Below are 56,746 nucleotides of genomic sequence, written 5' to 3'. Positions count from 1 at the left end.
AGCAGCGCGAACGAGGCGGAGTCGAAAAGAGTGCCCAACGTGGCGAGCAGAAACGCCGCCACCAGCAACACCAGGACGCTGACCCGGTTGAGCGCGACCATCACGGCCAGCGCCGCCACCACGGCAGCGCGTACCCCGTCGACCAGGGCCATCGTCCGACGGCGGTCCCAGCGGTCCGCGTACACGCCGCCGAGCAGGCCGAAGAGCAGCGGGGGCAACTGCCCGGCCACGGTGACCGCCGCGATGATCCGCGGATCGCGGGTCACGGTCGCGGCCAACAGAGCCAGTGCCGGGGTACGCAGCGCGTCCCCGAACCGGGACGAGACGGCCGCGGACCACAGGAGCCGGAAGTCCCGGCCCAGAGCGGAGGAAGTCATGCCGGCGACCGTGCCGGTTCGACCGGGTCGAGGGTCAAGCCGCCGGGCAAAAGGGGGACCCCGGCTGTCGGTGATCATGGGTACGGTGAGCGCCGGCATCCGGACCGGGGAGACATCAGGCGTGGACCACACTTTCCAGGTCGACCTACGTGGCGTGGTTGACCTGCTCAGTCATCACCTCTACGGCAGCCCGCGGGTCTACGTCCGCGAGCTGCTCCAGAACGCGGTGGACGCGATCACCGCCCGGCGCAAGATCGAGCCGGATGCGCCGGCGCTGGTACGCATCGAACCCCCGGACAGCACCGGCAACGGCACCCTGCGGGTGCACGACACCGGCATCGGCCTGACCGAGGCGCAGGTGCACGAGCTGTTGGCCACCATCGGCCGCAGCTCGAAGCGCGACGAGCTGGGCTTCTCCCGGCACGAGTTCCTCGGCCAGTTCGGCATCGGCCTGCTCTCCTGCTTCCTGGTGGCCGACGAGATCCAGGTGCTCACCCGGCACGGCGACAACCCCACGGTTCGCTGGACCGGGTACGCAGACGGCCGCTACGCGGTCACGGTGGCCCCGCCGGAGGCCGCCCGCGCCGAGCCGGGCACCACTGTCACCCTGGTGCCCCGCCGCGACGCGGACCAGTGGTTCACCACCCCGACCGTCACCGACCTGGCCCGGCTCTTCGGCGCGCTGCTGCCGATCACCGTCCGCGTCGGCGACGTCGTCACCACCACCGGGGAACCGCCCTGGCCGACCACGCCGGGTGCGCCGCTGGACCGCTCGGCGTTGATCCGGTACGCCCGGGAGACGCTCGGCGTGGACCCGTTCGACGTCCTGCCGCTGGCTGTGCCGGAGGCCGGGCTGACCGGCGTCGCCGTCATCCTGCCGACCCCGGTGAACCCGGCGGCCCGGGCCGGGCACCGCGTCTATCTCAAGCGGATGCTGCTCACCGAGAACGCCGACGGGCTGCTGCCGGAGTGGGCGTTCTTCGCGCACTGCGTGGTGGACGCGACCGAGTTGCGCCCGACCGCGAGCCGGGAGGCCCTCTACGAGGACACCCTGCTGACGGCGACCCGGGAGGCGCTCGGCGACCAGGTGCGTGGCTGGCTGGTCCGGCTGGCGCGGCACGACCCGCACCGACTGGCCGAGTTCCTTCAGGTGCACCACCTCGGTGTGAAGGCTCTGGCCCTGCACGACGACGAGATGCTCCGCTTGGTCGACCGGTGGTGGCCCATGGACACCAACGTCGGCACGCTCACCCTCGCCGAGTTCCGCGAGCGCTACGGCGTGGTCCGCTACGCGGCGAGCCTCGACGAGTTCCGTCAGCTCGCCGCGGTGGCCGCCGCGCAGGATCTGGCGGTGGTCAACGCCGGCTACACGTACGACACCGAGCTGATCGAGCGGTTGCCGGTGGTGGACCGCTCGGTGCTGATCGAGCGGCTGGAGCCGAGCGACCTCACCACCCGCTTCGACGCGCTCGACCCGCAGGTGGAGTTGGCGCTGCGACCGTTCCTCGCGACGGCGCAGCGGGCCGTCGAGCGGTCCGGCTGCGAGGTGGTCATCCGGGCGTACGACCCGGTTTCGCTGCCCGCGCTCTACCTGGTCAGCCGGTCGGCCGCGTTCAACGACCAGCTCGCGGCCAGCCGGGACCGGGCCGACGAGCTGTGGGGCGGAGTGCTCGACGCGCTCGCCGCCACCGCCCCGCCGGACCGTCCGCAGTTGGTGCTCAATCACCGCAACCCGCTGGTGCGACGGGTGGCCATGCTGAGCGACCCGGAGTTGGTCGGTCTCGCCGTCGAGGCGCTGTACGGGCAGGCGCTGCTGCTCGGCCACCATCCGATCCGCGCGGCCGATGCCGCGTTGCTGAACGATTCCTTCCTCGGCCTGCTCGGCCGGGCTGTTCCGGGACGGGAGTGAGCATGAGCGACGAGGGTCTGTGGCGGGTGCTGCGCGGCATCGCCGACATGCCGTACGGGGCGGGGCAGATCGCCGCGCTGGAGCAGCTGCTGCGCCGGGTGGACGCCGCCGACGACCGGCACCTCGCGTTCGTCACCCGGATGCAGGCCACCACCGGCTACATCTACGGCGGTGAGCCGGCGAAGTCCTTCGTGACCTTCTCCTGGTGCCTGTCCGAATTCGACCGGGACCCGCAGCCCTACCACCAGCGCCACCTGCACCAGTTGCTGTGGCACTTCAAGTACATGGCGTCCGGCCTGCTGAAGTTCCCCGAGGTGCCGCTGGACCGCACCTACGCGGTGCTGGACGACATGGAGCGGCGCTACCGAGCCGGCGGGCACAGCTTGCAGACCGTGCACAAGCACCGGTTCCGGGTCGCTGAGCACGTGGGCGACGCCGAGGCCGCCGCGAACTGGTACCGGCTCTGGCAGACCACCCCGCGCGACGAACTCTCCGACTGCGCCGGCTGTGATCCGACGAGCCAGGTCGGCTACCTCGCCGACACCGGGCGGGACGCCGAAGCGGTGGCGCTGGCCGAGCCGGTGCTCGCCGGTCGGCTCACCTGCACCGAGCAGCCGCAGGCGATCCTCACCGCGTTGCTCCTGCCGTACCTGCGCACCGGGCGGGGCGAGGAGGCGCGGGACGCGCACCGGGAGGCGTACCGCCGCTTGCGCGGCAACCTCGCCGACCTGTGGGACATCGCGGACCACATCGAGTTCTGCACGCTGACCGGCAACGAGGCACGGGCGGTCGAGCTGGTCGAGCGGCACCTGGACTGGCTGGACCGGCCGCCGTCGCCGGCCGCCGCCATGCACTTCGCGGCGGCCTCCGCCGCCGCGCTGCGCCAGGCCGGCGCGTCGACCGTGTACCGCCGGGCCGCCGAGGGCCGGCCGGCCGCCGAGGTGTCGGCGGCGTCCTTGGCGGACGAGCTGGCCGATACCGCGACCGGTGTGGCCGCCCGCTTCGACACCCGTAACGGCACCAGCCACCAGTCGGAGTGGATCGCCCGCCGGCTGGCCGTGCGGGCGAGCGGGGAGCACGTGCCGCTGTCGGCGAGCGTCCGCCGCCGCCCGGCCCGCCCCACCCGCCCGGCCGGGGACGAGTCGGTCGTCGGGTCGGGCACGCCAGCGTCGTCCGCCGAGCGAGCCGAGCGGGTGCGAACCGGCACGGATGAACGAGCCGTCGTGACAGCGCCCGTAGGCGCCGGCCCGGACGATCTGCTGGACCTCGCGGAACAGAGCTGGGGCCGGCACGACCGGGCCACCTTCCGGGCCGCGCTGGTCGCCTTCGACGACCGGTTCGGCGCCGCCGAGCTGCCCGCCCGGACGGCCGCGCACCGGCTGGCGCTACGGGCGTCGGAGCGCGGCGACGAGGACGACATCGAGGGTGCGATCAAGCTGAATCGGGCGGCGCTGGAGCTGTACCGGGAGGCGGGCGAGGAGGTGCCCGCCCAGACGGTCGCCGGGCGGCTCGGCGTGCTGTTGACCCGGTCCGACGAGGACGGCGAGGAGGGGCTGCTGTTGGTCCGAGAGGCGGCCGAGGTCCTGGACCGGCTCGGCGACGCCCGGCAGCGTGCGGCCGGACACGACCGGGTGGCGCTGGCGCTGCTGCACCGCGAGCGTTGGGCGGACGCGCTCGCCGCGCTCGACCGGGTACCGGCCGACGCGGGCGGCGACCAGCACCTGGCGGCCCGGATCGCACTGCACCGGGGGCACCTGCTGGAGCAGTTGGACCGCGTCGACGAGGCCCGCGCCGCCGTCGACGAGGCTCGCCGGATCGGTCGGGAGTTGGGCGTCGGCGAGGTGGTCACGGGTGCCTGCCTGGCGTACGCGCGGCTGGTCGACGATCCGGCGGACGCCGTGGCCGCCTGCGACGAGGCGTTGGCGGGGGCACCGGCAGAGGCGGAGCTGCCGGTCCGGGTCGCCCGCGCCCGGGCGTTGCTGTCGGCCGGCCGGGCCGTCGACGCGGTGGACGACTTCGTCGAGGCGGTGACGCTGTGCGTGGAGCGGGGTGCCGAGGGGGACGCGTTCCTGCGGTGGGAGCTGGCGAACGCGTACCGGATGGTGGGCCGGCTCGCCGAGGCCGCCGAGGTCGCCGAGGAGGCCGTGCTCGGTCTGGATCGGCTGGGCGCCCAGGCGGAAGCCGACCGTTGCCGGCACTTGCTGGCCGGCGTCTACGCCGGGCTTGGTGAGATCGACCCGGCGTTGGCTCTGCTGGAGCAGTTGGCCAGCAATCTGGACGGGCCGGACAATCTTCCGCACCGGGCGCAGGTGCTGGAGGAGGCCGGCGGAATCCTCTACGACGCCGACCGGGACGCGGCGGCGGGCGAGCGGTTCGCCGCCGCGGCTGAGGCGTACCGGCTCGGCGACCTGCCGCTGGACGAGCTGCGCGCCCGCCGGCGGGAGGCGTACGCCTGGTTCTGGGCCGACGACCGGGACGCGGCGCGGCGCGCCGTCGAGGTGGTGGACGGGTTGGCGGCGAAGCTGGCCGGGCAGGCCGAGCCGGAGGTGACGTACGAGCTGGCGATGGCGGCCGAGGCCGGAGCGCGAGTGTTCACCGGGGAGGACCGGCTGGACGAGGCGCTGGGCCGGCTTACCGGGGTGCCGGACCGGTTGCGGTCGATCGAGGCGTTCGGTGAGGCCGCCCAGGTGGAAGCCCTCATCGGTGAGTTGCTGCTTCGCCTGGACCGGCCGGCCGAGGCGGAGCCCCTGCTGCGCCGCGTGCTCGGTGGGCTGCCGGCCGCCTCGCGGCAGGTCCGCCAGACGGCCTGGCTGCTGGCTCGGGCACTGGATCTGCTCGATCGGCCGGCGGAGGCCGCCGCGCTGCGCGCGGAGCACGACCTGGACCAGGACGACTGACCTCGCGGGCCGCCCCTGACCTGGCCAGGGGCGGCCCGGCCCGGGGCGGGCGGAACTGACCGGGAACCATCGCGGGCTTCTCGCGGTCTAGGCTTGCCCGGTGACGGTGGAGCAGCAGGCACGGGGTGCGGCGGGTGCGGGCCGGCGCAGGTCCCGCAAGGACGAGATCCTGGAGATCGCGGTAGGTCTGTTCGCGGCGCGCGGCTACCACGGCGTGTCGATGGACGACATCGGCGCGGCCGCTGGGGTCACCGGTCCGGCGCTCTACCACCACTTCGCCGGCAAGGAGGCCATGCTGGCCGCCGCGCTGATCCCGGTCAGTGAGGGGCTGCTGGCCGGCGGGCGGGAACGCGCCGCCGGGCGCCCGGACGACCCGCGCGGCGTGCTGGAGTCGCTGATCGACTTCCACGTCGAGTTCGCGCTGGCCAACCCGGCGGTTATCGCGTTGCACCTGCACGAGCTGGACCGCCTGCCCGAGGAGCCGCGGCGGCGAATCCGGCGCCTGCAACGGCTCTACGTCGAGGAATGGGTGACCGTGCTCACCGCGCTGCACCCGGGGATGCCCGACGGTGAGGCGCGGGTGCTCGCGCACGCCGCGTTCGGCCTGATGAACTCGACGCCGTTCCTCGGTGGTGAGGTGGACCGGCGACGCCGCGCCGAGCTGCTGCGCGGCGCGACCCTGGCCGCGCTGCTCGCCTGAGCCGACTCGTCAGAACCGTGTCGGTCATGATTCCCTGACATCGTCCCACCATCCGGACGCCGGGAGGAAACATGATCGAGTCTCTGCTGGTCGCCAATCGGGGCGAGATCGCGCGCCGGATCATCCGGACCGCCAAGCGGCTCGGCATCCGCGTGATCGCGGTGCACTCGGAGGCCGACGCCGATCTGCCGTTCGTCACGGAGGCGGACGAGGCGGTCCTCATCGGCCCACCGAACCCGGCGCTGAGCTACCGCAACACCGAGGCGATCCTCGCCGCCGCGAAGTCGACGGGCGCGCAGGCCATCCACCCCGGGTACGGCTTCCTGTCGGAGAACGCCGAGTTCGCCCGTACCGTCGAGGCGAGCGGCCTGATCTGGGTCGGACCGGGCGCGGACGCGATCACCGCGATGGGCGACAAGATCAACGCTCGGAACCTGATGGCGGCGGCCGGCGTTCCGGTCGCGCCCGGCACCACCGACCCGGCCGCCGACCTGGACGCGGCGGTGACGGCCGCCGCCGAGATCGGCTACCCGGTGATGGTCAAGGCCGCCGCCGGCGGTGGCGGCATGGGCATGGGCGTGGCCGTCGACGAGGCCGCACTGCGCACCGAGTACGACAAGGTGCGCGCGTTCGCCGAGCGGATGTTCGGCGACGGTTCGGTGTTGATCGAGCGGTACTTTCCCCGGGTTCGGCACGTCGAGGTGCAGATCCTCGGCCTGGCCGATGGCCGGGTGGTGGCGCTCGGCGAGCGGGAGTGCTCGGTGCAGCGGCGCAACCAGAAGCTGGTCGAGGAGTCCCCGTCGCCGGCAGTCTCGGCGGAGCTGCGATCCCGTCTCCTGGCGGCGGCGGTGCGGGCCGGCGAGGCGGTCGGCTACCGCAACGCGGGCACGGTGGAGTGCCTGTTGGTCCCGCGTCAGCGGGACGTTGCCGGCACTGATCCTGGCTCCGAAGAATTCTTCTTCTTGGAGATGAACACGCGGTTGCAGGTGGAGCACCCGGTGACCGAGTACGTCTACGGCATCGACCTGGTCGAGGAGCAGCTGCGGGTGGCCTCCGGATTGGCGCCGACGTTCGACCCGGACGCGTTGACCCCGCGTGGCCACGCCATCGAGATGCGGATCAACGCGGAGGACCCGAAGCGCTTCCTGCCCGGCCCCGGTGTGATCAGGACGTGGGTGGAGCCGACGGGCGAGGGTGTCCGGGTGGACTCCGGCTACACCGAGGGCAACACGGTCACCCCGTTCTACGACAGCCTGCTGGCCAAGCTGATCGTGAGCGGCGCGACCCGTGACGAGGTGCTCGATCGCGCGAAGGCAGCCGTCGCGGCGTTCCAGATCGAGGGCCCGAAGAACAACGTCCCCTTCTTCGCCGAGCTGCTGACCAACGAGGAGTTCCTCTCCGGCGCCTACGACACCGGCATCGTCTCCCGCATGCGCTGACCGGCCAGGCCGTCGACAGTCGTTCGGCGGCGAGGCAAGGCTGGTTCGCCCGCCCTTTGCTCTGCTTACCTATAGGCGACAGCGGTTGCCCGGCCTGTATGCGACAGCGGTTGTCCTGATCACGGAAAGTAACCGTCGCATATAGGGCAGCAGAGCAAAGCGGCCGACATGCTGTCCCGATCCGACGTCACAGCGAGGTGACCGATGAGTCAACTGCCAGATTCCGTCTCGATCCGCGAGGTCGGGCCGCGGGACGGGTTGCAGAACGAGGACCCGATCCCGACCGACGCCAAGGTGCGGCTGCTCGACGCCCTCTCCGGCACCGGCGTACGCCGAATCGAGGCGGTGTCGTTCGTGCACCCCAAGGCGATTCCGCAGATGGCCGACGCCGACGAGGTGTGGCAGCGGGCGGTGCGGGCCGACGGGGTGCGGTACTCCGCGCTGGTGCCGAACACCCGGGGCGCCCAGCGGGCCCTCGCCGCCGGATTCACCGAGATCGAGGTGGTGGTCTCGGCCAGCGACACGCACAACCGACGCAACGTCAACCGGTCCACCGACGAGTCGCTGGACGACATCGCCGAGCTGATCGACCTGCTGCACGGCGCGTCGGCGCGGGTCGAGGTGATCGTGGCGACCAGCTTCGGCTGCCCATACGAGGGGGACATCGACCCGCAGCGGGTGGCCGGGATCGTGGACCGGGTGGTTCGTGACGGCGCGGACCGGGTCGCCTTCGGCGACACCACCGGCATGGGCACCCCACGCCGGGTCCGCGAGCTGCTGACCGCGGTACGCGACCGCAACGCGCACGTGCCGGTCCTGCTGCACTTCCACAACACCCGGGGTACGGCGCTGGCAAACCTGCTCACCGCGCTGGAGCTGGGGGTTACCGAGTTCGACGCCAGCGTCGGTGGTCTCGGTGGTTGCCCGTACGCGCCGGGGGCGAGCGGCAACCTGGCCACCGAGGAGGCCGTGCACATGTTGCACGACATGGGCATCGACACCGGCATCGACCTGCCGGCGCTGATCGAGGCGGCGGAGTTGGCCGAGGAGTTGCTCGGCAAGAAGCTGCCGTCTGGTGTGCTGCGGGCCGGTCCGCGTACACGGCTGACGCCGCTGCCGAGCTGAGGACGCGACGAAGGGGCCGGCGAATACGCCGGCCCCTTCCACCTGCCAGGTCGATCAGCCCACCGGGGTGAGCGTGCTCGGCCAGCTGTCGCGGAAGATGTCCGCGCTGCGGTCGGTGGCGCTGAACGTGCCGGCGAAGAGGTTGCTGACCCGGCTCGCCTCGGCGCTGCTCGGGTACGGGTTGGTGCAGCTGGTGCCGGCGCTGCCGCCGGACATCAGCAGCGAGCAGTTCCCGTTGTAGTTGTCCGGCAGGCCGAGGATGTGCCCGATCTCGTGGGTCATGATCCGCAGCACGCTGTACTGGGCGGCTTGCTGGGTGTCGATGTAGACCCGGCCGTTGCCGAGGCTGGTCCGCACGGCGTACGAGCCGCCGCCGGTGATCCGGTAGATGCGCAGGTTGGAGCCACAGTTGGCGGAGAGCGTCAGGTTGACGGTGGCGTTGTTCCAGATCGAGGCGGCCTGGTTGGCGACGCTGGCGTAGCTTCCCGCCTGGCTGGTGTTGTAGCAGATGGTCATGGCGGCGGACGCGGGCGCGGGGTTGGCGACCGTGATGCCGAGGGTGGCGAGTGTCGTCGCGAGCAACGCGACGGCGAGCCGATTGAGTCGTGAGGTCATCGCTGACTCCGATCTGGGAGGAGGGGTGCCAGGAGCCTAGCGACATGTATTCACGTTTTTCAATGTCTTGCTCTCGGCTTCGCTGTCTGGTTCGCTCGTAGGTCGCCGACAACCGCGCCGATGCGCTAGCCTAACGATCGTTCAGGTCAGCATGGCGGAGGAGTCGGCGTGACGCTCGACGGTGAGGCACTGGAGCAGCTGCGCAAGCGGGCCCGGTCCGGCGGCGCGGACAAATACCACGCGGCCAACGCGGCCAAGGGCAAGCTCTTCGCCCGTGAGCGGGTCGCGCTCCTGGTCGACGAGGGCTCGTTCGTCGAGGACGGTCTCTACGCCAACGCGCTCGCCGAGGGGTTGCCGGCCGACGGCGTCGTCACCGGCACCGCCACGATCGACGGTCGACAGGTCTGCCTGATGGCCAACGACTCCACCGTCAAGGCCGGCAGCTGGGGCGCCCGCACCGTCGAAAAGATCATCAGGATCATCGAGCGGGCGTACGGCGCCGGTGTGCCGATGGTCTACCTGGTCGACTCGGCCGGCGCCCGGATCACCGACCAGGTCGATCTCTTCCCCGGCCGGCGTGGTGCCGGCAAGATCTTCTGGAACCAGGTCCGCGCCTCCGGCTCGATCCCGCAGGTCTGCGCGCTGTTCGGGCCGAGCGCCGCCGGTGGGGCGTACATTCCGGCGTTCTGCGACGTGGTGGCGCTGGTCGACGGCAACGCGAGCATGTATCTCGGCTCCGACCGGATGGTCGAGATGGTCACCGGCGAGAAGACCACCCTGGAGGCGATGGGCGGGGCCAAGGTGCACACCGCCGAATCCGGCGTGGGGCACTTCCTCTGCAAGACCGAGGCCGACGCGCTCGACGTCGTGAAGACCTACCTGTCGTACCTGCCGGCGAACTGGACGCAAGCGCCGCCGACCGCGCCCGCGGTCGCCGCGCCCGCGAAGGCCGACCTGGCCGCGCTGGTGCCGGCCAGCGAGCGGCAGGCGTTCGACATGCGGCGGTACGTCAAGGGCCTGCTCGACGAGGGTTCGTTCTTCGAGATCCAGGCGCTCTGGGCCAAGGAGTTGACCATCGGCTTCGGCCGTCTCGACGGTCAGGTCGTCGGCGTGATCGGCAACAACTCGATGTTCAAGGGCGGCGTGCTCTTCGTCGACTCGGCCGACAAGGCCACCCGGTTCGTGCAGCTCTGCGACGCGTTCAACGTGCCGCTGCTGTTCCTCAGCGACGTGCCCGGCTTCATGGTCGGCAGCGCGGTGGAGAAGCAGGGCATCATCCGGCACGGCGCCAAGATGATCACTGCGATCTCCGAGGCGACCGTGCCGAAGATCTGCGTGGTGGTTCGCAAGGCGTACGGCGCCGGTCTCTACGCGATGGCCGGCCCCGGGTTCGAGCCGGACGCCACGATCGCGCTGCCGACCGCGAAGATCGCCGTGATGGGCGCCGAGGCCGCCGTGAACGCGGTCTATGCCAACAAGATCGCCGCCATTGCGGACGAGGGCGAGCGGGCCGCCTTCGTCGCCGCCAAGCGCGCCGAGTACGAGCAGGACATCGACGTCGTCCGGCTCGCCAGCGAACTGGTGGTGGACGCCATCGTCGAGCCGCACGACCTGCGCACCGAGCTGGTCCGTCGATTCGCGGCGGCGCGTACCAAGGATCGGCACTTCTCCCGCCGTCGGCACGGCGTCACCCCGGTCTGATCGGCGGCTCGGGCCCGCACAGCGACCCGCCCCCGGCGTCACGAGCGCCGAGGCGGACCGTCCTTACAGGAGGATGAGATGGACTTCCGGCTCACCGACGAACAAGCGGCGCTGCGCGAGAGCGTGCGGGAATTCGCCCGCGAGGTGGTCGCCCCGGTCATCGCCGAGCACTACGAGCAGCACACCTTCCCGTACGAGGTGATCCGGCAGATGGGCAAGATGGGCCTGTTCGGCCTGCCCTTCGACGAGGAGCACGGCGGCATGGGCGGCGACTACTTCGCGCTCTGCCTGGCGCTGGAGGAGTTGGCCCGGGTCGACTCCAGCGTGGCCATCACGCTGGAGGCGGCGGTCTCGCTGGGTGCGATGCCGATCTACCGTTTCGGCACCGAGGAGCAGAAGGCGACCTGGCTGCCCCGGCTGCTCAGCGGCGAGGCGCTGGCCGGCTTCGGTCTCACCGAGCCGGGCACCGGCTCGGACGCCGCCGGCACGCAGACCCGGGCGGTGCTGGACGGCGACGAGTGGGTGATCAACGGCTCGAAGGCGTTCATCACCAACTCGGGGACCGACATCACGGCCATGGTCACGGTCACCGCGGTGACCGGCACGAACCCGGACGGCTCCAAGGAGTTGTCGACGATCATCGTGCCGACCGGCACGCCCGGGTTCACCGTCGCGCCCGGCTACTCCAAGGTGGGCTGGACCGCCTCGGACACCCACGAGCTGACCTTCGACGACTGCCGGGTGCCGGCCGCCAACCTGCTCGGCGCCCGAGGTCGGGGTTTCGCGCAGTTCCTGCGGATCCTCGACGAGGGCCGGATCGCCATCGCCGCCCTGGCCGTGGGCCTGGCGCAGGGCTGCGTCGACGAGTCGATCAAGTACGCGAAGGAGCGGCACGCCTTCGGTCAGCCGATCGGCGCCAACCAGGCCATCCAGTTCAAGATCGCCGACATGGAGCTGAAGGCACACACCGCCCGTCTGGCGTACTACGACGCCGCCGCGCGGATGTTGGCCGGCGAGCCGTTCAAGCGGCAGGCCGCCATCGCGAAACTGCACGCGAGCACGATCGCGGTGGACAACGCCCGGGAGGCCACCCAGATCCACGGCGGGTACGGCTTCATGAACGAGTACCCGGTGGCCCGGTTCTGGCGGGACTCCAAGATTCTGGAGATCGGCGAGGGCACCAGTGAGGTGCAGCGCATGATCATCGCTCGGGATCTGGGTCTCTGAGTGGTCCAGCCGCACTGATCGGCCAGTCGTTCCGGATGGACTGTCCGTACGGCTGTCGGGTTTCGGCGAGCGGGCGTCAGTAGCCCGACGTTCGACTGCCGATGGTCGGAGTCGATCCGTACTCTTCGTGCCCATGACTCCGGATCATGACCGGTCGCGGAGCCCGGCTGGCCGTACCACTCTGCCGGAGCTGCTCCGCGGGCATCGACGCGCCGCCGGCCTGACCCAGGCCGAGCTGGCGTCCCGGGCCGGGGTGGGTGTGCGGACGGTGCGTGACCTGGAGCGTGGCCGGTCGATGCGGCCACAGCGCACCACCGTCGAGTTGCTCGCCGGAGCGTTGGCGCTGACCGGCACCAGCCGGGCGGCGTTCCTGGCCGCGGCCCGTGGCGCCGGTGTCGAACCGGCCCCGCCGGACGCCACCTCGACGACGTTCACGGTCGGCGGCAACGCCACGTCGGCGTCCGCACCCGCCGACCCGTCGGTCGCGCTCCCGCCGCCGGTCGCGTTGATCGGCCGGGAGCGTGACCTCACCGAGCTGGCCGAAATGCTGACCGCGGAGCGAGGGCCCCGGTTGGTGAGCCTCGTCGGGTTGGCCGGCGTCGGCAAGACCGCCCTGGCGACGTCGGTGGCGCACCTGGTGGCCTCCGCCCACCCGGGCGGTGTTGCCGGGGTGCTGGTCGGCGAGGGCGCGGACGGTCCGGACGTGCTCGCCGCCTCGATGTCAGTGCTCGGCGTGGCGCGGTTGCCCGAACTCGTGGCCCTGCTCGCCGGGCGACCGGCGCTGCTGGTGATGGACGCGGTGGAACGCGCCCCGGGCCCGGTGGCCGCGACAGTGCACCGGTTGATCGGCGCACTGCCGTCGCTGCGGGTGCTGGTCACCGGGCGGCACCCGGTCGGGTTGCCCGGTGAGCGGGTCTGGCCGGTCGCGCCGCTCGACGTGCCACCAATGGAGGTCGAGCATTCCGGACTCGAATCGTGGCCGGCGGCCGCGTTGTTCACCGCTCGCCTCGCTCAGGTCCGCCGGGAGCCGCCCACCCCCGCCGAGCTGCCGGCGCTCGCGGCGTTGGTTCGCCGGTTGGGCGGGCTGCCGTTGGCCATCGAGCTGATGGCCGCCCGGGGCCGACTCCTCGACCTCACCGAACTCCTCGACCGGTACGGCGACCGGGTGCTCGACCTGGCTACTCCCGCCGACGCCTCCGCCCACCCGGGCTGGGACACACCGGAGGCGCTCGGCAGCCAGACGAGCGGACCCGACACCCGTGTGGCAGTCTCGGTCGCGGTCACCCTGCGGGACGCGGTGGCGTTCAGCTACCGCCTGTTGGCGCCGGACGAGCAGGCCGCGCTGCGACAGTTGGCCGTCTTCGGGAACCGCTGGTCGGTGGAGTTGGCAGAGGAGATGCTCGCCGACGAGGCCGACCGGGACGGCACGGTCGCGGTCGACCCGGTTCCGCTGTTGGACCGCTTCGTCGAGTTGGGGTTGCTGAGCGTACGCGGAACCGGGTCGTTCCGGTTCCGGCTGCTCGACGCGGTCCGTGACTACGCGGTCGAGCAGGCGGCCGGTGCGGGTGAGCTGACCTGCATCCGGCGTCGACATGCGGAGGTCATCGCGCGCCTGGTGGCACGGACCGCCAGCGACCTGGTCGGCCCACGGTTACCTGACGCGGTGCACCGGCTGGACATGATGAGCAGTGACATCAGCTCGTCGTTGGCCCACGCGGCTACCGACGACCCGTTGACCGCGCTGCGGCTCGCGGCCTGCCTGACCCGCTGGTGGCGGTTCCGCGGACGCGATGTCGTCGGGCGGCAGTGGCTGCGGCGGCTGCTGGCGGACCCACGGACCGCCGACGCCGATCCTCTCCTGCGTGGCTGGGCCGCCCTCGGGGTCGCCCGGCTTGCGGCCGAGCACGGCGCGGGCGCCGAGGAGTTGTCGACGGCCCACGCGGCGTTGGACACCTTCCGGCAGGCCGGCGACGTCACCGGGGAGTTGGAGGCGCGGACCGTGCTGGGCACCCTGTTGATCTCCGTCGGGCGGCAGGACGAGGCTCGCGAGCAGGCCGAGGCGTTGCTGCGGTTGGCTGCCCGCAACGGTCGGACCCGGGACCTGGCAGTGGCCCAGAACAGCCTCGCCTGGCACGAGATCCGCGCGGGCGACCTGGCCGCGGCCCGCCGCCGGCTCGCTGCGGTGGACCGGCTTGCCGCCGAGAGTGGGGAGCAGCGACTGCGGGTGCTGGGCTGGGCCAATCGCGCCGAGGTCGCCCGTCTGGAGGGCTGGTACGCGGACGCCGTCGACCGTGGCCGGAGGGCGATCACGGCCCTGTCCGAGCTGGGTGATCCCGGACGCCGCCGTCGGGTGCTCGGGACCGTCGGGCTGGCGCTCGCCCAGGACGGACGGGTCGCGGAGGCGACCGAGGTGCTGGCGGAGCTGCGAGCCGGGGGTGTGGAGGCGCTGCCGACGCGTCCGACCGTGCCGCGACCGCGCTCGGACGATGCGGCGCTCGCCTGGGGTGGGTCGGAGGTCGGGCTCTGTGCGCTGATCGAGGGGAACCTGGCGCTGCACCGGGGTGACCGTGAGTTGGCTGCCGAGTGGTTCGCCGCCTCCGCCGACCATGCGGGGCAGGATCGCCGCGACGCGGTGGAGGCGCTGGTGGGACTGGCCGCGAGCACCGCGGACCCGGCGGTGCTCGATCGACTGGACCGGGTCTGTGTGGAGAGCGGCATCCGGCTGTTGCCGCAGGAGTCGGGCCTGCTCTACGCGCTGATCGCTGCCCGGGGCGGACCGGTTCAGTAGCCTGCGCTTTTCCCGAGAGGGTCGCGACGGGAGAGTGGCGCGGGCGAAGAGCCCCCTTTGGTGCTACCCCTCGCTGATCGCCCGCGCCGTCACCCCCCGGTGATCCCCGGTGCAGGAAGCCTGCCACCGTCGCGCTGGCAGAAAGTCGGCTTGGACCGAATCCTCCAGCTTGGCTGGGTCAGTTCTGCCGGTCTTTCTGCCGCTACCGCCGCCCGGCAGCGGGTGCCTCTCAGTGCCGCCGGTTGGCGCTGTCGGTGGCGGGGACCTGCTCCGGGCTGACGTCGTCGCTACCGGCGGTGGCGCACGGATGCGCGGCGTCGCGGACCCGGCGCAACCCGTCGAGGAGGGCCGCCAGCGCCTCGGGGCCGAGTTGCCCGGTGAACCACTGCTCGATCATCTGCAGGTGCCCGGGCAGCGTCTCGTTCAGGCGTTGCATCCCAGCGGCGGTGACCACCGCGTACGAGCTGCGTCGGTCGTTCGGGCAGGCCCGGCGGGTGAGCAACCCGTCGCGCTCCATCCGGTCCACCACCCGGGTCACCCCGCTGGTCGACAGGGAGGTCTGTGCGGCGAGGTCGGTCATGCGTAGTTGGTTGCCCGGCGAGCGGGCCAGTCGGGTGATGACCTCGAACTCGACCGCGGAGAGGCCGTGCTCCTCGAGTTGGGCGGTGAACCGGGCTGACAGCCCGGCGTGTGCCTCGAAGAGCAGGCCGACGGCGGTGATCCGGGGATCGTCGAAGACGTTGGTCACTCGTTCATCATACCAGTGCTTGACACGGGGAATGTTGTTGAAGTTATAGTTGCTCAAGCAGTCGTTGGGCTACTAAACAATCTCCTGGAGGACAGCAGCATGACCAGCAGCATCGATGCGGTTACCCGCGACTGGGACGGCCTCACCATCCCGGCGGCCGGCACCTACGCGCTCGACGTGGCGCACAAGCGGGTCGGCTTCGTTGCCCGGCACATGATGGTGAGCAAGGTCCGCGGTGAGTTCAACGAGGCGACCGCCACCATCACCGTTGCCGAGGACCCGCTGCAGTCGTCGGTCGTCGCCACCATTCAGGCCGCCAGCGTCGACACCACCCAGGCCGACCGGGACGCGCACCTGCGCAGCCCCGAGTTCCTGGACGCCGAGAAGTTCCCGACGCTGGAGTTCCGCAGCACCGGGGTCAAGTCCCGTCGCGGCAGCGAGTTCGTGCTCACCGGTGAGCTGACCATCAAGGACGTCACCCGTCCGGTCGAGCTGGAGGTGGAGTTCGAGGGTGTCGGCCGCAGCCCGTTCGGCCAGGACATCTTCGGTTTCTCCGCGAGCACCGAGATCGACCGCGAGGAGTTCGGCCTGACCTGGAACGTCGCCCTGGAGACCGGTGGCGTGCTGGTCAGCCGCAAGATCAAGATTGAGATCGAGGGTGAGGCCGTCCGTCAGGCCTGATCCGCTGGGATCGCCGGAGGGCCAGGGGGGATCCTCCTGGTGATCCGGTACGCAGGGCCCGCGCCGCACGTCGGCGCGGGCCCTGCGTCGTTTCCACTCGTGGTAATTGTCACGAGTTGTTGGCACCGCCATCGGGTCCAGCCGGTCTCCGACGGGGTACAGATGGCGCCACGAGCGCGTCCGTGCCGGCCGTCGTCGGATCACCGTCGTCGGCCTCTGGCCCCGGTCAGGTGGGCGCTCTTACCGTGGATGCTTCACAAAGCGCTTCCGGGACGGCAGGATCCCGACCGCGCCGGCCGTCGGGAGGACACATGGGCAGGGACGTCTCAGAGGGCGCCTTCACCCGGGATGATCGCGTCCGATATCGGCAGAAGGTGCGGCGGTGCCTGGATGTCTTCGCCCTGATGCTCGACGACTTCGGCTTCGACGCCGACCGGCCGATGACCGGCCTGGAGATCGAGCTCAACCTGGTCGACTCGGTGGCCGAGCCGGCGATGCGCAACGAGGAGATTCTCGCCGACATCGCGGACCCCCTCTTCCAGACGGAGTTGGGGCAGTTCAACCTGGAACTCAACGCCGAGCCCCGACTGATCGAGGGCGCCGGCTTCGCCGACTACGAGCACGACCTGCGCGGCAGCCTCTCCCGGGCCGACGAGCGTGCCGCCAGATCCGACGCGAAGATCGTCCTGGTCGGCATCCTGCCCACCCTCACCGAGGGGCACCTGGTCGAGGACAATCTCTCCACCAACGAGCGCTACCGGGTGCTCAACGACCAGATCGTCGGCGCCCGGGGCGAGGACATCGAGCTGGACATCCGGGGCGTCGAGCAGTTGCGGACGCACACCGACTCGATTGCCCCCGAGGCTGCCTGCACGAGCCTCCAGTTCCACCTCCAGGTCGCCCCCGACAGCTTCGCCGACTACTGGAACGCGTCCCAGGCCATCGCCGGGGTGCAGGTGGCGGTCGGCGCGAACAGCCCCTTCCTGTACGGCCGCCAACTGTGGGCTGAAACGCGGATCGCCCTGTTCCAGCAGGCCACCGACACGCGCCCGGACGAACTGAAGGCCCAGGGCGTACGGCCGCGGGTGTGGTTCGGCGAACGGTGGATCACCTCGATCTTCGACCTGTTCGAGGAGAACGTCCGGTACTTCCCGCCGCTGCTGCCGATCTGCGAGGACGAGGACCCGGTGGAGGTCCTGCACGCCGGCGGTGTGCCACAGCTCGGGGAGTTGCGACTGCACAACGGCACGGTCTACCGGTGGAACCGTCCGGTCTACGACATCATGAACGGCCGCCCCCATCTACGGGTCGAGAACCGGGTGCTGCCGGCCGGTCCGACGGTGGTGGACATGCTCGCCAACGCGGCCTTCTACTTCGGGCTGGTACGCGGTCTGGCCGAGGCCGACCGGCCGATCTGGAGTCAACTCACCTTCAGCTCGGCCGAGGAGAACTTCCACGCCGCCGCCCGACGTGGCCTCGACGCCGTGCTGCACTGGCCCGGGCTCGGCGACGTGCCGGTCACCAAGCTGGTCCTGGAGCAGTTGCTGCCCACCGCCGCCGCCGGCCTGGACGGGTTCGGTGTCGCCCCGGCGCAGCGGGACCGGCTGCTCGGCATCATCGAGCAGCGCTGCCGTACCGGTCGTAACGGCGCGGTCTGGCAGACCGAGGCGGTCTGGGCGGCCGAGCGCCACCACGGCATGGACCGGACGGCCGCGCTGCACCACATGGTCCAGCGCTACGCCGAACTCCAGCGCACCAACCAACCCGTCCACACCTGGCCATCCACCTAACCCCACCCCACCCTGCTCCACCCCCTCCCCGGGGTAGGGCGGGGTTAGTCGGTGGTGGGGCGGGTGGCGCGGCGGGCTGCTCGGGTGCGCCGGCTGGCGGGGGTCAGGTCTGCTGCCGCTGTCGCTTCGGTGGAACGGGCCGGATCCGCGAGGTCTGGGTCGGAACGCTGCGCGGGCACCTGCGGTGTGGCAGTGGCGTCGTCCGGCAGTGAGCCCGCCCGGGGCGTCTGCGGTGGGGCGTCGGCCCTCCGGCGCCGGGCCGCGGTTCCGGCCGTCGAGGCTGCGGTTCCGGCCGCCGATGCCGTGGCCCTGGCCGTCGAGCCGGGAAGCGGCGGTGCGGGGTCGGTCTCGGCGACCGGGGCCGGGTCGGCCACCGCGTTCCGGGCAACCGCGCTCCGCTCGGCCGAGCGGCTCCGGTCGGCTGCGTGGTGCCGCTCGGCCCGCTCGCCGAGGAGGGCGGCCAGCACCGAGCCGCCGATGCCGGCGATCACCGCGTACGGGGCGATCAGCTGGGTGGAGAGCTGCGCGGGGCCCAGCGTCGACCAGTGCGGCAGGGTGGTCAGGTAGGCGAGCGCGACGAGCGCCGGGCCGGCCGCGCCGGAGGCCGCCGCACCCACGCGGTGCCCGCCCGAGCGGGCGGACCGCCGGGCGGCCAGTGCGCCGATCAGCAGCGCGGGTACCAGTGCCAGCAGCGCACCGGGCCAGTAGAGCTGGCCCCCGATCCAGTACCGGGCGTGGTCCGGGTCGAGCTGCCAGGTACCGAGTTGCGCGCCGGTCAACCCTCGTCCGACGCGTACCCCGTCGATCACCGAGATCACCGCGAGCAGCCAGAGCCAGGCGGCCGTCGCGGTCACGTTGACCGCGGCGGCTCGGGAGCGAAGCGCCCAGATCGCGACGAGAACGCCGATCAGGATGCCCAGCGCCGCCTGTACGGCGGCCGTCCGTTGCGGTGCGCCGGTGTCCGCGCCGGTCGCGACCCGCGCGGGTACGGCGATCAACAGCACGGTGACCAGCCCGCCCAACCCGGCGCCGAGCGCCAGGGTCACCCGCCGCAGCAGGCCACCGCGGTCGCGCACCGGCGGCTCGGCCACCGGCGGTGGTGTTTCCGCCACCTTCGACGGGGTGGTCTCGGCGGTCGGTGGACGCCCGTCACCCGGGGTCTCGTGCTCCGGTGCCCGGTCGCCGAGCTGCGGGCCCTCGTCGCGGGTAACACCGTCGGTCGCGGTTTCCGGAAGGACCGCGGTCTCCGCCGGAGAGTCCCGGTGGTGGAGCCGCTGCGCGCAGACCGCGCCGAGCACCGTCGAGCTGGCGGCGAGCCAGGTGGCCCAGGCGAGGCCGTCCGCCCAGGCTGTGTCGGTCGCACCGGCATCGGTGGGCGTCCAGGTGATGACGCCGAGCCCGTAGCCGAAGCCCAGTTGTGCGGCACCCGCGCCGGCAGCGACCCCGATCGCCGTCGCGATCGACACTCCCCAGCCCTGTCTGGCCATGCCGGGCAGCGTAACGTCCCGTCGTCGGCGCGGCGAGTCGCAACGACCCGCCGGTGTGGACCGCCGGTGCGGCGGATTGGGCGGCGGGCGGTACGGTCGCCGGTGATGAGGCGGTGGGCGTTATGACGGACACGAACACGGGCCAGCAGAATGCCGCCGGTGGCGGTGCGGGCCGGGCCAGCGTCGTGCTCGGTGGCGGGTTGGCGGCGGTGCTGCTCGCCGCCGTCGGCGCGACCGGTGGCTGGTTGCTGGCCGGCGAGGACGACACACCCGCTGGTGACCCGCTGGCCGTTTCGACCACGGCCGGCGCGGCGACCAGCCGGGCCACCGCACCCCGACCGAGCAGCGGCCGGCCATCACCCTCGGCGGTCCAGACGTCCGCCACCTCCACCAAGGGGGCCGGTCTGACCGTGCCACCGGTGATCGGCACCGACTTCGAGCAGGCCCGGGAAACCCTGCGCAAGCAGCGGCTGGGTTGGCGGCTGGTCTTCGGTGGCGGTGTTGGTCGTACGGTCGAGAGCACCACCCCGGACGTGGGCACCGAGGTCGCCCGGGGGACGACGGTCCAGCTCCAGGTCGCCGGGCCGGCGCCGGCCGCCGAAGTGCCGGACGTGGTCGGCGAGAACTGCGCCGACGCCGCCGACGAGTTGGTCGACGAGGGCCTCTACCCGCGCTACGTCAGCGGACGTACCGGGAAGGTCAGTCGGCAGGAGCCCGCCGAGGACGGCCCGGCCCGGTGGAACGACCAGGTCAGCATCTGGTGTGGCTCCGTCGACCAGCCGACCACGAAACCCACGCCCTGATCCCAGGCTGGCTCGTCCAATCGTGCGGAGGGTGCCCGCCGTCTACCTCGCCGGCAGCCGGCGCGGCTCGGCACGCTGATCCCCACCGATGGTGCTGTGGGCGACTAGGTTGGCGGTCGAGGGCCATGACGCCCGTCCGGGTTCGGGAAAGGACGTGCGATGAGCGACGACCGCCAGGAGCCTCCCGCGGGCGAGCACGACGACGACCGGACCCGCCCCATGCCCTCCGCCGCAGACTCCCCGGGACCGCCCGGAGCCGCCGCCGACCGCCCGGAGCCGATCCGCCCCGCCGCTGACCGGCCGGAGCCGACGCAACCGACGTCAGCCGCCACCGACCCGGACGAGACGGCACCGATCGACCGGACTGTCCCGGCTCGTCCAGACTCGTCGCCCGACCAGACCATGCCGATCGACCGATCCGCCGGCACCCGGCCGGGCCGTCCGGTCGACCGGACGGCACCGGTACCGCCGGCGTGGTCCGGGCGGGCCGAGGTGCGCGCGCCCCGGCCTGATGACGCGGCCGGCGAGTGGTACGTCGAGGAGCAGGGTGGTCGGCGGTGGTGGTTGCCGATCCTCTGGGGCGTACTGGCGCTGTTGCTCGCCGGCCTGCTGGGCGGCGCGCTCTGGCTGGTGCGCTCCCAGCAGGATGACGACCGGAACGACCGTGGGCCCACCCCGTCCCTTCCGCCGACCGGTGCCCCCAGCACCCCGCCGACCAGCGCGGCTCCCACGTCGGCGACGCCCACCAGCGAGTCGCCAAGCAGTTCGCCGACCACGGACGCGCCGGACGAGCTGCCGGTGCCTCCGCTCGCCGGTCTGCCGCAGGCCACCGCCGAGGGGCTGTTGGCTCGGCTCGGCCTGCCCTACCGGGTGGTGTACCGCCCGTCGGAGCTGCCGCCGGGGACGGTGGTGGGCACCGAGCCGGGGGCGGGCACGTCGGTGTCGACCGAGGACGAGGTGTTGTTGATCATCTCGCAGGTCGAGCCTCCGACCGGGGCGAGCCCGACGACGCCGACCCCCACGGTGACGAGCACGTCGTGACCGCTGGTCACCACATCCGGCGGCGGGTGCCGACGAGGCCGATGCCGGCCAGCGAGATGGCGAGGCCGAAGATGCCGGACCAGAACAGGGAGCGACGGATGTCGGTGGCGCTGTGCCCGGTTGGAGCTGCTTCGGCGAGTTCCTGACGGCCGTCGGACTGGCCGCCGGCACCCAGCCCGGACACCGACCCGGTCGGGTCGGCGCCACCGGCGTGGTCGGCCGGGGCGTCGGTGTCGATCCAGCCGGGCTCCTCGTTGGCCGACTGGCCGTCGCCCGTCGGCGGGTCGGCGTCGAGCACGGTGATCTCGGGTGCGGGCACCGGCGCGGTCAGCCGGGTGGACGACATCGCCGGGTCGTGGACGACGACCAGGAGTGTCGCCATCGCCCCGAGGAGGGCGAGGAGTCCGAAGGTGTAGGCGATACGGGAGCGGTGGTGCCGCCGCAGGGCGGGCTGATTGACCATGACCATCCCAGGGTCAGGGTCCTGGACGAGCGGGTGGAACGTGCCGGGGTGGGCGTACCAATTCTATGGCGACGGCACGCCCACCGGCGGCGGATCGGGTCGGTCAGCCCACCCGGAGCGGGGTACGCGCGACCGGGCGGCGGGCCCGCACGGTGTGCGGGCGGGGTTCGGGGGCGGCCTGCAGTTGCTGCAGCCCTTCCCGCTGGACGAAGATCGACCGTCGGGTGACCGCGTCGCCCGCGGCGTTCAACTCGTAGCCGTCGAGCCAGAGCCAGCCGTCATAGGTCGGCCAGTCGAGCACCCGGATCACCCGGAACTTGATCGGCCTGAGGAACTGGACACTCGCCGCGCGAGTCACGTGCAGTACGTCACCGGTGCGGGGAAGCACATGGGCTCCTGGGGAGGATCGGCCGGCAGTTGCGCCGGCGGTGCCTGAACGGGGGACGTCTCGGCCGGTGACGGGGTCGTGCCTCGTGAACCGGTGGTGCGGATGGCGGTGGTCGGGCCGTACCCCGCTGGTGACGTGCCGCCACCCGACCACCACCCGGTTGCTTCCGGGAACCGCGCCCGCCGCCGCAGCTTGCCGGCTTGCAGCGGCGGGGTCCTTACCCCGGAGCAGGTCTCGTCGTCGTCGGCCGGGCCCGCGTCGTGCCCGGCGTCCCCGGATTGGTGGGGTCACCACTCCGAGGGACCGAACGGAGACGCTGAGTGATCCGTGCCATACGGACAGAGTGCATCAGGGACGTGCTTCATGCAAGTTGCACGTCGACTTTTGCCGATACGCGAGCGTGTCGCGCGAAAGACCTATTGAAGCCATCCGCGTCCGGGCGGCACACTGAGGGCCGGTTTCGCCCGTCGCGGCCGGCCGAGGACCGGCACCACCCCCTTCGTCGCGAACGCTCGCCGGTCGACGGTCGCGCCCCCGGCGGGTGTCACCCAGTGGCGCGTTACCGGAGGTAGCCCGAGTGGGGTCGAGCAGCCAGCGGCGGGGACCAGTGACTCACGGGTTGCGCGATGAGTGAGCGGCGCAGTCCCACCATCAGACGGCGGCGGCTCGGTGCCGAGCTGCGCCGGCAGCGGGAGTCCGCCGGGATCACCATCGAGGTGGTCGCCGAACAGTTGGAGTGCTCGGCGTCGAAGGTCTCCCGGATCGAGACCGGGCACACCACGGCCACCCCGCGCGACGTGCGGGACATGCTGCGGATCTACGGCGTGGTCGGCGCCGAGAGCGACGAGCTCGTGCAGATCGCCCGGGAGGCCCGCCAGAAGGGCTGGTGGCATCCGTACAGCACGGTGCTCGTCGGCGCGTACGTCGGGCTGGAGGCGGCGGCGAGTTCGATCCGGGCGTACGAACAGCAGGTCGTTCCGGGTCTTCTGGAGACCGAGGAGTACGCCGGGGCCATGATCCGCGCCGCTCGGCCGGACTTCACCGCCGATCAGGTGCATCAAAGAGTGCGTGTCCGTCTGGGCCGTCAGTCGTTATTGACCCAGGACGATCCGGTCGATCTGTGGGTGGTGCTCGATGAGGCGGTGGTAAGTCGGCCGGTGGGCGGGGACGAGGTGATGCGCGGCCAGCTCAAGCGGTTGGTCGAGGTGGCCGAGTTGCCGAACGTGACGCTGCAGATCCTGCCCTTCGAGGTGGGTGCGCATGCCGGCATGGACGGCACGTTCACGATCCTCAGCTTCCCTGAGCCCGGTGATCCGGATGTTGTGTACGCGGAGAACGCCACGGGTGGGCTCTTCCTCGAGAAGAGCGACGAACTACAGAAGTACAGCTTCATCTTCGATCACATCCGCGCTGCGGCCATACGTCCGGAGGAGTCCGTCGCACACATCGCAAAACTGGCAGAGGAGCCGTTGTGGAAATGGCGACCAAAAGGTTCCCCGTGGACCTGACGCAGGCAGCATGGTTCAAGAGCTCGAAGAGCGGGCCGAACTGTGACAACTGCGTGGAGGTGGCGTACGTGACGGGGGCGGTCGGAGTGCGGGACTCGAAGGACAAGGCGGGCCCCGCCCTGGTCTTCGCGCCGGGTGACTGGCACGCCTTCGTCGCCGGCACCCGGGGTGGTGTGTTCGGCGCGGTCTGACCGACTGGTCAGTGAAGTCCCCGTCCGGTTCGCCGGACGGGGACTTTGCCGTGTCCCGCGCGGGACGCCGCGGCGGTCGCGTCGGGGCCGGGTTCGGCGAGGTTCCGTCGGGATTCCCGTCGCCAGAGAGCCCTCGTCTCGTTGAACCGGTCGGTACGGCGCTGGTCGACAACCCGCCGCACCGACCCGCAACCGAGCGAGTAGGCGAGACGGATGACGACGATCGGTTCAGACAACCTCACCACCGGTCCGGCGAAGCCGGAGCGGTTCGGTGGCAAGTACCGCGGCGCTCGTCGGGACACGGTTCTGACCGAGGTGGTCTCGACCGACCAGGAGTTGAGTGGGCGGGAGGGCGCCGCCGAGACGACGGATCCTCCGCTCTCGCTGCCCTCGCTGGACCCGAACCCGCTGATCGAACCGTCGTTCCCGCCGGCGGGCTGGCCGATGGAGCCGCCCGAGTCCCTGGCTGACCACCCGTTGCTGCGTGGTCTGCTGATGGAATTGCCGCCGAAGGGCACCGTGCCCTCGCAGGACTGGCTGGACCGCTGGTTCGAGGCGACCAGGTCGATCCTGGAGTTGCTATACGTGCAGAGCGCCAGCCGTCCGCGTTGACCGTGCGACGGCGGGCTGGGCCCGCTCCGCGAAGCGGTTGTGGCGGAGCGCGTGCCGCACCCCGATGGCGAGCACCGCGAGCGCGCCCACGGTGATGGCCGGCCCGGTGACACCGGGGTCGGCTCCGAGGTCGGTGCCGGCCGCCGCGATCAACGCCGGCACCGTGGCCAGGGCGGTGACCTGTAACGGCAGCCCGACGAGCGGGTGGGCCGCGGCGGCGCGCAGCCCGTGTGGAGCGGGGGTGGCCGGTGCGCTGGCGAACGCGCCCGCACCGGCCCGCAGTCGGCGGATCCGCCGTACCGAGCAGACCGTCGCCACGAGCGCCGGACCGGCGGCCAGGGTGAGCCCGGCGGCGGCCTGGTCCACCGGCGCGGTGCCGGCGCTGAACAGCCCGCCGCCGAGCACGGCCGCGGTGAGCGCCACGCCGGTGAGGGCCAGCACCAGCAACCATCCGGTACGCCGACGCAGCATGCGGGTGTTGCGCAGCCGGGGAAGGCCGTCGGCAACGACGCCGGCGGCCAGCCAGACGGCGGCGACCGGGAGCAGGATGGTGAGCTGACTCTCCATGTTCGAGAGTCTTCCCCGAATCCCGGCGAGGCGAATCCGGGCCGGTCCCCCGTTCGCCCCGGACGCCGGGCCCGTAGGGGGTCATCACTCGAAGGTTATGGCCGTTTCGACATGTCCAACTACCCGACGGCTGACCTACCCTCAGCTAGATCGGCATGTGTCGATTGATGTTGCGACCGGTGGTCACGTTCCACCGCCGGTCAGAGGGAGGTAGGAGATGGGTCTTCCACGAAGGTCCGTACTGATCGGGGTGGCCGCGGCGACCGTGCTGGCCGTCGGCACCCCGGCCCTGGCCGCCGAACCCGTGGGTGTGGTTCGGGCCGCCGGCGGAGCCACCGCCGTGCCGGACAGCTACATCGTCGTACTCAAGGACAGCGCTGTGGCCCGGGACCGGGTCGGCGACACCGCCAAGCGGCTCTCCGGTCGCCACGGCGGCACGGTGGCCCGCACCTACGGCGCGGCGTTGCGCGGCTTCGAGGTCAAGGTGAGCGCGAACGCGGCGGCGCGGATCGCGGCCGACCCGGCGGTGGCGTACGTCGAGCAGAACCACACCGTGTCGATCTCCGGAACGCAGGCCAACCCGCCCTCCTGGGGCCTCGACCGGATCGACCAGCGCAACCTGCCGCTGGACAGGTCCTACACCTACCCGAACACGGCGAGCAACGTGCACGCCTACATCATCGACACCGGCATCCGGTTCTCCCACAACGACTTCGGCGGCCGGGCCACCTCCGGCTACGACGCGGTGGACGGCGGGTCGGCCGACGACTGCAACGGGCACGGTACGCACGTCGCCGGCACCGTCGGCGGGTCCGCGTACGGGGTGGCCAAGGCCGTCCAGCTCGTCGGCGTACGGGTGCTGAACTGCTCCGGCAGTGGCACCAACGCCGGTGTGATCGGCGGCGTCGACTGGGTCACCGCGAACGCCATCAAGCCGGCGGTGGCGAACATGAGCCTCGGCGGCGGCGCGAACAGCTCACTGGACAACGCCGTCCGCAACTCGATCGCCTCGGGCGTCACCTACGGCCTGGCGGCCGGCAACGACAACGGCGCGAACGCGTGCAACACCTCGCCGGCGCGTACCACGGAAGCCATCACGGTCGGCTCGACGACCAGCTCGGATGCCCGGTCGTCGTTCTCCAACGTCGGCACCTGCCTGGACATCTTCGCGCCCGGCTCGTCGATCACCTCGGCCTGGTACAACAGCAACACCGCGACCAACACGATCAGCGGCACCTCGATGGCCACGCCGCACGTGGTCGGGGCGGCGGCCCTGGTGGCCAGCGCCAACCCGAGCTGGACCCCGGCGCAGGTCCGCAACCAACTGGTGACCAACGCCACCCCCAACGTGGTGAGCAACCCCGGCTCGGGCTCGCCGAACCTGTTGCTCTACGTGGGCACCGGCAGCACCCCGCCGCCGCCCACCGGCTGCACCGGCACCAACGGCACCGACGTGTCGATCCCGGACGCCGGCTCGGCGGTGACCAGCTCGATCACCATCTCCGGCTGCGGTCGCAACGCCTCCTCGACCTCCACCGTGGCGGTGAATATCGTGCACACCTACCGCGGTGACCTGGTCATCGACCTGCTCGCCCCGGACGGCAGCTCGTACCGGCTGAAGAACAGCAGCACCTCGGACAGCGCCGACAACGTGAACGCCACCTACACCGTCAACGTGTCCGGTGAGGCCGCCGACGGCATCTGGCGACTTCAGGTGCGGGACACCTACTCGGTCGACACCGGCTACATCAACACCTGGACCCTGACCGTCTGACCGGTCTCTCACGACCGAGGCCCCACCCGGGAACACCGGGTGGGGCCTCGCGTCGTACAGATCGGGCTCAGACCGAGAAGGTGGCCGGTCGCTCGGTGGCCGGCGCCGGCGGGCGGGCCTTCCACAGGCCGACCTTCTGGGCGGCGAGCCGGCTCAGGTAGGCCGGGTTGAGGATGACGTAGCGGCGCCAGAGCCGCTTCGGCTCCAGACCGAGGCGCCAGAACCACTCCAGGCCGGCACGCTGCATCCACGGCGGAGGCTGGCGCAACAGACCGGCGTGGTAGTCGAAGGCCGCGCCGACCGCCATCAGCGGCATGTCGAGCAGCGGCCGCATGGCGTACGCGAAGACCTCCTGGCGCGGGCAGCCGAGCCCGACCAGGACCAACCGGGCCCCACTGGACCGGATCCGGTCGGCGATCTCGGCGTCCTCACCGGGCTGGACGGTACGGAACTTGGACGGCTCCACCCCGGCGATCTTCAGCGCCGGGAACATCCGCTCCAGGGCCGGGATCAACCGGGCGAGGGTCTCCTCGGTCGAGCCGTACAGGTAGACCGGCAGCCCTTCGTCGGCGAAGCGCGACAGCACGTGCAGGGTCAGGGTCGGCCCGTACACCCGCTCGCTGAGCCCGGCGTGGTGCAGCAGGTTGAGCGCCCACCGCACCGGCTGCCCGTCCGGCGTGACCATGTCGAAGGAGTTGAGCCGTGCGTTGTGTGCCGGGTCGAGCACCCCGGTCATCACACCGTGCACGGCCAACGCGGTCAGCGCGAGGGGACGCCGCTCGTGCGCGGCGGTCACCACCGCGTCGGTCGCCGTGGCGTAGTCGGTCGCGTCGACCAGGACGCCGAGCACGTTGCGCTTGGTTCGGGCGCTCATGGGGCCACCCACTTGTCCACGTTGGCGTCGTAGATTTCCCGCAGGATCATCGGCACGTCGTAGGTGATCTTCCAGTCCGGGTACTGCGCCTCGAACCGGGCCATGCTGCTGACGTACCACTGGTGGTCGCCGGTGCGGTTCTGCTCGACGTAGTTGATCCGCGCCTCGCGGCCGGTGATCTCCTCCGCGATCCGGAACGCCTCGATGTGCGAGGTGTTGGAATGCCGGCCGCCGCCGAGGTTGTAGACCTCCGCCGATCGCGGGGCCCGGAAGAACGCCTCGAACGCGGTCAGCACGTCGTGCGAGTGGATCGCGTCCCGGACCATCTTGCCCTTGTAGCCAAAGAGGTTGTACGTCCGGCCCTCCATGACGCAGCGCATCAGGTAGGCCAGGAACCCGTGCAGCTCGGCCGCGGAGTGTGCCGGGCCGGTCAGCGTGCCGCCCCGGAAACAGGCGGTCTTCATGTCGAAGTAACGGCCGTACTCCTGGACCATCACGTCCGCGGCGACCTTGGAGGCGCCGAAGACCGAGTGCAGCGAGTGGTCGATCGACATCTCTTCGGTGATGCCCTGATACCAGCGGTGGTCCTCGGGCAGTTCGTACCGGGTCTCCAGCTCGATGAGCGGCAGGCTGTTGGGCCGGTCGCCGTACACCTTGTTGGTCGAGCAGTGGATGAACGGCGCGTCGATCGCGTGCCGGCGGGTGTTCTCCAGGATGTTGAGCGTGCCGCCGGCGTTCACGTCGAAGTCCGTGTACGGCTCCTTGGCTGCCCAGTCGTGGCTCGGCTGGGCAGCGCTGTGGATCACCACGGCGATGTCCGAGCCGTACTTCTTGAACACCTGCTCCAGGCCGTCCCGGTCCCGGATGTCCACCGCGAAGTGGGTGTACGCGCTACCCAGGTCACGGCTGAGCCGTTCCAGGCTCCACGAGGTGGAGCCGTCCTCGCCGAAGAAGTACCGGCGCATGTCGTTGTCGATGCCGACGACATCCAGACCGAGGCCGGCGAAATGCCGGACCGCCTCGGAGCCGATCAGACCACCCGACCCTGTCACCAACGCGACACTCACACGCCACTCCTGGTCCATCGGAGGCAGAATCCATCGGAGCATAGCGTGACGTCCAGCACGCCCCGATATGACGGAAGGGCCCCGCATTAAGCGGAGCCCTCGTCGGTGGTGGGGATGGGGGGAGTTGAACCCCCACGCCCTTTCGGGCACACGGACCTGAACCGTGCGCGTCTGCCATTCCGCCACATCCCCGTGGCACGACCCGGAACACTCTAGCCGCCCCGGCCCCGCTGTCTCCAGCGGGCCTCGGGAATACTACGCTGTCCCTGGCGCTCGCCACGAGCGATTACCGTTCGTGGCGGACGAAAGATTAGCACGACAGTCCCGGCCCTTCCGAACGGGTCGAGAGCAGCCGGCCGAGCGGCGTGTGAGCTGCGCGCGCGCCGGCCGGATACCATCATGTCCTCGGGACCCGAGGAGGAGCCGGTGAGCGTGCTGCAACGCTTCGAGAAGCGTCTGGAAGGCCTGGTCGAAGGGGCCTTCGCCAAGGTCTTCAAAGGGGTGGTCCACCCCGTGGAGATCCTCAACGCCATGCAGCGGGAGGCCGAGGCGCACAAGGCGATCCTGGCCGGTGGGCGCACGTTGGTGCCCAACCGCTACGTGATCGATCTCTCGCCGTTCGACCATAGTCGGCTGGCGCCGTACGCCGCCGCGCTGGCCCAGGAGTTGGCCCAGTCGCAGGCGGAGTTCATCGGCGAGCAGGCGTGGACGGTCTACGGCGACGTGATCGTCGAGATCGAGCGAGGCGAGGGTCTGGACACGGGCATGTTCCGTGTCACGGCCGAGGTCTACACCGGCGGCGAGGTCGCCCCGGTGTCGGCGCCCGGCTACGACGCCGGCCCGCCCGCCTACCCCGCGTACGACCAGGGCGGTGGCTACGGCCCGCCGCCCGGGCACGGTGGCGGTCGCAACGTGCGGCTGGTCTCCGGCGACGGTCGCACCTACCCCCTCCAGATGGGGTCGACGGTGATCGGTCGCGGCGACCAGGCCAACCTGCGGCTGCCCGACGTCGGCATCTCCCGGCGACACGCCCGGTTGGATTTCGACGGGGGCCAGGTCGTGCTGACCGATCTGGGTTCGACCAACGGCACCATGGTGAACGGGCAGCGGGTCTCCGCCGTCGCGCTCAACCCCGGTGACATGGTCCAGCTCGGGACGACGACGCTGACCTTCCGCGTGGACGGCTGACCCGCCTTGCCGGAACTGGTCATCACCGTTGCCCGGTTCGGGTTCCTGATCCTGCTGTGGATCTTCGTGTTCACGGTGGTCGGCGTGATCCGCCGGGACCTCTTCGCGGGCGCCCGATCCGGTCGCCTGGTGGCCGCGCCACGTGCGGTGGGCGCCTCGACGGGGCAGGCGGCCAAGCCAGCGAAAGTGAAGCGGGGCAGAGCGGCGCACCAGCTGGTGGTGACGGCCGGTCAGCTGGCCGGCACCAGGATCACTCTCGGTGAGGCGCAGATCACCATCGGTCGGGCTGAGGACTCCACCCTGGTCATCACCGACGACTACGCCTCCGCGCGACACGCCCGGCTCGTGCCGCGTGACGGGCAGTGGTACGTCGAGGACCTTGGCTCGACTAACGGCACGTACCTCGATCGCGCTAAGGTCTCCGGACCAACCCCCGTCCCCCTCGGCGTGCCGATCCGGATCGGCCGCACTTCCCTCGAATTACGGCCATGACTCTGACCCTGCGCTATGCGGCCCACAGCGACCGCGGTCTGATCCGAGACGGCAATCAAGACTCCGTCTACGCCGGGCCGCGGTTACTCGCCGTTGCCGACGGCATGGGCGGTATGGCCGCCGGTGACGTCGCCAGCAACATCGTCATCGGTGCCATGGCGCCGCTCGACGAGGACGTCCCGGGGGACGCTCTCGTCGATGCGTTGCGTTCGGCCGTGGGCACCGCCAACCAACAACTCCGCGACACGGTGGACGCCAACCCACAGCTGGAGGGGATGGGCACCACGCTGACGGCGACCCTCTTCACCGGCAGCAAGCTGGGAATGGTCCACATTGGCGACTCGCGGGCCTATCTGCTGCGCAACGGCGAGTTCGCGCAGATCACCAAGGACGACACGTACGTCCAGATGCTGGTCGACGAAGGCCGGATCAGCGCCGAGGAGGCGAGCAGCCACCCGCAGCGGTCGCTGCTCACCCGCGCCCTCGACGGTCGGGACATCGACCCGGAATACTCGGTCCGCCAGGTCATGCCCGGCGACCGGTACCTGATCTGTAGCGACGGCCTCTCGGGCGTGGTCAGCGCCGAAACCATCGGCGAGACCCTGCGGGAGTACGCCGACCCGCAGCAGTGCGTCGAGCGGCTGGTGCAGCTCGCGCTGCGCGGCGGTGGGCCGGACAACATCACGGTGATCATCGCCGACGCCACGGACCAGGACATCGTCGAGGCGACCCCGATCGTGGGCGGCGCCGCCGCCCGGGACCGGGGCATGGCGACCTCCGCCGACGACTCGACTCCGGCCGCCCGAGCCTCGGCGCTCTCCGCGCCACGCCCGGCCGTGCCGGAGGAGCCGGCCGCCTCCGACGATGACGCCGACCGGCCGAAGCGACGCCCGGTCCGGACCGCCGCCATGGCGCTGGCCCTGCTGGTGATCGTCGGCGGTGGGGCGTTCGGCGGTTGGACGTACACCCAGCGGCAGTACTACGTGGGTGCCACCGAAGAGGGCCAGGTTGCCGTCTTCCGCGGCGTCCAGGGTCAGATCGCCGGGATGGACCTGTCCAGCGTGCATCGCCGCAGCGGCACCCGCCTGGACGACCTCACGGTCGCCGCGCAGGACACCGTCAAGGTCGGCATCCGGGCCAAGAGTGAGCCGGACGCCGAGCGTCAGCTCGCCGAGCTGACCAGTGACACGCCGAGCAACCCCAACCTGAAGCCGCTCTGCCCGCTCGACTCGACCGTCACCGGGGGCAACACGCCCACGCCCACACCGACCCCGGTCGGTTCGACGCCGACCCCGAACGGCAGCCCGAGCGCCAACGCGTCGCCGACCCCCAACGGGGTTGTCAGCGCGAGCCCGACCGTCGGTGCCACCACCGCTCTCGGTGGGGCCGGCGCGACCACCACACCCGACGTCACGCCCTCCGACTCGGCCCCGCCGGCGCTCGACCCGGCCGGCTGCCGGTCTCCTGAGTGAGCGTCGGCTGAGATCCTGAGGACTCCACCCGTGACCGTAGCGGCCACACCGGCACCCTCGCCCGCCACCGCGGGCGAGCAATCCGGCGTACGCCTGGCGCGGTCGCGCCGTAACGCCGAGCTGTCCCTGCTGCTGCTCGCGATGGTGCTGGTGGCCGCGTACGGGGCGACCGTCGAGGCGAACCTGCTGGACACGGTCACCCCGGATTTCTGGATGCCGGCCGCCGCGCTCGGCGCGGTCTTCCTCGGCCTGCACCTGGTCATCCGGTTCCTCGCCCCGTTCGCCGACCCGGCGCTGCTGCCGGCGGTGGCCCTGCTCAACGGGCTCGGGGTGGGCTTCCTCCGCCGGATCGACCTGGGCGACGCCCCGGTGGCCGAGCGGGAGGGCCTGGCCGTCTTCGCGGGGCAGGGCGGGCGTCAGCTGGCCTGGACGCTCGGCGCGGTGATCCTCGCCGCCAGCCTGCTCGCCATCATGCGTGACCACCGGTCGATCTCGCGGTACGCGTACACCCTGGGGTTGGCCGGCATCGTGCTGGTGATGATCCCGGCGGTGCTGCCGTCCAGCATCTCCGAGATCAACGGCGCGAAGCTGTGGGTCCGGGTGGGCAGCTTCTCCATCCAACCGGGTGAGTTCGCCAAGTTGGCGCTGCTGGTCTTCTTCGCCTACTACCTGGTGCGCAAGCGTGAGGTGCTGTCGCTGGCCAGCCGGCGCTTCCTCGGCATCGACTTCCCGCGTGGCCGCGACCTCGGCCCGGTGGTCGGCGTCTGGCTGATCAGCGTCCTGGTGCTTGTCTTCGAGAAGGACCTGGGCACCTCGCTGCTCTACTTCGGCATGTTCGTGGTGACGCTCTACATCGCCACCGAACGGGTCAGCTGGCTGCTGATCGGCCTGGTCCTCTTCTTCGGCGGCGCGTACCTCGCCTACGTCCTCGGCTCGACGGTCGGCGGCCCGTTCGCCAACTTCTACGTGCGCGCGGAGATCTGGCTGGACCCGTTCGCCGACCCGACCGACAAGGGCTACCAACTCGTGCAGGGCCTGCTCGCCCTGGGCACGGGCGGGCTGTTCGGTGCGGGGCCGGGCGGCGGTCAGCCGGAGATCCTGCCCGAGGTGCAGAACGACTTCATCTTCGCCGGCATCGGTGAGGAGATCGGCCTCTTCGGCCTCTCCGCGCTGCTGGTCGTCTACCTGCTCATCGTGGAGCGCGGGTTGCGCGCCGCGCTCGCGGTTCGGGACTCGTTCGGCAAGCTGCTCGCCGGCGGTCTGGCGTTCACCCTCGGCCTCCAGGTCTTCGTGATCGTCGGCGGGATCAGCAAGCTCATCCCGCTGACCGGTCAGACCACCCCGTTCCTGTCCGCCGGTGGGTCGTCGCTGATGGCCAACTGGCTGCTCATCGCGGTGCTGCTGCGGGTCTCCGACGGCGCCCGCCGACCGGTGACCGGGGGCGGCGGTAGCGGCAAGGCGGCTCGTCCCAGCGGTAGCCCGCCCGAGCAGCTGCACGGTGCTCCCACGGAGGTGATCAAGCCGTGAACGCACCCCTTCGCCGCGTCGGCGTCGTCGTCATGGTCCTGTTCGGTCTGCTCTTCGCCAACCTCAACTGGATCCAGGCCTACAAGGCGGATGAATACCGCACCAGCGACTACAACGGTCGGGTCCAGGTCGCCGAGTACGACCGCAAGCGCGGCAACATCGAGGCCGGCGGCACCGCCCTGGCCACGAGCAAGGAGACCACCGGCAACCTGAAGTTCCTGCGCACCTACCCGAGCGGCGCCAAGTACGCCCACGTGCTCGGCTACAAGCCGGTCAACCTGGCCGACCAGGGCATCGAGCGGGTGGAGAACGACTTCCTGGCCGGCACCAGCGACCAGCTGATCGGCGACCGGTTGAAGGACATGTTCACCGGCGACGACACCGGCGGCGGCAACGTGCTGCTCACGCTCTCCAAGCGGGCGCAGGACGTGGCGTACGACCAGCTGCGCAACAACGAGGTGGGTGCGAAGCGGGGCGCGGCGATCGCCATCGACCCACGTACCGGCGCGATCCAGGCGCTGGTCTCCATGCCGAGTTTCGACCCGAACCCGCTGGCCAGCCACGACAGCAACGAGGCGGCGGCGGCGTACAACAAGCTGGAACAGGACCCGGACGGTCCGCTGAAGAACCGCGCGCTCTCCGAGACGCTGCCCCCGGGCTCCACCTTCAAGATCGTGGTGGCTGCGGCGGCGCTGGAGAACGGCGTCACCAAGACCACCCAGATCCCGGCCGGTCCCAGCTACACCGCGCCCACCTCGGGCACGCCGATCCGCAACGCCAATCCGTCGATCTGCCCGGAGCGGCAGGTCACCCTGCTGGCGGCGGTCACCGAGTCGTGCAATACCGGCTTCGCCCAGCTCGGCGTGCGGCTCGGCGCGGAGACTGTCAAGGAGAAGGCCCGGCAGTTCGGCTTCGAGCAGGAGGACCTCACCGTCGGGCAGCTCGGCGAGGACGGCCTGCGCACGGAGGCCAGCCGGACCGGAGACATGCAGAACCCGGACGGCAGCACCGACCCGGCCGCGCTGGCCCAGTCCTCGATCGGCCAGAACAACGTCCGGATGACGCCGCTCGAAGGCGCCATGATCGCCGGCTCGATCGCGAACAACGGCAGCCAGATGCGGCCGTACCTGGTGCGGCAGCTGCTCGCTCCGGACCGGACCACCAGCTACTACACCGCGAAGGCGCGGGAGCTGCGCCAGCCCGTCGAGTCGCAGGTCGCCGCCGACCTGCGCGAGATGATGGTCAGCGTGGTCCGGAACGGCACCGGCAAGAATGCCGCGATCAGCGGTTACACGGTCGGTGGCAAGACCGGCACCGCCCAGTCCGCTCCGGACCGGCCCGATCACGGCTGGTTCATCGGCTTCGCCCTGGACAAGAACGGCAACCCGGTCTCCGCGGTCTGCGTGATGCTGGAGCAGGCCGGCCCAGGTGGTAGCGCCGAGGCCGCTCGGATCGCCGGTCAGATCATGCGGGCCGCCATCGCCGACCCAGGGGGTCGCTGACATGCTCAGCCCCGGCGTGCAGCTCGGCAACCGCTACCGCCTCGACGAGCGGATCGCCAGTGGCGGCATGGGCGACGTCTGGCGCGGCACCGACCAGGTGCTCGGCCGGACGGTCGCGGTGAAGAGCCTGCTCCCCGCCCTGCTCGACGACCCGGACTTCGGCGAGCGGTTCCGCGGCGAGGCCCGCACCATGGCCACCATCAACCATCCCGGCGTGGTGGACGTCTACGACTTCGGCAACGACCAGCAGATCGCCTTCCTGGTCATGGAGTACGTCGAGGGCGACGCCCTGTCGTCCACGTTGAGCCGGGTCGGCCGGCTCACTCCGGCCCGGACGATGGCCCTCGTCGCGCAGGCCGCCGACGCGCTGCACGCCGCGCACGAGAAGGGCATCGTGCACCGCGACGTGAAGCCGGGCAACCTGCTGGTCCGGCCGAACGGCACGCTGGTGCTGACCGACTTCGGCATCGCCCGCTCCGACATGGTCGGCCAGCTCACCGCCGCCGGTTCGGTGCTCGGCACCGCCTCGTACATCTCGCCGGAGCAGGCCACCGGCGGCGTGGCCACCCCGGCGTCCGACGTGTACGCCCTCGGCGTGGTCGCCTACCAGTGCCTGGCCGGTCGGCGGCCGTTCGAGGGCGACAACCCCCTCGACATCGCGATGCGGCACGTCCGGGAGACGCCCCGGCCACTGCCGGCCGACATCCCTCCACAGGTACGCGCCCTGGTGGAACGGGCGTTGGCCAAGGACCCGGCCGCCCGCTGGCCGAGCGCCGCCGCCCTCGCCGGGGTCGCCCGTCAGCTCAAGGCCGCGCTCTCCCAGCAGGCCCGGGCCGGCGCCAACTCCGGGCCGGTCTCCGCGGCGCCCGCCTCACCCGCCGCGCCGGGCCGGGCCCAGGTGCCGCAGGCGCACCAGATGCGTCCGCCGACTGCCCGCCCGCCGGTGGCCGGGCCGAGGCCGACCGCGATCGCGCCCGCCCAACAGCCACGCCCCACCGCCGTCGCGCCGGCCGTCCAACCTGCCCGGCCGCAGGGCGCACCGAACGGCTACCCGCGCGGCGCGGCAGCGGTGCCGTCCGGGCCACCTCGGCAGGAACACCCGCCGGCGTACGTCCGGCAGGCCGGCCCGGCAACGCCGTCACCTCAGCCGCAGCGGTCCCGGCCCGGGATGGTGCTTCTCGCCATCCTGTTGGCCGTGCTGGTCCTGCTCTGCTCCGGCGTGATTTCCTACAACCTACGGAAGCAGTCGCAGGCCGGCGTATCCGCCGGACTGGCGCCGCACACCGTGGCGTCCGGCGCGCTACGACTCGACGGACGCGACGATCCGACCCGGACGTCGTACCGTCGGGAGGTACGACTCCAGCCGGGCGACGGCGGGACGACGACGAGCGAAGGACGACAGACGCGATGACAGCGCAGGCCCGCCTGCTCGGTGGCAGGTACCAGGTCGGCGAGCTGCTCGGCTATGGCGGCATGGCCGAGGTGCACCGTGGTCGCGATCTCCGGCTCGGTCGGGACGTCGCGATCAAGATGCTCCGCACCGACCTCGCCCGGGACGCGACGTTCCAGATGCGGTTCCGTCGGGAGGCGCAGAACGCCGCCTCGCTCAACCACCCGGCGATCGTTGCGGTCTACGACACCGGCGAGGAGACCGCGCCGACCGGCGAGACGCTGCCGTTCATCGTCATGGAGTTCGTCAACGGGCGGACTCTGAAGGAGGTCCTCGGCGCCGAGGGGCGACTCCAGCCTCGCCGCGCGCTGGAGATCTGCGCCGACATGTGCGCCGCGCTGGAGTTCAGCCACCGGCACGGCATCATCCACCGCGACATCAAGCCCGGCAACGTGATGCTCACCCAGACCGGCCAGGTCAAGGTGATGGACTTCGGCATCGCCCGCGCGCTGGCCAGCGGTGCGACCACCATGACGCAGACCAGCGCGGTGATCGGCACGGCGCAGTATCTCTCCCCGGAGCAGGCACGCGGCGAGGCCGTCGACGCGCGCTCCGACGTGTACGCGGCCGGCTGCGTGCTGTTCGAGCTGGTCTGCGGGCACCCGCCGTTCGTCGGGGACAGCCCGGTCAGTGTCGCGTACCAGCACGTGCGGGAGACGCCGCCGACGCCGAGCGACATCAACCCGGACGTCACCCCGGCCGTCGACGCGATCGTGCTCAAGGCGCTGTCGAAGAACCCGCTCAACCGTTACCAGAGCGCTGGCGAGATGCGGGCCGACCTGCTCCGCGCCGCCGCCGGCCGGCCCGTGCTGGCCACCCCCGTGCTGCGCGAGGCGGAGACGGTGGCGATGGCCCCGGCCGGCGGTGGGGGCGGCTATCCGGCCGCCGACGGTGGGCAGCAGACCCGGCAGATACCGGCCCGGGTGGGCGACCCGCGTCAGCGCAAGGCGTCCTCCTGGCTGATCGCGATGTTCAGCGCCGTTGGCGTACTGGCGGTGATCGCCCTGGTCGCCGCCCTGCTCTGGAACATGCAGGGCAAGGACCTGAAGTCGGTGCCCACCCTCACCGGCAAGACCCGGGACGTGGCGATTGCCGAGATCCAGAAAGCCGGCCTGTCCGCACAGGTCGGTGATCCGGTGCTGGCCAGTGACTGCACCGTAGGCACCGTCGTTCAGCAGAACCCGCCGCCGACCTCTCAGGTGGAGCAGAACCGCACGGTCACCATTCAAATTTGTGGCGGCAAGCCCGAGGTGCGTGTCCCTGCCGGGCTCAAGGGCAGCAAGCGGGAGAGCGCCATCGCCCGGCTCACCGAGGCGAAGCTCAAGTACGAGGTCAAGACGGTGAACGACGAGGCGAGCCAGGACGAGGTTCTCAGCGTCGACCCGCCTGAGGGTGAGAGCGTTCCCGAAGGTACGCAGGTGAAGCTCACGGTCTCGAAGGGCAACATCCGCGAGGTGCCGGACGTCGTCGGGTTGAGCCAGGAGGAGGCCACCCGCGTCCTCCGGAACGACGGCTTCACTGTCGATGTGCAGAAGGGGCCGGAGGTTCCCGCCGACCAGGCGGGGCAGGTCACCGACCAGAGCCCGAACGGCAAGGAGAAGAAGCCCACCGGCACGAGGGTGATCATCAAGGTGAGTCAACCCGAGCCGGAGACCGACCCGACTCCGACGATCACGCCGACAGCGACACCGACGGCCACGCCGACCACTCCCGGTAACGGGGGCGGCATCGGTCTGCCGTTCCCGCCCCCGCCGAGCCGGCCCCAGGACTAGGCCACCAGCGGGCATCGGCATGACCGAGGCGGAAGCGGGCCGGGCCGGGCCGGTACGGCGGTGGCCTCGCCGCCTCCGCCGTCTGGCCGTCGCGGGCCTCGTCGTGCTGGTGCTCGCCAGCTCACCGTGGCTGTGGACGACGCTCGCCGCACGCGGCCACGTGTACGCCGCCGCCGACGCGCCCGCCGCCGACGTGGTGATCGTGCTCGGCACCGAGGTGGCAGCCGATCGGCAGCGGCCGGGGGACCGTCTCGCCGGCCGCCTGGACACCGCCGCCGAGTTGGTGGCCAGCGGGCGGGCCAAGGTGGTCCTCGTGTCGGGCGACGGCGGTGGCGCGTCCGGCGACGAGCCGGCGGTGATGACGACGTACCTCTCCGAGCGCGGTGTCGACAGGCGTCGGGTGGTGGCCGACCCGTTCGGCCTGGACACCTATGACAGTTGCGCGAGAGCGCGCGAGGTGTACGGCGTCGAGCGGGCCCTGATCGTCACCCAGTCGTACCACCTGTCCCGGGCGGTGACGCTGTGCCGGCACCTCGGCGTCGATGTCGACGGGGTGACTGCCCGCTGCGACGATTGCGGTGCCGCCCTGCTGGCTGAGAAGTCGATTCGGGACTACTTCGCCAGTGGCAAGGCGGCCTGGGACGCGGTGCGCGATCGACCGCCGGCGGTGCGCTCGCCCGCGGATCCGGCGATCCAGAACGCGCTGCGCGGCTGACCCGGCCGGCCCCGCTCTCGGCGATCCGGTGACCGGGCTCTGACGTCCGACCGCTCAGGCGGTGGCGAAGGCCGCGAGACGACGGGCGTCGACCTCGGCGGCCAGCGCGGGCGCACGCTCCAGCGCCTCGGGGTGACCGCAACTGGCCAGCCAGTTGGCCAGCATCAGGTGACCGCCCTCGGTGAGCACCGATTCCGGGTGGAACTGGACGCCCTCGATGGGCAGCGTCCGGTGCCGCATCGCCATCACCACGCCGGAGCCGGTCCAGCCGGTGACCTCCAGCTCGTCCGGGAGCGTCTCGGGCAACACGGCGAGCGAGTGGTACCGGGTGGCGGTGAACGGGTCGGGCAGGCCGGCGAGTACGCCGACCGAGTGGTGTCGTACCTCGGAGGTCTTTCCGTGCAGCAGCTCTGGAGCGCGGGTCACGGTCGCCCCGAACGCCTCGCCGATCGCCTGGTGGCCGAGGCAGACGCCGAAGATCGGCAGCTGGCCCGCGTATTCCCGGATGACGTCCAGACAGATGCCGGCCCGGTCGGGGGTGCCCGGTCCGGGCGACAGCAGGATGCCGTCGGCGCCAACAGTGCCCACCTCGGCCACGTCGATCTCGTCGTTGCGGCGGACCTCGCAGTCCACGCCGAGCTGGCCCAGGTACTGCACGAGGTTGAAGACGAACGAGTCGTAGTTGTCGATCACCAGGACGCGCATGGTCACCTGCTCGGGGAGGGGGGCGCGGAGTTGTTCTGGTCGGTGTCGTACGGCAGTTCGTGCTCGTCGCCGGCCGGGGTCTCCCCGGTCACCGGGTCGTCGCCACCCGTCTCGGCGGGTACGCCCGACTCGACCTGCACGTCGTCGAAGGGCAACAGGGGCTCGGCCCAGGGGAAGGCGACATACCACAGCAGGGCCACCGTGGCGGCCACCAGCAGCACCGAGCCGGTCAGCTTTCCGACCAGGCCGAACGGCAGCTTGCGCCAGATGAACGCGTACATGGGTCAGCCCTCCAGCTCCGCCGGGCGGCCCGCGGACTTGGGTTGGGTGCGGTCCAGTTCGGCGTGGATGATCAGGCGCTGGTAGTTGTCGAACTTCGGGTTGCACGTGGTGAGCGTGAGCATCCGCTTGGTCGGCTTCTTGTCCGGCTCGCCGGGCACCGGCGCCACCACCTCGACCTGGGTCGGTCGGACGATCCGGGACTGCGACACCCGGTAGACGTACCAGTCGGTCTTGCTCTCGACCACGATCGCGTCGCCGTCATTCAGCTCGTCCAGCCGCCAGAAGGTGGCCCGGTTGCGGTGGCCGGCGACGGAGAAGTTGCCCACCTGACCGGGGAGCGCGCTGGTCGGGTAGTGGCCCGGGGCGAAGCGGATGTCCTGCTGGGTGACGCCCTCGACGACGACCCAGTTCTTCTCGAGCTTGGGGATGTAGAGGCCCGCGAGCGGCTTGCCGCGTACCGGTGGGGACGGTTTGACGCTCGGGCCCACCGACGGGGCGACAGTGGGGTCGTCGGTCGGGCCCCACGCCTGAGCCAACTGGTTGTTGAGGTCGTTCTGGTGGGCGTCGACGATGGCCGACTTGCCCCAGACCTCGTAGCCGGCGAAGAGCAGGACCACCAGGCCGAAGGTGATCAGGATTTCGCCGGTGACGCGGACGCCGGTGCGCAGTCGCGAGCCGAACGACGGGCGGGTGAGCTCGGAGTAGACGCTCTTGTAGCCCTCGCCGGTCTGGTGTGGCCGAAGTTGGACCACCCGTTCGCCGCGTCGCGGTTGGGGAGGGTCGGCGGGGTTGTCGCCGGCCGACGCCTCGGGGACCGCTGTGCGGGGGACAGCACCCATCAACGCGGTCGAGTCCATGGTTGGCGGCCGGGTGGCGGGTGTGGCGGGCACGGCCGGAATCAGCGCGGTGGCGGCCGGGTCCGCGGCCCGACCCGCTCCGGCGCTCGGCGGGACCTGGCCAGGACCGGCCGGCGGGACCCGACCCGGCGCTGTTGGCGGGAGCCGGCTCGGCCCGGTCGACGCGAAGCCTTCCTGGCCGGCCGCCGCGACCCGGTCGGGGGCGGCCGGCGAGACCGGGGCGCCGGTGGGTCGCGCGGGCCGGGCGGTGACCTGCGGGATGTACGCGGTCGGCGAGTCGGCCAGCGGTGGGGTCGAGGGGCCGGAGGAGACAGGCCGGCTCGGGTCACCGGAGGCCGTCGGTCGGCTCGGCATCCCGCCGGCGGCCGGCGGCCGGGCCGGCATGGGCATCCCGCCGGGGGCGGCCGGTCGAGTCGGGGCGGCACTCGGTGGACTGCCGGCGGCCGGCGGTCGGTTCGGGGCGGCGTTGGGCGCGGTCGGTCGGGTGGACGCGGTGCCCGGCCAGGGCGGCGGGGCTTCGACACCCGGGCGGCCCGGGGTCTCGGTCGGCTCGGGTCGGCTGGCGCTCGGCCGCGTCGGTTGTTCGGCTCGCGGGGGGTGCAGCACCGGCTCGGGCCAGTTGCTGGCGGGGGCCGGTCGGCCGGGTGCCGACTCTGGCCGATCGAACGTGGGCAGGAAGGCGGTCGGCTCGTCGGTCTGGTCCCGGTGTCGCCCGTCGCGGCGCTCGTCCGGCCCGCTCACTTGGGCACCGTCGCCGAGCGCAGGGCGGTGGAATCCTCGAATGCGGGAACTCGCACCGTGGAGGCCGTCTCCTTGTAGCCGAGCTGGTAGTCGTCGACCGCGTCCTTGAACAACCGGACTCCCTCAGAGCTGGCGAGGGCCTGCTGGAGGGCAGCGGGATCGCCGATTGCTACGATCTTGAACGGTGGGGAGTACACCCGGCCATGAAGTAGCAGGGTGTTACCGACGCAGCGTACCGCGCTGGTGGTGAGCACGCGGACGTTCATGATTGACATGGCCTCGGCTCCGCCGGCCCAGAGTGCGTTGACCACCGCCTGCACGTCCCCCTGATGCACCACCAGGTCGTCGTTGCTGGCGTCCGACTGCGTCTGGTCGAGCTGTGGCGCGTCGTTCAGCTCGACCGTGACCCCGGGCCCGGCGAGGGCGGTGAACCCGGCGTCCTGGAGGCTGCCCTGGGCGCGATTCTGCTGATCCTTGATCGGGGCGTCCGAGCCGGCCAGCGTGTTGGTCCGTTGCTCGACCTCGCCGCGCAGCGTGGCGGCGCGGCGTTCGCTGGCTGCCACCTGTTCGCGTCGGTCCTCGATGAGCTGGTTGAGCTGGGGTCGCCGGTCCTCTCGGAGAGCCGTGCCGCCGGCGGTGGTCGCGGTGGTGGTGAAGAGCAACCCGGCCGCCGCGGCGATCAGGGGCACCCCGATCGACCAGCCCGGACGGCGTTGACGCGGTCGCCGGGGCAGCAGCCCGGCGGCGGCCCGTCGGAGGACCTTCTGCCAGGAGGTTGCGCCGGATGTGTACTCCACCGAGCGTTCCTTCCGCGTGTCGGGGATCGGTCCGTACCGGCCGGGCCGGTGATGCGAACAGTCCCGCCTCTTTCGGTCACTCCGTGCACCTGCCTGACCCCATTCGTGGTCCGGGCGGGCAATCGGGACTACGCTAGCTCTCGAACATTATTGGCCATGGACCGTCGCCCCCGCGCCCGGTTGTCAGGCCGGACGAGGTCGTCACCCCTCTGGAGAGCGCCGTGCCCAAGTCTCAGGTCCGTAAGAAGAAGGTGTACACCCCGCCGACGGACGTCCGTCCGACGACGACGACTTCGTCGTCGCGCAAGCCTAGCCCGGTGTGGTTGCCGGTCACCGCGGTCGCCTTGATCGTCGTCGGGATCGGCTGGCTGGTGCTCTACTACCTGTCCGAGCAGGAGTACCCGGTCATGGCGTGGGGTTACTGGAACCTCGCCGTCGGCTTCGGTGCGATGGTCGCCTCGCTGGCCTTGCTCTCCCGCTGGCGCTGATTCCGTCAGACCGTCGCGTCGGCGGTCTCACGTCACCCCGTTGAGCCCCTGCCCGGCAGGATCGGGCGGGGCCCCCTATGGTGTCCGCAGGCAGCGCGGCCTACTGCGAGATGACTCACGTTACCGCTGGGTAACCTTCGCGTAGGCTGCACTGCATGACCGAGCAGAGCGAGGTCATCAGGCAGCAGACCGGGGAGGCCAACTCGATGGGCAGCGTCCAGATCGTCACCACGATCCTCGCGGCCGCCATCACCGCCGTGGCGGTGTGGCTTGCGGTGCGTGCGGTCCTGAAGATGGTGGCAGTCATCCGGCTCGGGCAACCCGCGCCGGAGCGGTTCTCCGACAAGGTCGCCCGCGCCAGGACGATGCTGGTGGAGACGGCCGGCCACACCCGGATGTTCAAGTGGGGCGTGGTCGGCGCCGCGCACTGGTTCGTGATGGTCGCCTTCGTCGTGCTGTCGCTGCTGGTGCTCGAGGCGTACTTCGAGGTGGTCACCACCGACGGTGGTCTGCCGATCATCGGGCACTGGACGATCTTCGGCCTGGTCACCGAGATCATCGGGGTGCTGGGTCTGGTCGGCATCCTGGTGCTGATGGCGATCCGCCTGCGCAACCGGCCGACCCGCCCGGGCGGGCGGTCCCGGTTCACCGGCTCGACCATGTGGCAGGGCTACTTCGTCGAGTGGATCGTGCTGCTCGTCCTGATCTTCGGCTTCTTGATCCGGGGCTTCAAGGTCGCCACCGACCACTTCGAGTTCCCGTTCTGGGCCACCCCGGTCAGCCACGCGGTCGGTGCGGTGCTGCCCGACTGGGCGGACGGCGTCAGCGTCGCCGCGGCCATCAAGATCATTATTTCGATGACGTGGCTGATCGTCATCTCCCTGAACGTCACCATGGGCGTCGCCTGGCACCGCTTCCTGGCGTTCCCCAACATCTTCTTCAAGCGCGAGCCGGCCAAGCCGGCCGGATCCGGTCTCGGCGCGCTGCGCCCGATGACCAGCCAGGGCAAGCCGCTCGACTTCGAGGAGGCGGACCCGGAGAAGGACCAGTTCGGCGTCGCCCACGTCGAGCAGTTCAGCTGGAAGGGCCTTCTCGACTTCAGCACCTGCACCGAGTGCGGTCGCTGCCAGTCGCAGTGCCCGGCCTGGAACACCGGCAAGCCCCTGTCGCCGAAGCTGCTGGTGCTGAGCCTGCGCGACCACGCGTACGCCAAGGCGCCCTACCTGCTGGCCGGCGGCGGCAAGGACCTGACCGGCGAGGAGAAGGCCACCCAGGCGCAGCTCGCCCACCTGGACGTGCTGGCCCTCGCCGAGGCCGACAAGCCGTTGATCGGCACCGCCGAGGAGGGCGGTGTCATCGACCCGGACGTGCTCTGGTCCTGCACCACCTGCGGCGCCTGCGTCGAGCAGTGCCCGGTGGACATCGAGCACGTCGACCACATCGTCGACATGCGCCGTTACCAGGTGTTGATCGAGTCGAGCTTCCCCTCCGAGGCCGGGGTGATGCTGCGCAACCTGGAGAACAAGGGCAACCCGTGGGGCGCCCCGCAGAACACCCGCGAGGACTGGACCAAGGGCCTGGACTTCGAGGTCCCCCGGGTCGGCGAGGTGGACGACTTCGAGTACCTGTTCTGGGTCGGCTGCGCCGGTGCGTTCGAGGACCGGGCCAAGAAGACCACCCGCGCGGTGGCCACGCTGCTCAACGAGGCGGGCGTGAAGTTCGCGATCCTGGGCGAGGGCGAGACCTGCTCCGGCGACCCGGCGCGACGGATCGGCAACGAGTTCGTCTTCCAGATGCTCGCCCAGCAGAACGTGGAGACGCTGAACGAGGCGTTCGAGGGTCGGGAGAAGGCCAAGCGCAAGATCGTCGCGACCTGCCCGCACTGCTTCAACACCCTGGGCAACGAGTACGGCCAGCTCGGCGGCGAGTTCGAGGTGGTCCACCACACCCAACTGCTCGCGCACCTGGTCGCCACCGGCAAGCTCACGCCGGTGCAGCCGGTCGACGGCGGCGTCACCTACCACGACCCCTGCTACCTCGGTCGGCACAACCGGATCTTCGCGGCCCCCCGTGAGGTCCTTGGTGACGCCATCGAGGGCGACCTGACCGAGATGCCGCGTAACAGCGAGCGCTCCTTCTGCTGCGGCGCTGGCGGTGCCCGGATGTGGATGGAAGAGAAGATCGGCAAGCGGATCAACGTGGACCGGGTCGAGGAGGTTATGGCCACCGGGGCGAAGACGGTCGCGGTCGGTTGCCCGTTCTGCTCGACCATGCTCAACGACGGGGTCAACGGCAAGGGCGCCGGCGAACAGGTCGAGGTGATCGACGTGGCGAGCGTGCTGCTCCGTTCGGTCAAGCCCGAGCAGCCGCAGGGCGGCAAGGAGACCGCGCCGATCGGCGGCTGAGACGCGTACCCCTGGGATCTGTTCATCGACGGCGGCGGCCCCTGAGGGCCGCCGCCGTCGTGCAAGAATCTCGCCGAGGTGAGGCGACATCGACGGCCTACTCTTGACGACGCTGTTGCCCCTGGTCGGCTTCGTAGCCCTGACCGCGGGCAACGCGTTCTTCGTCGCGGCCGAGTTCGCCCTGGTCACGGTCGATCGGCCGGAGATCGACCGGCGGGCCGCCGCCGGCGACCAGGCCGCTCTGACGGTACGCACGGCGTTGCGCGAACTCTCCTTCCAGCTCTCCGGGGCGCAGCTCGGCATCACCATCACCGCGCTGCTCACCGGCTACCTGGCCGAGCCGGCCCTGGCGCGGCTCTTCACCCCGCTGTTGCGCCCGCTGGCCGGCGGCAGTACCGAGCGGATCACGCCGTTCCTCGCGTTGGCCCTGGCGACGCTGATCTCCATGCTCTTCGGTGAGTTGGTGCCGAAGAACGCGGCGCTGGCCCGGCCCATGCCGGCGGCGTTGGCCACGGCCGGCCCGATGCACACCTTCTCCCGGACGTTCGGCTGGGTGATCCGAGGATTGAACGGCTCGGCGAACCGACTGGTCCGGGCGCTCGGCGTGGAGCCGCAGGAGGAGCTGGCCAGCGCCCGCTCGCCGGAGGAGCTGGGTCTGCTGGCGGCCATCTCGGCGCGGGCCGGCGCGCTGCCCACGGACACCGCGATGCTGCTGCGTCGCACCATCCGCTTCGGTGACAAGCGGGCTGCGGAGGCGATGACCCCCAGGGTGGACGTGGTCGCGCTGCGCGTCACGGCCACCGTGGCCGAGCTGCTGGAGGAGTCGCGGCGGACCGGGCGGACCCGCTTCCCGGTGTACGAGGAGACCCTGGACCTGGTGACCGGGGTGGCCGCTGTGCCCGACGCGTTGGGCGTGCCGCTGGCCGACCGGGCGTCGACGACGGTCGGCTCGGTGGCCCGCGAGCCGGTGTACGTGCCGGAGAGCCTGAACCTGGACGGCGTCCTGGCCGCGCTGAAGGCGGCCGGGGCCGACCTGGCCATCGTGGTCGACGAGTACGGCGGCACGGACGGCGTGGTGACCGTCGAGGACCTCGTCGAGGAGTTGGTCGGCGAGATCGCCGACGAGTTCGACCCGGCGAGCGTGGACGACAACGGGTCGGTCGAGCTGACCGTGCCGGGCGGTGAGCGCACCGTGCTGGTCGACGGGGTGCTCCGCTCCGACGAGTTGGCCGAGCAGACCGGCTTCCGGCTGCCCGAGGGTCCGTACGAGACGTTGGCCGGGTTCCTGATGGCCCAGCTCGGGCACATCCCGCTCGCCGGCGAGACGGTCGAGACGGGCGGCTGGGAGTTCACCGTGGTCGAGGTGGAGCGGCACCGGATCGAGCAGGTCCGGGTGTTGCGCCCGGCGGATCCGGACGACGATGACTGAGCTGCTGGTGACCGTGCTGCTGCTGCTCGGCAACGGGTTCTTCGTGGGCAGCGAGTTCGCGCTCATCGCCTCCCGCCGGACGGTGATCGAACCGCTGGCCGCCGGGTCGAAACGCGCCCGCTGGGCGTTGTCGGCGATGAACCAGATCCCGTTGATGATCGCCGGCGCGCAGCTCGGCATCACGGTCTGCTCGTTGGGTCTGGGCGCGATCGCCGAACCGGCGCTGGCTCACCTGCTGGAGCCGCCGTTCCACGCGGCCGGCCTGCCCGAGCGGGCGGTGCACCCGATGGCGTTCGTGCTGGCACTGGGTGTGGTGGTCTTCCTGCACACGGTCGTCGGCGAGATGGTGCCGAAGAACATCACACTGGCCGGGCCGGAGGTATCGGCCCTCTGGCTCGGCCCGGCGATGCTGGCGTTCTGTGTGGCCACCAAACCGTTGTTGCTCGCGATGAAATGGGCGGCCCGGCGGGTGCTCGCGTTCTGGCGGATCGAGGCGTCCGAGGCGGTGAAGACGGTGTTCACCGCCGAGGAGTTGGCCGGCCTGGTCTCCCAGGCACGGACCGAGGGGCTGCTCGACGCGGAGCAGCACGCGCGGATCACGGGCGCGCTGGCCCTGCACGCGCGCACGGCGGCGGACGCGCTGCAACCCTGGTCGACGGTGGTGACGGTGGCCGAGGACGTCTCACCGGCGTCACTGGAGGTGCTGGCGACCCGGACCGGCCGGTCCCGGTTCCCGGTGGTGCAACGGTCGACCCGTCGGGTGCTCGGCTTCGTGCACGTCAAGGACGTGCTCGGGTACGCCGGGAAGGGCCGCCGGTCCCCGGTGCCGGCCGACGTCTACCGGCCGCTGGCGGTGGTGCCGCCGGAGCGTACGCTGGCCGACCTGCTGCTGGCCATGCGCCGCGAGCGGCGGCACATGGTGCTGGTCAGCGACGGTCGGCGGCCTCTCGGAGTGGTCACTCTCGACGATGTATTGACCGCAATCGTTGGTTGATGGACCAATACCCTTGGTGTGCAAGCGGTTGCACGACAGTGATGGTTACCGCGCTCGCCTTGATTACCGCCCCGAGCTTCCCTAATGTGGGGCACCGACCGCTGTGGGTCGTCTGCCTCGGCCCTTCCCTCACGCGAGGCGCCCGGCGGTCGGTTGCAAAGGAGTCGGTGCCGGTGGCAACCATGCCCCCTCATCGTCACGACCTGTTTGCGTCTGCTCGCTCTGCTGGCCTGCGTCGCGCCGCGCATCGGGTGCTGGTCCTGGTCGCCGCCGCGGCGGTCGGCGCCGGTCTGCTGACCGCGCCGGCACATGCCGCGCCCACGGTCGACGAGATCGAGGCGCAGATCGACAAGAAGTGGGAGCAGTTGGAGCCCACCATCGAGCAGTACAACAAGGTCCGGGCGCAGCTGAAGGTCAACCGGCAGAAGTCGGCGAACCTGCAGAAGAAGATCGAGCCGCTGGCGCTGCAGAGCGAACTGGCGCTCAACCGGGTCGGCGACCTCGCCTCCCGCTACTACATCTCCGGCCCGTCGCACGACATCGGCGCGCTGCTGGTCAGCGCCAAGCCGGACACGCTCACCGAGCAGCTCACCATCCTCGACCGGCTCGCCTCGCAGGAGCGCAAGGAGGTCGAGGGTGTGCTGGCCGTGCGGGCCAAGTACGACGGCGAGAAGCAGAAGCTGGACGCGCTGATCGTCACCCAGACCCGGCAGCAGAACGAGCTGGCGGCCAAGAAGAAGCAGATCGACGGCGAGATCAAGAAGCTCGAGGCGTCGATGCCCAAGACCACGGTGGTGACCGCGGCCTGCCCGACCATCAACGGAGTGGTCAGCGCGGCGGCCCGCACCGCGATCAAGACCGCCTGCGGCAAGGTCGGCAAGCCGTACGTCTGGGGCGCCACCGGGCCGAACTCGTTCGACTGCTCGGGGCTGACCCAGTACGCCTACAAGGCGGCCGGGATCTACCTCACCCACCACACCGGTGACCAGTGGAACGAGGGCAAGGCCATCTCGCGAGGCGACGCCCGCCCCGGTGACCTGGTCTTCTTCTTCTCCGGCCTGAGTCATGTCGGGCTGTATCTGGGCAACAACCAGATGGTGCACGCGCCACGTGCCGGCAAACCGGTGCAGGTGGCCAGCATCAACAACATGCCCGTCGCCGGGTTCCGTAGACCCGGCTGATCCACCTGGCGCGACACGACGGCCCCCGGTCACCGACCGGGGGCCGTCGTGGTTCTCAGCGGGGAGCGCCCGACGGGGACGGCAACAGCTGCACGTCGGCGAGGTCGACGTACATGATCCGGTGGCCGAACTGGATCTGCGCGTACCGGTTCTTGCCGCGAATCACCGTCCAGTCACCGGGCGAGGAGCCGTCGAACGTGCTGGCCCGGTAGTACTCACCGGCCAGCACCGCGCCGACGGCGTACCGCTGCCCGGCGGCCAAGGTGTACTGAAGCGGCGAGATCGCCTGGTATGGCACCCCGTCCGGGTACGCCGACTGCTCCGGGTACGCCCGTCCGTAGACCGGAACGGTGGCCCGGCCGGGCTTCGGGGTGGCCACCACGCCGACGGTCCAACTGGCGGTCGGCGCGGACGCCGGGTTGTGGAACCAGGCCCGCTGTCCGAGGTACCAGATCGCCGTCCAGTCACCCTGCCGCCCGGCCAGCGCGTACGTCTGCCCGGCGGATGCCCGGGCCCCGTGGTCCGACACGGCCATCGTGTTCGGGGTGCCGTCTGGGCGGAGCGCGATGTCGTTGACCAGCGGCGCGTCCGCGGACGGCGCGCTGCGCAGCACCACCGCCGAGGAGCCGCGCGGCGCGCACGGCACGCCCGCGGTGACGCAGCCGATGAACGCCGGCTGGTTGGTGGCGTAGTCCGGGTCGATCCGGACCAGCCCGGTGGCCGGGGTGCCGGTGTCCAGTCGAGGGGCGTGCAGCAGGTCGAAGTAGTGCGTCCAGTCCCAGTACGGGCCCGGATCCCAGTGCATCCCCCGCACGGTCGAGGCGACGGTGCCGGGCACGTTGTCGTGGCCGATGATGTGCTGACGGTCCAGTGGGATGCCGAGCCGCAGCGCCAGATGCCGGACCAGCTTCGCCGAGGTCCGGTACATCGCCTCGGTGTACCAGGTGCCCTGCGCCGCGAAGCCCTCGTGTTCCAGCCCGATCGACTTCGCGTTGACGTACCAGTTGCCGGCGTGCCAGCCGACGTCCTTGGTCCTCACATGCTGGGCGATGTGCCCGTCGACCGAGCGCAGCGAGTAGTGCCAGCTCACGTAGGTCGGATCCTGGACGAGTTGCAGCGTGGTCGCCCAACTCGCCTCGGTGTCGTGGATGACGATGTACTCGATCTTCTGCCGTGCGGGCCGGTCGGACAGGTCGTGGTTGCCGTAGTCCCCGTCGCCGAACGCCTCGTAGGGTGCCGGGATCCACTCGCAGGAGATGGTGCGGGGGCACTCCACCCCGTCCGGGCGGGCCAGCCGGCGCAGGCCCAGCCTGTCCAACCAGGAACGCTCGGGGCGCACCGCACGGGCCGGCAGGGTGACCCGCTGGCCGTCGTCGGTCACCCGGGACTGGCCTGCGACGATGGTGGTGAAGACCTCGTCGGCGAAGGCCGCGGCGGCGTCGGCGCTGTCCGCGCCGGAGTAGCGGGCCACCGCGCCGTACCAGGCGGCCGGGTCGGTGCCGGCGCCGACCGGCGCACCCAGGTCCCGTTGGTACGCGCTGAGCAGCGCGGCCCCACCCCGGATGTTGAGGCCCGTGTCGGTGCGCAGTGCCTCGGGAGTGGTGCCGGTCAGCGCGGCGGCGGCGTCCACGGTCTGCAACGCGGCGGTGGACGGCGCGGGGGCCTCGACCGACCGGGGTGCGGGCACCCGGGCGGGACGGGAATCGTCGCCGCGGGGGTCCTCGGCGCCGGCGTCGTGGTGACCACCCCCGGGTAGGGCGGCCACGTGCCGCGCGTCGGTCAGGTGCATCGGGCCGTAGCCGCCACTGGTGCTCGGTGTGCCGGCGTTGGTGTCCCAGCGCGACTCCAGGTAGGAGACGCCGAGCAGCACGACGGTCGGCACCCCGTACTCGGTGGCCGCGGCGGCGTACTGCTGCTGGCGGTCGGTCGTGGGCGCGGCGGCGGCCGGGCCGGCGGAGAGTGGCACCGTGGTCGCGGCGGCGACCACGGTGGCGGCGAGCAGGGCACGCCAGCCGGCCGACAGGGTTGGATGGTGCATCGAACCCCCTAGATTCTCGCGGAGTGAGGTCAGGTCACCATCGCGCCGCCCGGGAGGTCAGGTCAATACCTTTCCATCTATCTACGTCAGCGGAAAGAATTCTTCACACACGGTCGGTCGTCTCGTCCAATCGGTACGGAGTGTCACGGCCGCACGGGTTGCGGATCGGTAACGAGCGTCTCTACTCTGGTCATTCGTCGGCCCGACAGCAGCTCCGCCCAGCCCGGGCGGTAACGGACCGACACCGCCGAGTCGTTTCCGAGCGAACCGGGGACCCAGGTCCCTCGGGGTGAATCCGCAGCCACTGCGGTAGGGCGCCGACTTCCCGCCCGAACCCGTCAGCTAACCCGGTAGGCGGTCAGGAAGAAGGAGTACGGAACCCCGGTGGCACTCCATGCCCCGCGGCCGTCGTCCGAGCGGCCGGCATCAGCCGGCCCGGCGTCGATCGTGCCGCGCCCACGCTGGTCCCGCTTCACCACCGCACTCGCCGCGCTGGCCGGCATCGCCGTCGTCCTGACCGGCAGTGCCACGGCGGCCCACGCCGACCCGTCCGTCGCCGAGATCGAGCGCCAGATCGACGCCGACTGGAACAAGCTCGAACCGATCATCGAACGGCACAACGCCACCCGCACCGACCTCGCCGCGAAGCGCAAGCAGGCCGACGCGCTGGCCGCCCGGATCACCCCGCTGGAGCGCCAGGTCGACGCCGCGATGGACAAGGTCAGCGCCCTGGCCGTACGCGCCTACAAGGGTGAGAACGTCTCGACCGTCAACGCGGTGCTGGGCAGCCGGTCGCCCAGCGAGGTGGTCGGCCAGCTCGAAATGCTCGACCGCTTCGCACACAACCAGCAGAAGGACGTACGCCAGGTGGCCGACCTGCGCGACCAGTTGGCCGCGCAGAAGGCGCCGCTGGACGAGATGGTGGCCCAGCTGACCCGCACCGAGGCTCAGTTGGCGGCGAAGAAGAAGCAGATCAACGAAGAGATCGACCGCCTGCAGAAGCTGCGCCTCAAGGTGTACGGCAACGGCGGCGGCGGTCCGCTGCGCCCGGCGCCCTGCCCGGGTAGCTACCCCGGCGGCGCCGCGGGCACCGCGGTCAAGTTCGCCTGCGCGCAGATCGGCAAGCCCTACGTCTGGGGTGCCGAGGGTCCGAACTCGTACGACTGCTCCGGGCTGATGCTGGCCGCCTGGGCGAAGGCCGGCGTGTCGCTGCCGCACAACGCCGCCGCGCAGAGCCGCGTCACCAAGGACGTCAGCAGGGGCGACCTGCGCCCCGGCGACCTGGTCTTCTACTACAGCGACATCCACCACGTCGGCATGTACGTCGGCGACGGTTGGGTGGTGCACGCCTCGCAGGCCGGTCAACCGGTCAAGATGAAGAAGGTCGACGACGGCCCGATCCACAGTTACGGCCGCCCAGGCTGACTCTGGATGTTCGGAGGGCCCGTCGCGATCCGTCGCGGCGGGCCCTCGTCGTCCTGGTTCTAGCGGGTCGGCCAGGTGCGCCAGTGCTGCCAGGCGCGGCTGGGCGTCGGCCCCCGCTGGCCCTGGTAGCGCGAGCCGTAGACCACCGAGCCGTACGGGTGCTCGGCCGGCGAGGAGAGTCGGAAGATGCAGAGCTGCCCGATCTTCATGCCCGGCCACAGGGTGATCGGCAGGTTCGCCACGTTCGAGAGTTCCAGCGTCACGTGACCGGAGAAGCCCGGATCGATGAAACCGGCGGTGGAGTGGGTGAGCAGCCCGAGCCGGCCCAGGGAGCTCTTGCCCTCCAGTCGGCCGGCGAGCTGGTCACCCAGCGAGATGACCTCCAGCGTCGAGGCGAGCACGAACTCCCCCGGGTGCAGCACGAACGGCTCGCCGTCGGGCACCTCGACCACCGAGGTCAGGTCGTCCTGCTGCATGGCGGGATCGATGTGGGTGTAGAGGTGGTTGTTGAAGACCCGGAACAGCCGGTCGAGTCGGACGTCGATGCTGGACGGTTGGACCAGGGTGGGCTCGAACGGCTCCAGGCCCAGCGTGCCGGCCTTGATCTCGGAGACCAGGTCGCGGTCGGAGAGCAGCATCGGACCACCATAGCCGCGTTGCCAAAAGTGCCCGGATTCGGTGCCGGTGACCAGCGCGTCGAGGTCGCTGCTCGTACATTTGTTCGATAGAATGCCCGCATGGCTTCCTGGTCCGAATTCGCCGCCGACGAGCCCCGACTCGCCGACGGGATCCGCGTTCTCCTTCAGCAGTACGGGCCGGGCTTCGGCTATCTGGCCACGATCCGTGCCGACGGCGGGCCCCGCGTCCATCCGGTCTCCCCGGTCATCACCGCTGAGGGGCTGTTCTGCTTCATCATCGACTCGCCCAAGCGCCGCGACCTCGAACGGGACGGCCGTTACGCGCTGCACTCGTTCCCGGCGGAGGAGAGCGACGACGAGGCGTACGTGGCGGGGCGTGCCCGTCCGGTGACCGATCCGGTCCGGGTGGCGCTCTTGGCGCAGAGCGCCCGGGCCGAGCCCCTGGTCGACTGGCGGCTCTTCGAGTTCACCGTCGACGTGGCGATGCTCACCCGCCGTGAGCAGCACGTCGCGGGCATTCCGGGCCTCGCGCCGGGTCGGCCGGCCGTTCGGGTCTGGCTCGACCCAAACGCCCCGGCGGCGGTGGCCGCCCCACTGACCGTCCCGCAGACCCGCCCGACCCGCCTCAGCCGTGACGTCCAGTGCACGGCCGCCGCCTGACCACGACCGGAAGATCATCGGTGCCGGCTCCTTCCAACGGAGCCGGCACCGGCCGTACGTGCCGGCCGGCACCCGCATGATCAACTCGACTTCAATGAAATCGCGGTGTCCCAGTGCTCCGGATGCCCCGACTTCCAGAAAGTCGAGTGGATCAACCCGGGGTCGACCCGGGCGGAGCGGTACGCGCACACCTGCGGCCGGCGGGGGTACCTGGGTGCACGGGCTCGACGACTCGGGTACAGTGGTGCCGCTTGCGGGTGTAGTTCAATGGCAGAACATCAGCTTCCCAAGCTGACAGTGCGGGTTCGATTCCCGTCACCCGCTCCACGGTGAGGCCCCAGCTCAGGACAAGTTTCCTGGCTGGGGCCTCATTCGTTGCCATCACTTCTTGCGCTTGCCGTGCCCGCTACGTGCCCGATCCTGACTCTTTTTGATCTGCGAGCTGAGCGCGTCGGCGATCTGCTCATCCTGCTCGCGGGCGGTGTGCTGGTAGATCATTGCGGCACGAGTAGAGGCGTGACCCATCCGCGCCATCAGGTCGGCGAGACTCGCCCCGGTCCGGGAGGCGAGGGTGTTACCGGTGTGCCGCAGGTCGTGGAAGTGGAAGCCAGGCAGGCCAGCCGCCGCGACGGACGCCCGCCAATTACAGGTGCGCTGGAAGTTGGAGCGACGCAGGGGCGCTCCGGTTGCGCCAGTGAAGACGAGCGCGTCCTGGTCGTCGTTCACGAAGGCGTCCAGGTGTGCGAGCACATCGCGACGGATCGCCGCAGGGATGGTGACAGTGCGCATGCCGGCATCGGTCTTGGGCGGGCCGAAAGTCAGGGTGCCGTCCTGGCGCTCGACCAGAGTCGCGCGGACCGTCAGGGTCCGACAGCGCGGGTCGAAGTCGCGACGGCGCAGGGCCGCAAGCTCTCCGTAGCGGAGGCTGGCGAAGGCGGCCAGCAAGATGAGGACGCGAAGGCGTCGGGGCACGATGTCGGCGAGCTGGAAGACCTGGGCGACGGTGGCGGTGGGTCGCTCGGTCGGCCGTTCGATGCCCGCGCCCTGGATGCGGCAGGGGTTACGCCGGATGAGTTCGTCGTCAACGGCGGTGTTCAGTGCGGCGCGAAGAAGGCGGTACGCCTTGGCCGCCATCGTGGCGCTGACACCATCGTTGAGAAGGTCAGCACGCCAGGCCCGGATGGCACCGGGAGTCAGATTGTTGAGGATGTAACCGCCGAGTCGTGGCGTGATGTGCTTCCGGTGTAGCCAGCGGTAGAGGTCGATTGTTCGGGGGCGCAGGTTCGGACGGTGGTTGACCCACTCGGTGAGGTAAGCATCGAGTGCGATGCGACCGAGGTCCGGGTTACGCCAGGTTCCCCGGGTCATGTCGGTCTCGACGGCGGTTAGCCAGCGATCAGCGTCGGTCTTACTGGCGAAAGTGTGTGGTGCGGGGCGATCGATGCCGTCCGGGTCGAGGTACCGAGCTTGAAAGCGACCGGATGGCAGCTTCCGGACTCGGCCGAAGCGGCGCTTGCTAGCCATAGACGTGCTCTCCCTCCCGGTATTGCAGGACAGGCCGGACGGCGTCAATGCGGCCTTGACGGATGTACTCGGTCAAGTCATCTGGGTGGAACCGGACGTACTTGCCGACCTTGTAGAAGCGGATGCGGCGTTCGGCGACGATGCGGCGTACGAAGCGGACTCCGGTGCCGAGGCGTTGCGCGGCTTGGTCGACGGTGAGCATGTCGACGTCGCGGGGTTCGTTCAGGGCAGTGCTCCTCTCGTGATGACGGACGGGTCTTGTGAGTCACGCAGCAGCGGCCATCTCCTCTCGTGCGACCTCGCGTCGTTCGCGGGCCATGGCGGCGGCAGTGTTGGCAAGCAGTGCGTCTCCGGTGGTGCGCCAGCCGGACCCGGCGTAGGTGAGCAGCCCGACGATGAGGGTCGTTTCGTTCTCGATCTGGTCGGGGTATTCGTGGCCGGTTTCCGTGCGTCGCCAGATGACGCGGGCGTCGCGCAGGATGCGGAAGGTGGTGGAGTAGCGGCGGCTTTTGGTGAGGAAGTGGCCGCCGAAGCCGAGCATGTGTGCCCAGCGTCGGAGGTGTTGCCAGTCGCGGTTGCGGCCGAGGGTCCAGCAGGCGTCGATGAGCCGTTCGGGGTGGCTTCCTTGGTGGTTGGCGTAGAGGTCGATGACCTCGCCGTCGAGGCGGCGGGACACGTGCCCTGTGGCCTCGGTGCTCTTGGTGGCGTACTTGGCCAGGTATCCGGCGACTTTCCCGTCGGTGATCTCGCCGTCGGCGGCGATGGGGCGGACGTCGACCTGCTCGCCCCAGGCGATGCCCCAGCCTGCCGGCTGGGCGGGGTGTGGGCGGGTGGTGAAGGTGACCGTGGTGGCGGCGTGTTCGGCGACGGCGACCAGGTCGTCAACGCCGAAGGCTGCGGGTGGTGGGATGACGGCGTCGGGGTCGTAGGGGTGGATGCCGTCGAGGCGGATGATGGCGTGGTAGTGCACGACGGCGCGGCGTTGCATCTCGGCGACTTTGCCGAACGACGGCTTGGCCGGTGGCACGCGGCGTACCCGGCCGGAGGCGGTGACCTGCTCGACCCAGGGCAGGCCGAGCTGCCGGGCGCGGGTGCGCAGGTGTCGGGTGATGGCGATGGTGGTGCGGCGCCACAACTCCGGGGCGGAGTGGTTCCACACGACCTGGGCGTCGTAGTCGTAGCAGTCCAGACACAGCGGTTGACCCAGCCGAGGATCGGTCTCCTCGTGACGTGCCCAGCAGACCGACGGTTGCCCATGCTGGCACGGTTGGGCGGTGGGGTCGGTGGCCCGGCGGGGGTGGCAGGGTTCGGCCCGGCAGTCGCAGCGGCGACGGTTGCCGCAAGTGTGCCGCTTCACGACGCGGGTGTGCACGCTGCCGAACGACGGGGCGGTGAAGGTGACGAACACCGCCGGATGCCCAGCCACGCTCGCGGGGATGCCCTTGCCGCCGGCGAGTCCGGCGCGCAGCAGTTGGTAGGCGTCGCGTTGGTAGGTGCGGGCGCAGGAGGGACAGACGGCGTGACGGCGGTTGCCGCACGGCTTGTAAATCTCTCCGTCGGGCATGTCCTCGGTTCGGGCGGCGGACAGGAGTTGGCCGGTGGCCCGCTCGACAGTGGCGACCTCGCCCGAGAGGCGGATCGGGTGGGAGCAGCCCGCGGCTGCCTTGACGTGGTCGAGCCAGTCGAAGACGT

49 protein-coding genes, 2 tRNA genes and 1 riboswitch (1 of these 52 cut by a window edge) are annotated in these 56,746 nt (G+C 71.0%); of the genes, 32 read left to right on the top strand and 19 right to left on the bottom strand.

Annotated elements, in window-relative coordinates:
• Nucleotides 1–377: the start of an MFS transporter gene (locus tag AC5L30_RS29840; protein ID WP_494871339.1), read on the bottom strand. It extends 853 nt beyond the left edge of the window; only the first 377 of its 1,230 coding nucleotides appear in the window; the start codon lies at nucleotides 375–377; its stop codon lies off the left edge, out of view.
• Between the two features lie 121 nt (nucleotides 378–498).
• Between AC5L30_RS29840 and AC5L30_RS29835 the strand changes: the two genes are divergently transcribed.
• From AC5L30_RS29835 to AC5L30_RS29815, 5 genes are all read left to right on the top strand, one after another.
• On the top strand, nucleotides 499–2,286 hold the full coding sequence (locus AC5L30_RS29835) for an HSP90 family protein (RefSeq protein WP_494871337.1): 1,788 nt from the start codon (nucleotides 499–501) through the stop codon (nucleotides 2,284–2,286).
• Between the two features lie 2 nt (nucleotides 2,287–2,288).
• Nucleotides 2,289–5,183 (top strand): hypothetical protein, encoded by a 2,895-nt coding sequence (locus AC5L30_RS29830; RefSeq protein WP_494871335.1) that lies wholly within the window; start codon nucleotides 2,289–2,291, stop codon nucleotides 5,181–5,183.
• A 100-nt stretch (nucleotides 5,184–5,283) separates the two neighbouring features.
• Complete coding sequence (locus AC5L30_RS29825) at nucleotides 5,284–5,883, top strand: TetR/AcrR family transcriptional regulator (protein WP_494871334.1); 600 nt, start codon at nucleotides 5,284–5,286, stop codon at nucleotides 5,881–5,883.
• A 71-nt stretch (nucleotides 5,884–5,954) separates the two neighbouring features.
• A complete protein-coding gene (locus tag AC5L30_RS29820) occupies nucleotides 5,955–7,322 on the top strand; it encodes an acetyl-CoA carboxylase biotin carboxylase subunit (protein ID WP_494871332.1) in 1,368 nt (455 codons plus the stop codon).
• Nucleotides 7,323–7,526: 204 nt separating this feature from the next.
• Nucleotides 7,527–8,447, top strand: coding sequence for a hydroxymethylglutaryl-CoA lyase (locus tag AC5L30_RS29815; RefSeq protein WP_494871330.1), 921 nt, complete (start codon nucleotides 7,527–7,529; stop codon nucleotides 8,445–8,447).
• 54 nt (nucleotides 8,448–8,501) lie between these two features.
• Here AC5L30_RS29815 and AC5L30_RS29810 read toward each other — a convergent pair whose 3' ends face one another.
• A complete protein-coding gene (locus tag AC5L30_RS29810) occupies nucleotides 8,502–9,062 on the bottom strand; it encodes a snapalysin family zinc-dependent metalloprotease (protein ID WP_494871328.1) in 561 nt (186 codons plus the stop codon).
• A gap of 168 nt (nucleotides 9,063–9,230) precedes the next feature.
• Here AC5L30_RS29810 and AC5L30_RS29805 point away from each other — a divergent pair, with 168 nt between their 5' ends.
• From AC5L30_RS29805 to AC5L30_RS29795, 3 genes are all read left to right on the top strand, one after another.
• A complete protein-coding gene (locus AC5L30_RS29805; RefSeq protein WP_494871326.1) occupies nucleotides 9,231–10,763 on the top strand; it encodes an acyl-CoA carboxylase subunit beta in 1,533 nt (510 codons plus the stop codon).
• Between the two features lie 78 nt (nucleotides 10,764–10,841).
• Complete coding sequence (locus AC5L30_RS29800) at nucleotides 10,842–11,990, top strand: acyl-CoA dehydrogenase family protein (protein WP_406060517.1); 1,149 nt, start codon at nucleotides 10,842–10,844, stop codon at nucleotides 11,988–11,990.
• Nucleotides 11,991–12,123: 133 nt separating this feature from the next.
• On the top strand, nucleotides 12,124–14,778 hold the full coding sequence (locus tag AC5L30_RS29795) for an ATP-binding protein (RefSeq protein ID WP_494871324.1): 2,655 nt from the start codon (nucleotides 12,124–12,126) through the stop codon (nucleotides 14,776–14,778).
• A 229-nt stretch (nucleotides 14,779–15,007) separates the two neighbouring features.
• On the opposite strand, the gene AC5L30_RS29790 is transcribed toward AC5L30_RS29795, so the two are convergent.
• Nucleotides 15,008–15,526 (bottom strand): MarR family winged helix-turn-helix transcriptional regulator, encoded by a 519-nt coding sequence (locus tag AC5L30_RS29790; RefSeq protein ID WP_494871322.1) that lies wholly within the window; start codon nucleotides 15,524–15,526, stop codon nucleotides 15,008–15,010.
• Nucleotides 15,527–15,625: 99 nt separating this feature from the next.
• Between AC5L30_RS29790 and AC5L30_RS29785 the strand changes: the two genes are divergently transcribed.
• Together AC5L30_RS29785 and AC5L30_RS29780 are read left to right on the top strand one after the other, a co-directional pair.
• On the top strand, nucleotides 15,626–16,207 hold the full coding sequence (locus AC5L30_RS29785) for a YceI family protein (RefSeq protein WP_112583969.1): 582 nt from the start codon (nucleotides 15,626–15,628) through the stop codon (nucleotides 16,205–16,207).
• A gap of 311 nt (nucleotides 16,208–16,518) precedes the next feature.
• Nucleotides 16,519–17,997, top strand: a complete 1,479-nt coding sequence (locus AC5L30_RS29780) for a glutamate-cysteine ligase family protein (protein WP_494871320.1) — start codon at nucleotides 16,519–16,521, stop codon at nucleotides 17,995–17,997.
• Nucleotides 17,998–18,041: 44 nt separating this feature from the next.
• On the opposite strand, the gene AC5L30_RS29775 is transcribed toward AC5L30_RS29780, so the two are convergent.
• Entirely contained in the window at nucleotides 18,042–19,484 is a 1,443-nt protein-coding gene (locus tag AC5L30_RS29775; protein WP_494871319.1) for a hypothetical protein, read from the bottom strand.
• A 122-nt stretch (nucleotides 19,485–19,606) separates the two neighbouring features.
• On the opposite strand from AC5L30_RS29775, the gene AC5L30_RS29770 reads away from it, so the two are divergent.
• Nucleotides 19,607–20,287, top strand: a complete 681-nt coding sequence (locus AC5L30_RS29770) for a PASTA domain-containing protein (protein WP_494871317.1) — start codon at nucleotides 19,607–19,609, stop codon at nucleotides 20,285–20,287.
• Between the two features lie 159 nt (nucleotides 20,288–20,446).
• Nucleotides 20,447–21,328 carry a PASTA domain-containing protein gene (locus AC5L30_RS29765; RefSeq protein ID WP_494871315.1) on the top strand — a complete coding sequence of 294 codons (882 nt, stop codon included), beginning with the start codon at nucleotides 20,447–20,449 and terminating at the stop codon, nucleotides 21,326–21,328.
• Nucleotides 21,329–21,335: 7 nt separating this feature from the next.
• Here the strand turns inward: AC5L30_RS29765 and AC5L30_RS29760 are convergent, their stop codons facing one another.
• Together AC5L30_RS29760 and AC5L30_RS29755 are read right to left on the bottom strand one after the other, a co-directional pair.
• Nucleotides 21,336–21,797, bottom strand: coding sequence for a hypothetical protein (locus AC5L30_RS29760; protein ID WP_494871313.1), 462 nt, complete (start codon nucleotides 21,795–21,797; stop codon nucleotides 21,336–21,338).
• 97 nt (nucleotides 21,798–21,894) lie between these two features.
• A complete protein-coding gene (locus AC5L30_RS29755) occupies nucleotides 21,895–22,179 on the bottom strand; it encodes a hypothetical protein (protein ID WP_091396374.1) in 285 nt (94 codons plus the stop codon).
• A gap of 626 nt (nucleotides 22,180–22,805) precedes the next feature.
• On the opposite strand from AC5L30_RS29755, the gene AC5L30_RS29750 reads away from it, so the two are divergent.
• The 3 genes from AC5L30_RS29750 (at nucleotide 22,806) to AC5L30_RS29740 (ending at nucleotide 24,490) form a co-directional block, all read left to right on the top strand.
• Entirely contained in the window at nucleotides 22,806–23,687 is an 882-nt protein-coding gene (locus AC5L30_RS29750; RefSeq protein ID WP_091396372.1) for a helix-turn-helix domain-containing protein, read from the top strand.
• Nucleotides 23,657–23,878 (top strand): DUF397 domain-containing protein, encoded by a 222-nt coding sequence (locus tag AC5L30_RS29745; protein ID WP_130405931.1) that lies wholly within the window; start codon nucleotides 23,657–23,659, stop codon nucleotides 23,876–23,878. The genes AC5L30_RS29750 and AC5L30_RS29745 overlap by 31 nt, the downstream gene beginning before the upstream one ends.
• 213 nt (nucleotides 23,879–24,091) lie before the next feature.
• Complete coding sequence (locus AC5L30_RS29740; RefSeq protein ID WP_494871310.1) at nucleotides 24,092–24,490, top strand: hypothetical protein; 399 nt, start codon at nucleotides 24,092–24,094, stop codon at nucleotides 24,488–24,490.
• Here the strand turns inward: AC5L30_RS29740 and AC5L30_RS29735 are convergent.
• Nucleotides 24,458–25,057, bottom strand: coding sequence for a hypothetical protein (locus AC5L30_RS29735; protein WP_494871308.1), 600 nt, complete (start codon nucleotides 25,055–25,057; stop codon nucleotides 24,458–24,460). The two genes, AC5L30_RS29740 and AC5L30_RS29735, sit on opposite strands and share 33 nt — an antisense overlap.
• A gap of 217 nt (nucleotides 25,058–25,274) precedes the next feature.
• Between AC5L30_RS29735 and AC5L30_RS29730 the strand changes: the two genes are divergently transcribed.
• Nucleotides 25,275–26,831, top strand: coding sequence for a S8 family peptidase (locus AC5L30_RS29730; protein ID WP_494871306.1), 1,557 nt, complete (start codon nucleotides 25,275–25,277; stop codon nucleotides 26,829–26,831).
• Between the two features lie 67 nt (nucleotides 26,832–26,898).
• Here the strand turns inward: AC5L30_RS29730 and AC5L30_RS29725 are convergent, their stop codons facing one another.
• From AC5L30_RS29725 to AC5L30_RS29715, 3 genes are all read right to left on the bottom strand, one after another.
• Nucleotides 26,899–27,705: a WecB/TagA/CpsF family glycosyltransferase gene (locus AC5L30_RS29725; RefSeq protein WP_494871305.1), complete on the bottom strand. Its 807-nt coding sequence runs from the start codon at nucleotides 27,703–27,705 to the stop codon at nucleotides 26,899–26,901.
• The gene (locus AC5L30_RS29720; protein WP_494871303.1) at nucleotides 27,702–28,814 is read right to left on the bottom strand and encodes an NAD-dependent epimerase/dehydratase family protein; all 1,113 of its coding nucleotides are present in this window, start codon (nucleotides 28,812–28,814) and stop codon (nucleotides 27,702–27,704) included. The genes AC5L30_RS29725 and AC5L30_RS29720 overlap by 4 nt, the downstream gene beginning before the upstream one ends.
• 64 nt (nucleotides 28,815–28,878) lie before the next feature.
• Nucleotides 28,879–28,964 (bottom strand) — tRNA-Leu (locus tag AC5L30_RS29715).
• A gap of 207 nt (nucleotides 28,965–29,171) precedes the next feature.
• Here AC5L30_RS29715 and AC5L30_RS29710 point away from each other — a divergent pair.
• The 8 genes from AC5L30_RS29710 to AC5L30_RS29675 are packed head-to-tail and all read left to right on the top strand — an operon-like array spanning nucleotide 29,172 to nucleotide 38,890.
• Nucleotides 29,172–29,960 carry an FHA domain-containing protein gene (locus AC5L30_RS29710; RefSeq protein WP_007454122.1) on the top strand — a complete coding sequence of 263 codons (789 nt, stop codon included), beginning with the start codon at nucleotides 29,172–29,174 and terminating at the stop codon, nucleotides 29,958–29,960.
• A gap of 6 nt (nucleotides 29,961–29,966) precedes the next feature.
• The gene (locus AC5L30_RS29705; RefSeq protein WP_030331975.1) at nucleotides 29,967–30,452 is read left to right on the top strand and encodes an FHA domain-containing protein FhaB/FipA; all 486 of its coding nucleotides are present in this window, start codon (nucleotides 29,967–29,969) and stop codon (nucleotides 30,450–30,452) included.
• A complete protein-coding gene (locus AC5L30_RS29700; protein WP_494871301.1) occupies nucleotides 30,449–31,924 on the top strand; it encodes a PP2C family protein-serine/threonine phosphatase in 1,476 nt (491 codons plus the stop codon). The genes AC5L30_RS29705 and AC5L30_RS29700 overlap by 4 nt, the downstream gene beginning before the upstream one ends.
• Nucleotides 31,925–31,954: 30 nt before the next feature.
• Nucleotides 31,955–33,451, top strand: coding sequence for an FtsW/RodA/SpoVE family cell cycle protein (locus AC5L30_RS29695; protein ID WP_494871299.1), 1,497 nt, complete (start codon nucleotides 31,955–31,957; stop codon nucleotides 33,449–33,451).
• Nucleotides 33,448–34,953, top strand: coding sequence for a peptidoglycan D,D-transpeptidase FtsI family protein (locus AC5L30_RS29690; RefSeq protein WP_494871297.1), 1,506 nt, complete (start codon nucleotides 33,448–33,450; stop codon nucleotides 34,951–34,953). Before AC5L30_RS29695 ends, AC5L30_RS29690 begins: the two co-directional genes overlap by 4 nt.
• Nucleotide 34,954: 1 nt before the next feature.
• A complete protein-coding gene (locus AC5L30_RS29685; protein ID WP_494871295.1) occupies nucleotides 34,955–36,364 on the top strand; it encodes a serine/threonine-protein kinase in 1,410 nt (469 codons plus the stop codon).
• Nucleotides 36,361–38,175 (top strand): Stk1 family PASTA domain-containing Ser/Thr kinase, encoded by a 1,815-nt coding sequence (gene pknB / locus AC5L30_RS29680; protein ID WP_494871294.1) that lies wholly within the window; start codon nucleotides 36,361–36,363, stop codon nucleotides 38,173–38,175. The genes AC5L30_RS29685 and pknB overlap by 4 nt, the downstream gene beginning before the upstream one ends.
• A 19-nt stretch (nucleotides 38,176–38,194) precedes the next feature.
• Nucleotides 38,195–38,890: a SanA/YdcF family protein gene (locus AC5L30_RS29675; protein ID WP_494871292.1), complete on the top strand. Its 696-nt coding sequence runs from the start codon at nucleotides 38,195–38,197 to the stop codon at nucleotides 38,888–38,890.
• Nucleotides 38,891–38,944: 54 nt separating this feature from the next.
• Here AC5L30_RS29675 and AC5L30_RS29670 read toward each other — a convergent pair whose 3' ends face one another.
• Genes AC5L30_RS29670 through AC5L30_RS29655 form a run of 4 tightly spaced genes read right to left on the bottom strand, consistent with a single transcriptional unit; the run spans nucleotide 38,945 to nucleotide 42,272 of the window.
• A complete protein-coding gene (locus AC5L30_RS29670; RefSeq protein ID WP_494871290.1) occupies nucleotides 38,945–39,595 on the bottom strand; it encodes an aminodeoxychorismate/anthranilate synthase component II in 651 nt (216 codons plus the stop codon).
• A 2-nt stretch (nucleotides 39,596–39,597) separates the two neighbouring features.
• Nucleotides 39,598–39,876 carry a hypothetical protein gene (locus AC5L30_RS29665; RefSeq protein ID WP_494871288.1) on the bottom strand — a complete coding sequence of 93 codons (279 nt, stop codon included), beginning with the start codon at nucleotides 39,874–39,876 and terminating at the stop codon, nucleotides 39,598–39,600.
• A gap of 3 nt (nucleotides 39,877–39,879) precedes the next feature.
• Nucleotides 39,880–41,475: a class E sortase gene (locus AC5L30_RS29660; RefSeq protein WP_494871286.1), complete on the bottom strand. Its 1,596-nt coding sequence runs from the start codon at nucleotides 41,473–41,475 to the stop codon at nucleotides 39,880–39,882.
• Nucleotides 41,472–42,272: a DUF881 domain-containing protein gene (locus tag AC5L30_RS29655; protein WP_494871284.1), complete on the bottom strand. Its 801-nt coding sequence runs from the start codon at nucleotides 42,270–42,272 to the stop codon at nucleotides 41,472–41,474. Before AC5L30_RS29655 ends, AC5L30_RS29660 begins: the two co-directional genes overlap by 4 nt.
• 221 nt (nucleotides 42,273–42,493) lie before the next feature.
• Here AC5L30_RS29655 and AC5L30_RS29650 point away from each other — a divergent pair, with 221 nt between their 5' ends.
• The 5 genes from AC5L30_RS29650 (at nucleotide 42,494) to AC5L30_RS29630 (ending at nucleotide 48,769) form a co-directional block, all read left to right on the top strand.
• Nucleotides 42,494–42,760, top strand: coding sequence for a cell division protein CrgA (locus tag AC5L30_RS29650; RefSeq protein ID WP_494871282.1), 267 nt, complete (start codon nucleotides 42,494–42,496; stop codon nucleotides 42,758–42,760).
• 206 nt (nucleotides 42,761–42,966) lie between these two features.
• Nucleotides 42,967–45,165, top strand: coding sequence for a (Fe-S)-binding protein (locus tag AC5L30_RS29645; RefSeq protein ID WP_494871371.1), 2,199 nt, complete (start codon nucleotides 42,967–42,969; stop codon nucleotides 45,163–45,165).
• Between the two features lie 103 nt (nucleotides 45,166–45,268).
• Nucleotides 45,269–46,594: a hemolysin family protein gene (locus AC5L30_RS29640; protein ID WP_494871280.1), complete on the top strand. Its 1,326-nt coding sequence runs from the start codon at nucleotides 45,269–45,271 to the stop codon at nucleotides 46,592–46,594.
• Complete coding sequence (locus tag AC5L30_RS29635; protein ID WP_494871278.1) at nucleotides 46,587–47,588, top strand: hemolysin family protein; 1,002 nt, start codon at nucleotides 46,587–46,589, stop codon at nucleotides 47,586–47,588. Before AC5L30_RS29640 ends, AC5L30_RS29635 begins: the two co-directional genes overlap by 8 nt.
• Before the next feature lie 167 nt (nucleotides 47,589–47,755).
• Nucleotides 47,756–48,769: a C40 family peptidase gene (locus AC5L30_RS29630; RefSeq protein WP_494871276.1), complete on the top strand. Its 1,014-nt coding sequence runs from the start codon at nucleotides 47,756–47,758 to the stop codon at nucleotides 48,767–48,769.
• Between the two features lie 55 nt (nucleotides 48,770–48,824).
• Here AC5L30_RS29630 and AC5L30_RS29625 read toward each other — a convergent pair whose 3' ends face one another.
• Nucleotides 48,825–50,807 (bottom strand): N-acetylmuramoyl-L-alanine amidase, encoded by a 1,983-nt coding sequence (locus tag AC5L30_RS29625; protein WP_494871274.1) that lies wholly within the window; start codon nucleotides 50,805–50,807, stop codon nucleotides 48,825–48,827.
• A gap of 235 nt (nucleotides 50,808–51,042) precedes the next feature.
• Nucleotides 51,043–51,178: riboswitch (cyclic di-AMP (ydaO/yuaA leader) on the top strand.
• 13 nt (nucleotides 51,179–51,191) lie between these two features.
• Between AC5L30_RS29625 and AC5L30_RS29620 the strand changes: the two genes are divergently transcribed.
• Nucleotides 51,192–52,232, top strand: coding sequence for a C40 family peptidase (locus AC5L30_RS29620; RefSeq protein WP_494871272.1), 1,041 nt, complete (start codon nucleotides 51,192–51,194; stop codon nucleotides 52,230–52,232).
• 59 nt (nucleotides 52,233–52,291) lie between these two features.
• On the opposite strand, the gene dcd is transcribed toward AC5L30_RS29620, so the two are convergent.
• Nucleotides 52,292–52,870: a dCTP deaminase gene (gene dcd, locus AC5L30_RS29615; protein WP_089018323.1), complete on the bottom strand. Its 579-nt coding sequence runs from the start codon at nucleotides 52,868–52,870 to the stop codon at nucleotides 52,292–52,294.
• Nucleotides 52,871–52,969: 99 nt separating this feature from the next.
• Here dcd and AC5L30_RS29610 point away from each other — a divergent pair, with 99 nt between their 5' ends.
• Nucleotides 52,970–53,530 (top strand): pyridoxamine 5'-phosphate oxidase family protein, encoded by a 561-nt coding sequence (locus tag AC5L30_RS29610; protein WP_494871270.1) that lies wholly within the window; start codon nucleotides 52,970–52,972, stop codon nucleotides 53,528–53,530.
• Nucleotides 53,531–53,783: 253 nt separating this feature from the next.
• A tRNA-Gly gene (locus AC5L30_RS29605) sits at nucleotides 53,784–53,857 on the top strand.
• A 54-nt stretch (nucleotides 53,858–53,911) separates the two neighbouring features.
• Here the strand turns inward: AC5L30_RS29605 and AC5L30_RS29600 are convergent.
• From AC5L30_RS29600 to AC5L30_RS29590, 3 genes are all read right to left on the bottom strand, one after another.
• On the bottom strand, nucleotides 53,912–55,054 hold the full coding sequence (locus tag AC5L30_RS29600; protein WP_494871268.1) for a tyrosine-type recombinase/integrase: 1,143 nt from the start codon (nucleotides 55,052–55,054) through the stop codon (nucleotides 53,912–53,914).
• Entirely contained in the window at nucleotides 55,047–55,256 is a 210-nt protein-coding gene (locus AC5L30_RS29595; protein WP_494871266.1) for an excisionase family DNA-binding protein, read from the bottom strand. The genes AC5L30_RS29600 and AC5L30_RS29595 overlap by 8 nt, the downstream gene beginning before the upstream one ends.
• A gap of 63 nt (nucleotides 55,257–55,319) precedes the next feature.
• Nucleotides 55,320–56,746 (bottom strand): replication initiator (locus AC5L30_RS29590; RefSeq protein ID WP_494871265.1); only part of this gene is annotated, 1,427 nt, incomplete at its 5' end.

It is taken from the genome of Micromonospora sp. BQ32 (genome assembly GCF_059358895.1).
The sequence above is the reverse complement of the archived record's forward strand: the minus strand, read 5'-3'. Positions and strand labels throughout refer to the sequence as shown.

Bases quoted from the DNA above. Each gene is read 5' to 3' on its own strand.
- AC5L30_RS29830 (WP_494871335.1), top strand. From the start codon at position 2,289: ATGAGCGACGAGGGTCTGTGGCGGGTGCTGCGCGGCATCGCCGACATG.
- AC5L30_RS29820 (WP_494871332.1), top strand. From the start codon at position 5,955: ATGATCGAGTCTCTGCTGGTCGCCAATCGGGGCGAGATCGCGCGCCGG.
- AC5L30_RS29815 (WP_494871330.1), top strand. From the start codon at position 7,527: ATGAGTCAACTGCCAGATTCCGTCTCGATCCGCGAGGTCGGGCCGCGG.
- AC5L30_RS29810 (WP_494871328.1), bottom strand. From the start codon at position 9,062: ATGACCTCACGACTCAATCGGCTCGCCGTCGCGTTGCTCGCGACGACA.
- AC5L30_RS29800 (WP_406060517.1), top strand. From the start codon at position 10,842: ATGGACTTCCGGCTCACCGACGAACAAGCGGCGCTGCGCGAGAGCGTG.
- AC5L30_RS29795 (WP_494871324.1), top strand. From the start codon at position 12,124: ATGACTCCGGATCATGACCGGTCGCGGAGCCCGGCTGGCCGTACCACT.
- AC5L30_RS29785 (WP_112583969.1), top strand. From the start codon at position 15,626: ATGACCAGCAGCATCGATGCGGTTACCCGCGACTGGGACGGCCTCACC.
- AC5L30_RS29780 (WP_494871320.1), top strand. From the start codon at position 16,519: ATGGGCAGGGACGTCTCAGAGGGCGCCTTCACCCGGGATGATCGCGTC.
- AC5L30_RS29775 (WP_494871319.1), bottom strand. From the start codon at position 19,484: ATGGCCAGACAGGGCTGGGGAGTGTCGATCGCGACGGCGATCGGGGTC.
- AC5L30_RS29770 (WP_494871317.1), top strand. From the start codon at position 19,607: ATGACGGACACGAACACGGGCCAGCAGAATGCCGCCGGTGGCGGTGCG.
- AC5L30_RS29765 (WP_494871315.1), top strand. From the start codon at position 20,447: ATGAGCGACGACCGCCAGGAGCCTCCCGCGGGCGAGCACGACGACGAC.
- AC5L30_RS29760 (WP_494871313.1), bottom strand. From the start codon at position 21,797: ATGGTCATGGTCAATCAGCCCGCCCTGCGGCGGCACCACCGCTCCCGT.
- AC5L30_RS29750 (WP_091396372.1), top strand. From the start codon at position 22,806: ATGAGTGAGCGGCGCAGTCCCACCATCAGACGGCGGCGGCTCGGTGCC.
- AC5L30_RS29745 (WP_130405931.1), top strand. From the start codon at position 23,657: ATGGCGACCAAAAGGTTCCCCGTGGACCTGACGCAGGCAGCATGGTTC.
- AC5L30_RS29740 (WP_494871310.1), top strand. From the start codon at position 24,092: ATGACGACGATCGGTTCAGACAACCTCACCACCGGTCCGGCGAAGCCG.
- AC5L30_RS29735 (WP_494871308.1), bottom strand. From the start codon at position 25,057: ATGGAGAGTCAGCTCACCATCCTGCTCCCGGTCGCCGCCGTCTGGCTG.
- AC5L30_RS29730 (WP_494871306.1), top strand. From the start codon at position 25,275: ATGGGTCTTCCACGAAGGTCCGTACTGATCGGGGTGGCCGCGGCGACC.
- AC5L30_RS29725 (WP_494871305.1), bottom strand. From the start codon at position 27,705: ATGAGCGCCCGAACCAAGCGCAACGTGCTCGGCGTCCTGGTCGACGCG.
- AC5L30_RS29720 (WP_494871303.1), bottom strand. From the start codon at position 28,814: ATGCTCCGATGGATTCTGCCTCCGATGGACCAGGAGTGGCGTGTGAGT.
- AC5L30_RS29710 (WP_007454122.1), top strand. From the start codon at position 29,172: ATGTCCTCGGGACCCGAGGAGGAGCCGGTGAGCGTGCTGCAACGCTTC.
- AC5L30_RS29700 (WP_494871301.1), top strand. From the start codon at position 30,449: ATGACTCTGACCCTGCGCTATGCGGCCCACAGCGACCGCGGTCTGATC.
- AC5L30_RS29685 (WP_494871295.1), top strand. From the start codon at position 34,955: ATGCTCAGCCCCGGCGTGCAGCTCGGCAACCGCTACCGCCTCGACGAG.
- pknB (WP_494871294.1), top strand. From the start codon at position 36,361: ATGACAGCGCAGGCCCGCCTGCTCGGTGGCAGGTACCAGGTCGGCGAG.
- AC5L30_RS29675 (WP_494871292.1), top strand. From the start codon at position 38,195: ATGACCGAGGCGGAAGCGGGCCGGGCCGGGCCGGTACGGCGGTGGCCT.
- AC5L30_RS29670 (WP_494871290.1), bottom strand. From the start codon at position 39,595: ATGCGCGTCCTGGTGATCGACAACTACGACTCGTTCGTCTTCAACCTC.
- AC5L30_RS29665 (WP_494871288.1), bottom strand. From the start codon at position 39,876: ATGTACGCGTTCATCTGGCGCAAGCTGCCGTTCGGCCTGGTCGGAAAG.
- AC5L30_RS29645 (WP_494871371.1), top strand. From the start codon at position 42,967: ATGGGCAGCGTCCAGATCGTCACCACGATCCTCGCGGCCGCCATCACC.
- AC5L30_RS29635 (WP_494871278.1), top strand. From the start codon at position 46,587: ATGACTGAGCTGCTGGTGACCGTGCTGCTGCTGCTCGGCAACGGGTTC.
- AC5L30_RS29625 (WP_494871274.1), bottom strand. From the start codon at position 50,807: ATGCACCATCCAACCCTGTCGGCCGGCTGGCGTGCCCTGCTCGCCGCC.
- dcd (WP_089018323.1), bottom strand. From the start codon at position 52,870: ATGCTGCTCTCCGACCGCGACCTGGTCTCCGAGATCAAGGCCGGCACG.
- AC5L30_RS29610 (WP_494871270.1), top strand. From the start codon at position 52,970: ATGGCTTCCTGGTCCGAATTCGCCGCCGACGAGCCCCGACTCGCCGAC.
- AC5L30_RS29600 (WP_494871268.1), bottom strand. From the start codon at position 55,054: ATGGCTAGCAAGCGCCGCTTCGGCCGAGTCCGGAAGCTGCCATCCGGT.
- AC5L30_RS29595 (WP_494871266.1), bottom strand. From the start codon at position 55,256: ATGCTCACCGTCGACCAAGCCGCGCAACGCCTCGGCACCGGAGTCCGC.